Raw genomic sequence first — 43,704 nt, 5'->3', positions numbered from 1 at the left:
CAAATCTAAAGGCAAAAACTTAGACTTAGAGTCTAACCAGTGCGGAGCGGTAGTTCAGTTGGTTAGAATACCGGCCTGTCACGCCGGGGGTCGCGGGTTCGAGTCCCGTCCGCTCCGCCACTTATTCGAGAGTCGTCTCATTAAATACGAACTACAGGGGTGTAGCTCCAATTGGCAGAGCAGCGGATTCCAAATCCGCGTGTTGGGAGTTCGAATCTCTCCACCCCTGCCATATTTAAGGCTCTAGTCGAAAGACTAGAGCCTTTTTGCTTTGTTATGCTTGTATCGATAAAATCTATACCAGCAGGGGTAAGCCAGCTCCTGTTTTCCATAGCGAAGCGTTCCAGTTATCCGGCCTGTTAAAACTGATAATTGAGACGCACCCCTGCGCCATACTGATAGTCTGAGAACTTCATATCACGTAGTTCGACACTAATAACACCTCCAAGCCTTAAGGTGTTGAGTAACTGGTATTGCAGACCGGTAATAAGATCGACGTTCAGACCATCTAACCAACTTTCTGGCTCAATGCTGCTATGAAGCCATAGCTTGTCTGAGACTTTTATCTCACCGAAGATTGCCCCTGAAATCCCAACGTCCTTTGTTCTAAGTCGGGTTCCGGATTTTAGGAACATATACTCTCGGCCGGAATAGATCCCTACACGTAAACCAGCATTACTGAAGTCGTTTTGGTATTTGAATCCAATCTGCGCATGTAGTTGTAGCAAATTGAATTTATTGGAATCAACAAATGTCAGCTCATGGGCTAGCATTGTAGAGGCGTATAGACCGTACCAACTACTAGAGTCGATTCTGGCTTTGACCTGAAAAGGGATTTCGTTGCTGCTTAACGACTGCTTTGATAGCAAGCCTCGAACGTCGAAGTTATCGAACCAGCTGTCTATTGTTGTCATTTGTCCTGCTACACTGCTAAACGGAGACAATAGCATCACCATCAATAGCACTTTATTGACGGTAGTATTCATAGTCTGGATACTCCGAGTTGAATTCGATTAGTGGGATATAACGAATATGACTTGATGAAATCTGAATCGCGATAGCGCCATGTTGAGCGGCTGAGAAAATGCTGTCGCTGCCAACTCCTGAAGAACTCAGAGCTGCACCGCCAGCCCCCGATACTAAGTAGGTGATTCCATTACTGCCGGTTTGGATTTGTAATTGGTGATCGTGTCCAGCCAGGCAGACGCAGACACCATATTGCTCGGCTAATACTTCAATCGTATCTTTCAGATAGGCGTTGTCGTGGTAGTAGCCATAGACCCGTAAAGGGTGATGAGTGACAATGATTTTTCTCTCTGCAGATGATGCATTGAGTTGTTGGTCTAGCCAGGCAATTTGCTCATATCGAGTGCGGTTTTTTGTCATCGGGTAGCTATCTAGAAAGAAGATTTCAGTTTCTACCCCGCTTATGCCAGCATGTTTGGTGTTTACTTTGTAGTAACGAGATGGAAGCTGAAGTATCTGGCTATGCTGCTTGGAAAATTCGATCATCGCATCAGCATTACCATAATGGTCATGGTTGCCTAAAACCGCGTATATTGGTACTGGTTGAGAGTCTGCTTTCATCAGCTCTGGACGTAGGTAGTAATCTTCAAAGTGGCTATAACCTAACGTATCGTCGGGAGAGCTTAGTCCATAGGGGTAGATAATATCTCCGGTATGTATGATCGCATCTACGGGATATTGTTGGTGGTAGTTGGCTATCATGTCGCTAACTTGTTTTTGTTCGTCATTAGCGACACCAGAGTCTCCCATCACGACGAGGTTGACAGTATCGCTCGTGCTTGGACTACCTGACAGGAGAGAAAAAGCGTTGGTTTTCTTAAAGGGAGGTGAGCCAATCTCGATGTAACGATCGGCCGCTCGTTTACTTTGTTGCTCAAGAGGATTGCACCCTTGTAGCAGTGAAGAGGGAAGAAAGGTAAGTGGAAATACTTTTAGCAAGCTCCTTCTTTTCATAATTGCTGAACTAACTTAATCAATGAATTTGCGTGATTATCGGTGAGTTCAGAGCGCAATAATGTTATCTGTTTAATTGTTATTGATAATTAAGATAGTTCTTACGACTGTTTAATTCATTGCCTACAGGTTATTACAGGTATAAAAAAGCCACTCAATTGAGTAGCTTTTAAAATATCAGCTGTGCAGATAATTACTTAAGCATTGCTTCATTGCCGTTTTCACGGATGTGTTTAAGCATACCTTTAACGCCACGTGCACTAGAAGCAACAACGTTGCCTGACTTCATGTAGTCTGTACCGCCAGCGAAATCAGTGATGATAGCACCAGCTTCACGTGCAATAAGCTCACCTGCTGCGATGTCCCAAGGCTTAAGGCCAAGTTCGAAGAAACCGTCAACGCGACCAGCAGCTACGTAACATAGGTCAAGTGCGGCTGAACCAGTACGACGGAAATCAGCACAATCTACGAATAGAGAAGACATGATCTTGAAGTAAGACTCAGAATGCTGTTTCTGTTTAAATGGGAAACCTGTTGCTAAAACAGTACCTTGAAGATCTTTTAGCTGCTTAACGCGAATGCGAGCATTGTTTAGCTGAGCGCCAGCACCACGTTGTGCAGTGAAAAGCTCATTTTGCATAGGGTCGTATACACATGCCACTTCAGTTTTACCTTTGAAGCGTACAGCAATTGATACGGAGAAGTGAGGTAAACCTTTAACAAAGTTTGATGTGCCATCCAGAGGGTCAATGATCCATTGTACTTCTTTGTCTTTACCTTCGATAACGCCATTTTCCTCAGCAATAATACAGTGCTCAGGGTAAGAAGCTTGAATAGTATCGATGATGATAGTTTCCGCTTCTTTGTCTACGTTAGTAACAAAGTCGTTCGTGCCTTTCTGAGTTGATTCGATCTTCTCAGCATTTTCTAAAGATTTAGCAATATGATTGCCAGCTTTTCGTGCAGCACGAATAGCGATATTAAGCATTGGATGCATACTAATTTCCCAACGGATGTTAAAGAACAGAAAAACGGGCGGCAGTATACCAGATAAATCACTAAATGGAAGTGGTTAATTTTTGCTCTTTCGGTTTTTATCCAACAAAGGGTCTGACCATTTTACTCAGGTATATGTTACTATCTTGCGGCTTTATTAACAGTCTTAGGATTAATCAATGCTTAACAACGTTAAAGTTGTCCTTGTCGGGACTTCGCACTCTGGCAATATCGGTTCAGCAGCTCGCGCAATGAAAGTCATGGGCTTGAATAACCTAGTGCTAGTTGCTCCTCAATGCAGTATTGATGAGCAAACCTTAGCGTTGGCAGCAGGAGCCGCTGATATTGCTGAAAATGCGACTGTTGTTGAAACTCTTAGTCAGGCGGTTGCTGACTGCGCGTTAGTTGTGGGCTCTAGTGCTCGTTCTCGTACGCTAGAATGGCCAATGCTAGAACCACGCGAGTGTGGTCAGAAGTTTGTCGCAGAAGGACAAGAAAGCCCGGTGGCTTTAGTATTCGGACGTGAACGGACTGGTTTAACTAATGAGGAGCTACAAACTTGTCATTATCACGTTTGTATTCCGGCTAACCCAGAATATAGCTCGTTAAATCTCGCAATGGCGGTACAGACCTTAAGCTACGAAATTCGAATGGCTTATTTAGATAACGAGCAGAGCCAGTACCCAGCGCAAGAAGAGGTTGAGTATCCTAGACACAAAGAACTAGAAATGTTCTTCACACACCTTGAAAAGGTAGCTAAAGACACCCAATTTATTAGTGAAGAGCAGCCAGGCAAGGTTATGAATAAACTTCGCCGCCTATTTAACCGGGCACGACCTGAATCTCAAGAACTGAACATCCTGCGTGGTGTTCTAACTGCGGTCGAAAAACGTATTTCTCGTGACTATTAAACCGTATAAAGTTAAAGGTTTAATACTTGACTAAAATAGTCAATTAAATACTTGACTAAAATGGTCGGGTATGAAAAAATCCATACCACATAAACGGTGTGGATATGGTGTTATATGAGACTTACATCTAAGGGACGATACGCAGTGACAGCCATGTTAGATGTGGCTCTGCATTCGCAAGAAAACCCAGTACCTTTGGCTGATATTTCAGAGCGTCAAGGTATCTCTTTGTCTTACTTAGAGCAGCTTTTTTCGAAATTACGTAAAGCTGGTTTAGTTACTAGTGTGCGCGGGCCAGGTGGTGGTTACCGACTTGGTGAGGACGCGTATTCTATCTCGATCGGAACAGTGATAGCTGCTGTTGATGAATCGGTTGATGCGACAAAGTGTAATGGTAAGGGAGATTGCCAAGGTGGATCCCGATGCCTTACGCATACACTGTGGCGTGATTTGAGCTCACGTATTAGTGACTTCTTAAATAACATCACTCTTGGGGAGTTGATGAAAGACAATGAAGTACTAGAAATTTCTGATCGTCAAGATTTAGGTCTTACGGTGAACCATGGGTTTACAAATAAAAATACAAGCGCCGCACCCATCGGTGTAAACGTCCGCTCTTAAGCGGTTTGCCTGTTACATTGGAGTAGAAAATGAAACTGCCTATTTATTTAGATTATTCAGCGACCTGTCCTGTTGATCCTCGTGTAGCTGAAAAAATGGTTCAGTACATGACTATGGAGGGTACGTTTGGCAACCCAGCGTCACGTTCACACCGTTACGGCTGGCAGGCAGAAGAAGCGGTAGATACTGCACGTGAGCAAATTGCAGATCTGTTGAATGCAGATCCTCGTGAAATCGTATTCACCTCGGGTGCGACTGAGTCAGATAACCTTGCAATTAAAGGTGCAGCTCACTTCTACTCGAAGAAAGGCAAGCACGTAATTACTTGTAAAACAGAGCATAAAGCAGTTCTGGATCCATGTCGTCAACTTGAGCGTGAAGGTTTTGAGGTGACTTACCTTGAGCCAGAATCAAACGGTCTAATTGATCTTAAGAAGCTTGAAGCTGCGATGCGTGATGACACAGTTTTAGTTTCAATCATGCACGTTAACAATGAAATTGGCGTTATCCAGGATATCTCATCAATCGGTGAAATGTGTCGTGAGCGCAAGATCGTGTTCCATGTCGATGCAGCACAGTCAGCAGGTAAGTTACCAATTGACGTAAAAGAGATGAAAGTTGACTTAATCTCTATGTCGGCGCACAAGATTTACGGTCCTAAAGGTATCGGTGCGCTATACGTTCGTCGTAAGCCACGTATCCGCCTAGAGGCGCAAATGCACGGTGGTGGTCATGAGCGTGGTTTCCGCTCTGGTACTCTACCTACTCACCAAATCGTTGGTATGGGCGAAGCATTCCGCATTGCGAAAGAAGACATGCAGAAAGATTTTGACCATGCCCTCACGCTACGTAACCGTCTACTTGATGGCGTTAAAGACCTTGAAGCAGTCACGGTTAACGGTGACCTAGAGCAACGTGTACCACATAACCTAAACGTTAGCTTCGCTTTCGTGGAAGGTGAGTCACTGCTTATGTCTCTTAAAGACTTAGCTGTTTCTTCAGGTAGTGCGTGTACTTCGGCAAGCTTAGAACCTTCATACGTTCTTCGTGCACTTGGCCTAAACGATGAATTAGCCCACAGCTCAGTTCGTTTCTCATTTGGTCGTTTCACGACTGAAGAAGAAATTGACTACGCAATTGAACAGATTCGTACCGCAGTAATTAAGCTGCGTGACATGTCTCCTCTATGGGATATGTACAAGGATGGAATCGACCTAGATACAGTTGAGTGGGCACACCACTAATCGCAGGTTATTCCCAAAGATTGATAGAGGATTCGAGGTAAAATATCATGGCATATAGCGAAAAAGTAATTGATCACTACGAGAACCCACGTAACGTTGGTTCATTTGACAAAGAAGACCCAGCAGTAGGTAGTGGCATGGTTGGTGCACCTGCGTGTGGCGATGTAATGAAGCTGCAGATCAAGGTAACACCAGACGGTATTATCGAAGATGCTAAGTTTAAAACATACGGCTGTGGCAGTGCTATCGCTTCAAGCTCACTAGTAACTGAGTGGGTTAAGGGTAAAAGCATTGATGAAGCAGCGGCAATTAAAAACGCAGAAATCGCAGAAGAGCTTGAGCTCCCACCAGTGAAAGTTCATTGCTCAATTCTAGCTGAAGATGCAATCAAAGCTGCTGTTGCTGATTACAAGAAAAAACATCAAGAATAAGTATATAATGGGGGCGTTAATTCTCCCATTTCATTCGCCAAAATAGACAAACTAAGGTGCAGTATGGCCATTACAATGACGGAAACCGCGGCAAGTCGCGTTAGAACATTCCTAGATAACCGAGGTAAAGGTATCGGTTTACGTTTAGGTGTGAAAACGACGGGTTGTTCGGGAATGGCTTATGTACTTGAGTTTGTCGATGAGTTGAACGAAGAAGATTCAGTGTTTGAGCACTCTGGCGTAAAGGTGATTATTGATCCTAAGAGCCTTGTTTACTTAGACGGTACTGAGCTTGATTACGTTAAAGAAGGCTTGAATGAAGGGTTTGAATTTAATAACCCTAATGCGAAAAGCGAATGTGGTTGTGGTGAGAGCTTCAACGTTTAATTGAGAGCGCCTATGGGCATTTACTTGCTCATAGGTAGATTACCAAGGACCGAATTCTTAATGAATTATTTCGAATTATTTGGGCTACCAAGTCAGTTTGAGCTGGATGGTAGCCTTCTTTCTTCACAATTCCGTGAGCTGCAAAAAAAATTCCATCCAGATAACTTTGCTACTGCTTCAGAGCGAGACCGTCTCTTAGCGGTCCAGAAAGCGGCCGAGATAAACGATGCATACCAAGTTTTAAAAAATCCTATCTCCCGCGCAGAGTATATGTTGGCTGAAAATGGTATGGAGATTCGTGGCGAGCAGCAAACGATGCAAGATCCAATGTTCTTAATGGAGCAAATGGAACTGCGTGAAGAACTGGAAGATATTTCATCTAGCTCAGATCCTGAAGAGGCTTTGTTTGATTTTGATAGCAAAGTGAGCAAGATGTTTAAGCAACAGCTTGCGGCGACAGAGCAAGAGCTCAACGATTCTGCTTGGCAACAAGCCGCAGAACGAGTGCGTAAGCTAAAGTTTATTGCCAAACTTAAAAACGAAATCGAACTAGTGGAAGACAAGCTCCTCGGCTAGTGAAAAACAAGGAACACCCATGGCACTACTTCAAATTGCGGAACCGGGTCAAAGCTCGGCCCCTCATGAGCATAAGTTTGCTGCAGGAATTGATTTAGGTACGACTAACTCTCTCGTAGCTTCAGTGAGAAGCGGTGATGCGGCAACGTTGAAAGATGAACAGGGTCAAAGCATTCTGCCATCTGTGGTCAATTATTCTGGTGAACCATTGGTTGGTTATGATGCCAAAGCCAAAGCGGAATTAGATCCAAGTAACACAATCATCTCGGTTAAACGTCTTTTAGGTCGCTCTCTTGATGATATTCAACAGCGTTATCCAAACCTCCCATACCAATTTAAATCAAGCGAGAATGGTTTGCCTGTGTTGCAAACGGCAGCAGGTGATAAAAACCCAATCGAAGTCTCTGCTGATATTCTTAAAGCTCTGGGTGAGCGTGCTGAGAAAACCCTCGGTGGTGACCTTTCTGGCGTTGTAATTACAGTTCCAGCTTATTTTGATGATGCTCAGCGCGCAGGTACAAAAGATGCAGCCAAGCTTGCTGGTATGCACGTTCTTCGTCTACTGAATGAGCCAACAGCTGCAGCGATCGCCTACGGCCTAGATTCAGGTCAGGAAGGCGTGATTGCTGTTTACGATCTGGGTGGTGGCACATTTGATATTTCAATTCTTCGTTTATCGAAAGGTGTTTTTGAAGTACTCGCTACAGGTGGTGACTCGGCATTAGGCGGCGATGACTTTGACCACTTACTAGCAGATTACATCCTAGAGAAAGCAGGGATTTCACAAACATTAACTGCTGAACAAACTCGCGTACTACTTAATGTCGCCACTGAAACTAAGATTTCGTTCTCCGAGCAAGAGTGTGTTGAAGTTAACGTTTTAGGTTGGCAAGGCACGGTTTCTAGAGAAGAATTTGAAGACTTAATTCGACCACTGGTGAAGAAAACATTGATGTCGTGCCGTCGTGCTTTGAAAGATGCCGATGTAGACGCAGATGAAGTACTTGAAGTTGTTATGGTTGGAGGTTCTACACGTACACTGTTAGTTCGTGAAATGGTTGGCGATTTCTTTGGTCGTAAGCCATTAACCACTATCAATCCAGATGAGGTCGTCGCGATTGGTGCTGGCATCCAAGCAGATATTTTGGTCGGAAATAAGCCAGACTCAGAAATGCTGCTTCTTGATGTAATTCCATTGTCGCTTGGTATTGAAACCATGGGCGGACTGGTTGAGAAAATTGTCCCTCGCAATACCACGATTCCAGTCGCGCGTGCACAAGAATTTACTACCTTTAAAGATGGTCAGACAGCGATGAGTGTACACATCGTTCAAGGCGAGCGTGAAATGGTTGATGACTGCCGTTCACTTGCGCGTTTCTCACTTAAAGGTATTCCAGCCATGGCTGCGGGTGCGGCTCATATTCGAGTGACTTACCAAGTTGATGCGGATGGCTTGTTGTCGGTGACAGCAATGGAAAAAAGCACCGGTGTTCAATCTGAAATTCAGGTTAAACCATCTTACGGTTTAAGTGATGATGAAGTGGCGAACATGCTGCGTGATTCCATGACTTATGCGAAGGACGATATGGTGGCTCGTGCACTAGCTGAGCAACGTGTTGAAGCGGACCGCGTTATCGAAGGTTTAATTGCCGCAATGCAAGCTGATGGTGATGAGTTATTGTCAGAGCAAGAGCGTCAGGAACTAATTAAAGCGATTGAAGCCCTTATTGAGCTAAGAAATAGCGAAGATGCTGATGCGATAGAGCAGGGTATCAAGGATACAGATAAGGCGAGTCAAGACTTTGCTTCTCGCCGCATGGATAAATCGATTCGAGCTGCATTGTCAGGTCAATCAGTGAATGATATTTAAGAGATAGAGTTATGCCTAAGATTATTGTATTACCGCATGAAGATTTATGTCCTGAAGGTGCGGTTCTGGAAGCGAATTCCGGTGACACTGTTCTTGATGTTGCGCTGAAAAACGGTATCGGCATTGAGCACGCATGTGAAAAATCTTGTGCATGTACGACATGCCATGTGGTGATTCGTGAAGGTTTTGATTCTTTAGAAGAGAGTGATGAGCTAGAAGACGACATGCTAGATAAAGCGTGGGGGCTTGAGCCTGAATCTCGTTTGGGCTGCCAAGCGAAGGTAGCTGACGAAGATCTTGTTGTTGAAATTCCGAAGTACACGCTGAACCACGCTTCAGAAGATCATTAATCATTCGCTCTAATTCTTTATACATGACTACCGCAGAGTAGAAAAGGAAGGTAAGTAATGAAATGGACAGATTCGCGTGATATCGCGATTGAGCTATGCGACAAGTTTCCCGAGACAGATCCTAAAACCGTTCGTTTTACCGATCTTCATCAGTGGATTACAGAATTAGAAGAGTTTGATGATGAGCCTAATCGTTCAAATGAAAAGATTTTGGAAGCTGTGATCCTGTGTTGGATGGATGAAATGGATTAATCTGGGAAGGAAAACCATCCTAGTTAACAGAATTTACTAAAAAAAACGGACTCGATGGTCCGTTTTTTTATTAATTTGACATTAAAGTGTTAACATCTGTGGATGAATAGAACAAGGCGTAGGCAACGCCAGTACAGACAAGGAGAAACCATGTCTACACAGATGTCAGTATTTCTAAGCCAAGACGCAGCCGCTCCGCATTGGGGTGATAACGCGATTCTTTCATTTTCAGAGCAAGGTGCAACTATCCACCTTGGTGAAGGGCACGATCTTGGTGCAATTCAAAAGGCCGCTCGCAAACTTGATGGTCAAGGTATCACCTCTATTTCTCTTTCCGGAGAAGGCTGGGATTTAGAAAGCATTTGGGCTTTCCATCAAGGTTACCGTGGCCCTAAAAAAACCAATCAGTTTGAGTGGCAACCACTTGCCGAAGCCGAACAAGCCGAATTGAACGCGCGTATTAAAGCAACAGATTTTACCCGAGATATTATTAATAAGCCGGCAGAAGAAGTCGCACCGCGCCAATTAGCGACGATGGCAGCTGAGTTCATAAAATCAGTTGCTCCAGAAGGTACGGTTACGGCTCGCATTGTTAAAGATAAAGATTTACTTTCTGAAGGCTGGCAGGGTATTTATGCAGTAGGTCGTGGTTCAGAGCGTACTTCTGCAATGCTACAGCTTGACTATAACCCTACTGGGGATGAAAACGCGCCAGTATTCGCATGTTTAGTTGGTAAAGGAATCACCTTTGATTCAGGCGGTTACAGCATTAAGCCATCTGGTTTCATGACAGCAATGAAAGCAGATATGGGGGGCTCAGGTACCATTACTGGTGGTCTAGGTCTGGCGATCATGCGCGGTTTAAACAAGCGTGTGAAGTTAATCCTATGTTGTGCTGAGAATATGATTTCTGGCCGCGCACTTAAGCTTGGTGACATTATTACCTATAAAAATGGTAAAACAGTTGAAATCATGAACACGGATGCGGAAGGACGTTTAGTTCTTGCGGACGGGTTAATGTATGCAAGCGAGCAAAATCCAGAGCTAATTATCGATTGTGCAACATTAACAGGCGCGGCGAAAAATGCCCTTGGTAATGACTATCATGCATTAATGAGTTTTGATGATGAGCTATCTCATCAAGCGTTGACAGTCGCTCGTGAAGAGAAAGAAGGTCTGTGGCCTTTGCCACTAGCAGATTTCCACCGTGGCATGCTACCGTCTAATTTTGCTGATTTATCAAACATTAGTAGCGGTGATTACTCACCAGGTGCAAGTACAGCAGCAGCCTTCCTGTCTTACTTTGTTGAAGACTATAAGAAAGGTTGGCTGCACTTTGATTGCGCGGCAACTTACCGTAAGTCTGCGACAGATAAGTGGGCAGCTGGTGCAACAGGTGTTGGTGTACGCAGTTTAGCTGGACTTATTCTTCAACAAGCGAATAAATAGCATTAAGAGGCCGAAGAGCCTCTTTGATTACAACAAAGATAAATGAAAGGATACCCTATGGCTCTAGAAAGAACTTTTTCTATTGTTAAGCCCGATGCAGTAGAGCGTAACTTAATTGGTGAAATCTACCACCGAATTGAAAAAGCGGGTTTACAAATCATCGCTGCGAAAATGGTTCGCTTAACTGAAGAGCAGGCGAGTGGTTTTTATGCTGAACATGAAGGCAAGCCGTTTTTCCCTGCTCTAAAAGAGTTTATGACATCTGGCCCGATTATGGTTCAGGTGCTTGAAGGCGAAGACGCGATAGCTCGTTATCGTGAACTCATGGGTAAAACTAACCCTGAAGAAGCAGCATGCGGAACGATTCGTGCTGATTACGCAGTGAGCATGCGCTATAATTCAGTACACGGTTCAGACAGTCCGGAATCAGCAGCTCGTGAAATCGAGTTCTTCTTCCCAGAGTCGGAAATTTGCCCACGTTAATCGTGTAGGCAATAAGCAATAAAATCAGTGCTGCTTATCTGATATAAGCAGCATTTCTATTCTTAAAAAGCATTATCACCAAAGGTTAATTTGTCGTGAACACGCTAAATTAACGCTAGTATTGGTGTGAAAAGTTTTTTTACATACAGAGCACGCCAAGGGTATCAGTCTTGACAGATTGTGATATACTCTGCGCGCAATTTATACCTTATAAACAGAGTAAGACAATGGCAGATTTATCAAAGTACAGAAACATTGGTATTTTCGCGCACGTTGATGCGGGTAAAACTACCACCACTGAGCGTATTCTTAAGCTTACTGGTAAAATCCACAAAACTGGTGAAGTACACGACGGTGAGTCTACAACTGACTTCATGGAACAGGAAGCTGAGCGCGGTATTACAATCCAATCAGCAGCGGTAACTTGTGAGTGGAATGGCCACCGCCTAAACGTTATCGATACTCCGGGACACGTTGACTTTACAGTAGAAGTATACCGTTCACTTAAAGTTCTTGACGGTGGTATCGGTGTATTCTGTGGTTCTGGTGGTGTTGAGCCTCAGTCAGAAACAAACTGGCGCTACGCGAACGATTCAGAAGTTGCTCGTCTGATCTTCGTAAACAAACTAGACCGTATGGGTGCAGACTTCTTCAACGTTGTTGACCAAGTGAAGAACGTACTAGGCGCTAACCCACTAGTTATGACTCTGCCAATCGGTCGTGAAGACGATTTCGTTGGTGTTGTAGACGTACTAAACCGTAAAGCTTACGTTTGGGACGAAACTGGTCTACCAGAAAACTACGAAATTCAAGATGTTCCAGCTGACATGCTTGATGACCTAGAACAGTACCGTGAAGAGCTAGTTGAGACTGCTGTAGAGCAAGACGACGAGCTAATGGAAGCTTACATGGAAGGCGAAGAGCCAACTATCGAGCAGCTAAAAGCTTGTATCCGTAAAGGTACACGTGATCTAGCGTTCTTCCCAACGTTCTGTGGTTCTGCATTCAAGAACAAAGGTATGCAACTTATCCTTGACGCTGTTGTAGATTACCTACCAGCTCCAAACGAAGTTGATCCTCAGCCTCTAACAGATCCAGAAACTGGTGAGCCAACTGGCGAAGTTGCAACTGTATCTGAAGATGAGCCACTAAAAGCGCTAGCATTCAAAATCATGGATGACCGTTTTGGTGCCCTAACATTCGTACGTATCTACTCTGGCCGTCTGAAGAAGGGTGACACTATCCTTAACTCAGCGACTGGTAAAACAGAGCGTATCGGCCGTATGTGTGAGATGCAAGCGGACGAGCGTAACGAGCTAACTGAAGCTCAAGCTGGTGACATCATCGCTATCGTAGGTATGAAGAACGTTCAAACTGGTCACACTCTATGTGATCCTAAGCACGAATGTACTCTAGAAGCTATGATCTTCCCAGAACCAGTAATCTCTATTGCTGTTTCTCCAAAAGACAAAGGTTCTACAGAGAAAATGGGTATCGCGATTGGTAAGATGGTTGCAGAAGATCCATCATTCCAAGTTGAGACTGACGAAGACTCAGGCGAAACTATCCTGAAAGGTATGGGTGAACTTCACCTAGACATCAAGGTAGACATCCTTAAGCGTACTTACGGCGTTGAGCTTGAAGTAGGTGCTCCACAGGTAGCTTACCGTGAAACTATCACTCAAGCAGTTGAAGATAGCTACACGCACAAGAAGCAGTCTGGTGGTTCTGGTCAGTTCGGTAAGATCGACTACCGTATCCGCCCAGGTGAGCCAAACTCTGGCTTCACGTTCTCTTCAACAGTTGTTGGTGGTAACGTACCTAAAGAATTCTGGCCTGCAGTAGAGAAAGGCTTCGCATCTATGATGGACACTGGTGTTCTAGCTGGTTTCCCAACTCTAGACGTAGAAGTTGAACTATTCGACGGTGGTTTCCACGCAGTTGACTCTTCAGCAATCGCTTACGAAATCGCTGCGAAAGGCGCATTCCGTCAGTCTATGCCTAAAGCAGGTGCGCAGCTTCTTGAGCCAATCATGAAAGTTGACGTGTTCACTCCAGAAGACAACGTTGGTGACGTAATCGGTGACCTTAACCGTCGTCGTGGTATGATCAAAGATCAACAAGCTGGTACTACAGGCGTTCGCATTAAAGCAGACGTTCCTCTATCAGAAATGTTTGGCTACATCGGTCACCTACGTACTATCACTTCTGGTCGTGGTCAGTTCTCTATGGAGTTCGGTCAATACGCACCATGTCCAGCAAACGTTGCTGAGCAAGTAATCGCAGAAGTTAAAGAGCGTAACGAGAAGAAGTAATTCTTTAAGTTAGCTAGATAGCTTTAAAAGCCCCAGTCGAAAGATTGGGGCTTTTCTTTTTGTAAGAGATAAAGGGTTCCGGCCTGATAGAGAAGTGCAATATATGCGGTTATTCCATAGAGTGACGAAGGAGCGAGTAGGGAATCTCCAAGAGCTTTCGGTTCGCTTTGAGAGACTCTTAATTCACCTACGGCTACTAGCATCGATAATGTCTAAACCTAACCCATCTAGGTTTTTGCACTCTTCAGCTTGCGTGAAAATCCATTCGCAGAAACGTTTGATTTTGGCTCGTTTGAAATAAGCCCGTGGTGCGCAAAGAAAATAATTGTAGTCGGTTCTTTGAGCGAGGTTACCTATCCTCACTAATTTACCTTCATCAATGTAGCGCTGGGCTAGGGTGTGTTTTGCCAAAGCGACGCCTTGAACCGCCAGTGCACCCTCTAAAACAAAATGAGAGCCATTGTATTTTAAAGTGGGTTTCGAAGCCTTGTGACCCACGTTGTTTAGCCAAATCCCCCAATCTATATCTCGCCAATAGTCTTCGATCAAGTCAGCTCCAGTTAAGTCTTTGAGATCGTAGATCTTATGTTGTTCTTGGTATATCGGGTGGCAAACAGGGTAGAGAAGCTCTTCGAACAGGAGCTCTGAAGTGATGTTCGGGTAGTCTCCAGGTCCATATCGAATGCATAAATCGAGATTAGATTTTTGAAAATCAGCCAGTTCGCTGGTTGGCTCAATCATGAGTTCTAGATCTGGATTCTCTCGTCTGAAGTGACCAATCCTTGGTACTAACCAGTGCTGAGCAAAGGAAGGTAATGTCGAAATGGAGAGCTGGTTAGGATTGGGATCTTGGTTGATTTGTCTAATACCACGATGAAGATGATCAAAGCCTCGTTGAGCTTGCTCGAACAAAATCTCCCCTTCCATGGTTAGCGTGACTTTACGATGCTGTCTCAAAAACAGTTCTGCGCCTAAGAAGTCTTCAAGCTGACGTATTTGTTGGCTAATGGCAGCTGCTGTCACATATAGCTCTTGGGCGGCTAGCTTAAAGCTTCCCAGTTTTGCAGCGGTATAGAAGTAGTAGATTCCTTGCAAAGGTGGCAGTCGATCTTTCACTTTAGTTTTCCTTAACTGAGGGGCAATTTGTATCGTTTGAGTGTTGTCGTCCTATGGTCGATTATTAACCCACTAAATGCAAGAGGGGTAAGTAATCATGGAAACTTCAGAGTTTGGCTACAAACAGAAACTATCTGACACTTTAGTTTGGGATAAAAAAATCTTAACTCTAGTTCAGTGCTGGTGGCGTAACTTTACTACTCGTAAACAGTTGAGCGAGTTACCAGAGCATCTACTAAAGGATGTGGGCCTCACTAAAGATCAGGTTCATCAAGAAAGCATTCGCCACTTCTGGGATAAATAATGAGTTGTAATGTTACTCCGCAATTTCGCTATGAAGCCAATTAGTAAAGGCCACAATACGTTGACGGCGAGGAGACTCATCATCATAAAAGAGGTTGAATTGAATGCCAGGTGTCATACCAATCTCAAAAGGTTTGATGAGTAACCCTCGTTCAACATAGTCGCTCGCGAGTGAATCCGAAGCCAAACAAGCGCCATGGCCTGCCATAACCGCGTTCATAGCATGATCGAACGTGCTGACATCCATCCAGTGAACCGATTTTTTATTCATCGTCACCCCTGCCTGAGCAAACCAGCTTTGCCAAGGGTAGCCGCCAGATTCATAGTGAATCAGCCAAGTCTTTAGTAATTGCTCTGGGTTTGATAGTTCGATGGTTTTGGCTAGGTTTGGTGAACAGAATGGATATATGGTTTCTTCGAACAAGAACTCTTTATGTAGCTTGAGATTATTGTTTAATTCGAGTTCTTCGCCTTGCCAGATCGCGAGATCAGCGTCACCTTGTTTGAGGTTAGGCGCGTCACAGCTGGTGATAATACGAATCGGGATATTAGGATGCTGAGTAGAGAACTTCCATAACCTAGGCAGCAACCAACGAGAAGCAAATGACGGCGTGGAGCTGACGCATAAAAGCCCTTCGACAGGCTCATTTTGGATTTGGTTTAAACCACTAACAATACTTTCAAAGCCGTTAGATACATGCTTGAACAAGATTTTTCCTTGCTCGGTTAGACGCATTTCTCTTCCTTCTCGGACAAAGAGTTTACAGCCTAGGCCATCTTCAAGTTGTCGGATCTTTTGGCTTACTGCGGCCTGGCTTATAAACAGCTCTTCCGCAGCCCTGCTATAGCTATTAAGTCTAGCGGCTACTTCAAAGTAGCGTAATCCCGGTAAGTGGTGCAGCCGCGCATCCATAAACAATCCCTAGTTGATTATTGCAGTAGGCCATCATAGTCGCTTTGCTTTGAAAAGCAAAAAGGAGAGGCGAGCTCTCCTTTCATTATTACATCAATGTGGACGACAAAGTTACTCTTCCCAAACCACCAATTTTCCTTTTGGCCAGTTTTGGCCAACATCATGATATTTCTGCTCAAGTATATGACGTTTGATTTTCAGTGTTGGTGTAAGAATACCGTTTTCAATACTCCACGGCTCTTTGATCATTAATACCCCTTTGATCTGCTCATGAGACTCAAGCTCTGCGTTCATTCGAGCAACCACTTTTTCGGTAGTTCTTTCATACCTTTTGCGATCAAAGTTAGGGAAGTCGTGCGGTACAACAAGCAGTATTGGTGCTGGCAGGCCAAGTCCAATCAAACACATCATCTCGACACGGCTGTACTCGAAGAGTTTCTTCTCTATTGGTACAGGTGCGACAAACTTACCTTTAGCTGTCTTAAAAGTGTCTTTTTTACGCCCTTGGATAGTTAGGTAGCCATCACTATCAATCGAGCCGATATCGCCAGTATGCAACCATCCTTCTGAATCAAACGACTCTTGAGTTGCGATGTCATTTTTGTAGTATCCAGAGAATAGGCCTTTACCACGTACCATGATCTCTTCGTCATCGGCGATTTTTAGCTCAATGCCCGGTCCTGCATTTCCGACACTGCCAATCTTATCTGCTCGGAAAGGGTAGTTAAGCGTGCTATAGGCGAATGACTCTGTCATGCCCCATGCTTCGGTAATATTTAACCCAACACTGTGGTACCAGTCGAGTAGAGCGGGTGACACAGGAGCTGACCCACAGCCTAGCACTCGCGCTTGGTCAAGACCTAGGCCATCGGCCAATTTCTTCTTAATCAATGAATTAACAAACGGAATTTTAAGTAAGATATTGAGCTTTCTCTGCGGCAGCTTGTCTTGAATGCGCTGCTGGAACAGTGTCCATAGGCGAGGCACTGAAATAAACAGTGTTGGCCTTTGCATCTTCACATCTTCGATAAAGGTATCTAATGACTCAGGGAAGGCCGTTTGAACACCGCCCATAATAGAAGAACCAAAGATGTAAACTCGCTCAGTGATATGAGCCAGTGGTAAATACGAAAATAGACGATCATTTTCTTGGATACCGATATGCTCAATCAACTTTTGAACTGACCAGCTAAACGCGCCATATGTGAGCATTGCGCCTTTTGGTAGACCGGAAGTACCAGACGTATAAACTAATGACATCAGCTTATCATCGTAATGCTCTGGGCGATGAGTGCTTGGTTCGTGTGCATCGATCAACTGGTTAAACTGATATTTGCAGTTTGGAGCAGTGTCATAAGGTAGCGAGATAGCAATCAGATCTGGCTTATCATCAATCACTTGTTGAGTTGCTGCTGCATCGTCTAGTTTACCGCCAATCAGGACTTTACTTTCACTGTGCGTTAAGCAGTACTCAATCGTATCTGCTCCAGCGGTTGGGAAGATAGGTACACTAACGAAATCGCCAAGCATCATAGCAAGATCACAGATAAACCATTCTGCACAGTTTTTTGAAACCAAAGCGACTTTATCGCGAGGTTGAACACCGAGTTGATTTAGTGCACTAACTAGTTTTAGCGCTTGTTCAGCCACATCACTAAATGTGTACTCAACAAATTGTCGGTTGATGATTTGTTTAAGATAAACCTCATTGGGGCGCTCCGCTGCCCATTTTAAGATCATTTCGTTTGGTGGTGGGAGAGCACAGGTTGGTTTGCTTAACTCGTTAGGCTGAATCATTCTCTAACTCCGTGTTATTGGCAAAATTATAGTTGTTTTTCTTGTTAATGGAATGTTAACTCTAGCATGTGAATTAAACTGTAGGGAAGCAAATATCAAGAGTTTCCAGTCATCTTGTGACTGCTGTGCAGTTAGTGAAGTTGGCGGTAAACCGCTGGACTGATTCCAGTTTTCTTTTTGAAGATACGAGAAAAGTAAGAGACATCGTTGTAACCGCACTGAAAAGCAATAAAAGATATTTTCTCTTTACGGTAGTTTGTTAGCAGCTGCTTCGCTAAGTTAATTCTTTTGAGGGTAAGGTAGTCACGGAAGCTAACGCCGATAGTCTTATGAAAGAATTTGGAAAAATAGGTCACCGAGTAGTGACAGTATTCTGCTACATCCTCCTCTCTTATTGTCCGCGATAGGTTTTTCTCGATATACCTGAGCATTTCGACCAGATCTTTACTGATGTGCTTATGGCTATGCTGGTTGGTAAGTTTGTTGATATCGAGGATCTCTTGGTGTTTTGTAAATTGGTAGTAGATCTGTTTGTTCAGTTCATCTGACCATAACCTAGCGTCATCCTTACTAAGGTCAAACGTTGAAAATACCACGTCTAGGCTTTCAAGTTCTGTTGGTAGAACGTGTTTATGAAGCACAATGATACGTTTATCTAAGTTCTGACACAGCTTGGCCGCAGTGAGGAAAAGTGAGCTAAACTGCTCTTCATAAAAGAAAAAACAAAAGTGGATATCTGGCTCACTTAGTACAGAGACATCATGACCATAATCTAATATATGGAAGTAGCGCTCGATATCTCTCACGATATCTTTCGAAACGTAAGTGACTGATTGTCCTATCCAATAGCCTTTATGCAGTACATCCACTGTGTATTACCTTTCGATGTCTTTTTTCTTGTTGTGAGGGAGGCATTAATGATTAGCTTAGTACGACTTTGTTTCATTAACCAAGCTGGCTACTGATAGATGGGTCATTTTGGATTTCTATTTTTTGGGCTAATGTCACATTTATAATTATTATGTTTTTTGTCAAGTTTCATAAATGAGACTTAGTGTTAGTTATTCTTGGCGTTATGATATTCAGTTTTATATTCACTTTAACTATATGAGTGGGTTGCTATTTATAATATAGGTCTTGTTGGATGAACCGGGGAAGATAAATGATTATTTAGTATTTGTTCGCTTTTTACTCGATTTATTAACAAGGTTTATAGCAAAAAAGTGCTAAATGTAGACATAATAATCCTAACATCTCCTCTCGAATACCCTCTAAATTATCAATAAGCGTTACAGCTTACTGAACTTTGGAAGGAGACAATCATGAGCACGCTATTTAAAAAAATTTCTACATTTATGAAGGATGAAGAAGGATTGACAGTTGTTGAGTACGTTGTAGGCGCAGGCCTACTTGTTGCTGGCCTTGCAGGTATTTTTGGTACGTTTAGTACGCAACTTGAAACCCAACTAGGGACAGTTTTAGGTAACGCACCAGATGGTTCGGGTGCTGATTCAACTCCGGCTGAATAATATTCTTCGCTTTTATCATAAAATTTTCAAAATAGCCCATAATGAGATTATGGGCTATTTTTCGTTAAGGGATAATAATGAAGATTATTGAGTTTTTAGAGGATGAAGAAGGCTTAACCGTGGTGGAATATGTCGTTGGTGCCGGGATGCTAGTCATAGGGTTTGCTGGGCTATTTGTGGCATTTAGAGCTTTACTCACAGCAGAGTTTGCCTCTCTATTTGATTAATAAAATGAAGAGGCAGCTACATGAATACCATTATTTGGAGTTTCATTTTTATTGTCGCTGTATCTGATGCCAGAGAGCATCGTATTCCTAATTATTTATTATTAGCCATTTTTGTTTTATCTACTTTAGATAAAGTCCTTTTTCATGTGGACTACTCCAATCTAAATTCCTCTTTTATTGCTGGTATTACTTGCTTTATCGGCGCTCTACTTCTTTACTTTTTAAAAGTTATGGCACCAGGGGACGTTAAACTTTTGGGTGTAGTTGGCTTTTGGGTTGGAAGCGAGCATATATTCGGAGTGGTATCTTGGATTGCAGTATCTAGCGTAGTTGTTGGCCTTTTTTATGGGGTATTAAGGTTAGCAGACTCTCCAGAACAGTTCAGGGCAGTTTTTAATAAATATTCAATGCTATTTCAGTTTGGATTGAGTGGAACTAAGGTGCTACGTACCCCTATAAAAATGGAAGAGCACTACCGAATGCCTTTTGCACCTGTTGTTGTTATCGGTTTAGCTCTCTATTTTTATTTTCTGAATTAGTGACAAGGAGTCAATATGGTTCAGGTTAAGTCCGCGATTAGACACAGAACAGAGCTAACGCCGCAAGCTCCAAAGCCTCCTGTCCCTACCACATTTGATGAATTGGGTGTACCTAAGGCAGTTGTTGAAAATCTGGTTATTAAACATATCGCTGCTTACCCTAAATCCGACATTCTCCAGTTGACCAAGCTGCTCTGTATTAACAGTCATATGATAGAGGATGTGATCGCTGGCCTTCGTTCTAAGTCTTTAGTTGAAGTTTTCCAAGCAGCTTCTTCCACGTTTTCAGTTCAATCTACTGGGCATGTACGCTATGGCTTGTCTGATTCTGGTTTACAAGAAGCGGATGCAGCGTTTGTAAAAGATGCCTACCTTGGTCCTGTTCCCGTATCGTTGACTCAATATAGTGAAATGGTTAAGGCGCAAGATGTACGTGCGCAAATGGTTAATCGTGCTGATGTCGAATATGCCTTGTCTGATGTGTTAGGTGCCCACAGAATGGTGAGTGTCCTAGGGCCTGCAATAAACTCGGGGCGAGCCCTTTTACTCTATGGTAGTGCGGGTTCTGGTAAAACCTTCGTTGCAACTAAAATCCTTAACTCTTTGAATACGTCGGTTTATATCCCTTACTCCGTCTTTGCTATGGGGAATATTATTAAGGTTTTTTCTCCTCAGCATCACAAAAAAGTCCGTAGTGATGATATTCAATCTATTACGTTTAAAGAGCATTTTGATCGTCGTTGGGCTTTGTGTGAGCGACCAAGTATTCAAGTGGGCGGTGAGCTCACTATGGAAATGCTTGAGGTTAATCATAGTGAGCACAACAAAGTCTGGATGGCTCCGCTGCAAATGATGGCGAATAACGGCATCTTTATTATCGACGATTTGGGAAGACAACCGATGCCTGTCGATACCTTGTTAAATCGCTGGATTGTTCCAATGGAGTACTTCTACGACTACTTGAACCTACCGAATGGCCAACAAATATCTATTCCATTTATCTTAACCTTGGCTTTTTCTACCAATTTGGATCCTGAAAAGATCAGTGACCCTGCATTTTTACGTCGATTGGGCTACAAAATCCAGTTTGGACCGCTTCTAGAGCAAGAATATAGAGAGCTCTGGAACATAATTTCTCGTTCTAAAAATTTGTCCCTAGCAGAGGGATGTTTCGATACTTTATTTGACTTACACCGTCAGCATGACGTGGGCTTTTACCCTTGTCTTCCTAAAGACATTGTTGGGATCAGCCGAGATATCATCGTATTTGAAGAAGTAGATCCTGTTATCTCTCCTGAAATCATAAGCCGTGCATGGGAAGTGTACTTTACTGCTGATGGCAAGGGAGGAGGCGCTCGATGAGTCGGAATCAAGTCATACTATTATTGTTACTCTCGATTGTATTTGGCTTAGGGGCGGTATTTTTTGCCAAACAATGGATGGATAGGCAATTGCAACCTCAGGTGGAAGTTGAAGTGGTAGAGCGTGAGCCTGTCATTATTGCCGCTCAAGAGATCTTTGCGGGGAGTGTTATTGAAGAGCAGCATGTGACGAGTAAATTATTAGAGAAAGACTGGCGTGACGAATTTCAGTTTACTAAAGCTGAAGAGATCGTCGGTCAAGTTGCCGCGACAACGATTTATCCCGGAGAAATTATTCACCCCAACAGGTTGTCAGCCTCTGGAGAAGGGTCGACTCTTGCCTCTTTAATTCCTGAAAATAAACGCGCGGTGACGATCCGAGTAAATGATGTTATCGGTGTGGCTGGTTTTTTATTGCCTGGTAATAAGGTCGATATTCTCAGCACGGTCAAATATGGCAAGAACTCTGCTTCGACGTCCACTGTTCTAAAAGAGATAAAAGTACTTGCCGTGGATCAGACCGCAAGAAGCAAAGAGAACAAACCTGTTATCGTACGCGCGGTTACTCTTGAAGTGACACCAAGACAAGCTGAAAAACTTCTTTCAGCTCAAAGTCGAGGCAATATCCAACTAACACTGAGAAACCCACATGAAGAAGAGAAGGTCGTTAAGCGCTACGTAGCGCCGAGCGTAACGATTATTAAGGGCACACAGTCTAGCAATATCCGAGTCAAGGATTGAGGTGAGCTATGAGAAATATAATATCTGCAATGATCATTTTGCTATTGAGTAGTGGTATCAGTTATGCGGCGACACAATCAGGCAAGATAGTGACCGTTCCTCATCATAAATCGACCCATGTAACACTCGCGGGTAAGGCGAAACGTGTATCGTTAGGTGACCCTGATGTACTCGACATTGTTATGCTGAAGTCGAATGAAGTATTTTTGATTGGTAAAAAACTGGGCTCAACGAACCTTATGGCTTGGGATAGCCGAGGCCAATTGCTCGAGTCAATCAACATCGAAGTGACTCACGACCTCAACAGTCTTAAAGCTAAACTTTATGAGTTTCTTCCTGATGAAGAAATTAAAGTTCACAGTGCTCAAAATCGTTTAATCTTGAGTGGCCAAGTGAGTTCTCAATCAGTAATGAATATTGCTTTGCGAGTTGCTGAAACATATTCGGCAGGGCAGCAGGCAGACAAAGAAAATGCCTCTTTGAGTAAACAGGTCAATAGCACTGGGGTGATAAACCTACTCACTATTGGTGGCGCACAGCAAGTCATGCTTGAGGTCACGGTAGCCGAAGTACAGCGTACATTAGTACGAAAGTTTGACGCTAATTTTCATTTTTTCCAAACAAGTGGTGGTGAATTCAGTTGGGGCGGGACTTCTGCTGGTGGTGTTATTGATGATGTAAATAACGTCATCGGGCCAATTTTTAATGCACCTGGGGTTGAGAGCACCGGACTACTTGGCACCTTTATTGATAGTAACACCCTATTTACGTTTGCTCTTGATATCGCCAAACAAAATGGGACAGCGAAAGTATTGGCTGAGCCTAATTTGACCGCGTTAAGTGGTTCGAAAGCAGAGTTTCTAGCCGGTGGTGAGTTCCCTATTCCAGTGCCGGATGAAGACGGTATCACCATTGAATACAAAGAATACGGTGTAGGTTTGAAATTCATTCCTACAGTGCTATCGGATAAAAAGATTAACTTAAATTTAGCCGTTGATGTCAGTGAGCTGGCTACCTCAACAACGCTAACTCTCAGCCCTGGTGGTACGAATGGTACTTATGTGATCCCTCCAATTACTCGCCGTAGTGCTTCTTCTACACTTGAACTTGCCGATGGACAAACAATCGGTATTGCAGGTTTGCTTAGTGAGAATGTCCGAGATGTAGTCGAAGAAATGCCAGGCTTTAGTGATATCCCTGTATTAGGGCAAATGTTCAATAGCCAAGAGTATATATCTGGTGAAACGGAGCTGGTTATTCTCGTGACTCCAAGGCTTGCGAAACCAGTCGACAGAAGACGAATTACATTGCCAACGGAATCATTTGTAGAGCCAAATGATTTTGAATACTACCTATTAGGACGTGGTGCTTATATTGCGCCAGCGAGCGGACAGAACAAATCTGAACAAGAGGTCGGTTCATTCGTAGATAACTCTAAGGGTGGTACTGAAGGTACATTTGGACATAGCTTATAGGAGGCAACATGAACAAAGTTATCAAGATAGCCGCGTTGTCCACCTTGTCTGTATTGCTGGTGGGGTGTGTTAACAATGCAGAAGAGTTAGGTTCTCATGTCGCTAAGTTACAAACCGAACAGACGTACAACCCTAACGCTACTCTAGACAACCTAGGCGTAATCCCAACAGGGAGTGGCGAGCGAATGGAAGGGGTTTATCAAACTTATACGGGTAAGAAAGATTCAGAGCTAGCTGGTACAGATAGCCAAATATTGGAACAATTTGGCCAATGATATTGAAGGTAAAAAGGGGGGAGCCCTTGTATCTAAAGGGCTGATTCGCTAACGGACAAATTGCTGCTTGGTAATTCTGACATATTGCTTGGTGTTTCCTACAATTAAAAATATCAAAATGAAAAATATAGAATACATCGTGTGATTGAATTTAAAAGGTGTGGTTAGGTGGTTGGTCAGTTTTCTTAGTCTAACTAGACAAGTTAGGTTTAAGACGATAGAGGCCATGCGTGTCTTTGACTCGGTCAGCATGGATTGCTAGGAGAAAGTATATGGGAGAGGCGGTTAAGCTAACACCGAATGGAGATAGTCCTATTAGACTGAAGACCAATATTACTATTTGGGTTTTTTACTCATCCGATGCGTTTCACCTTCACATTAGCCACGAGTTGTCTAAGTGTCAGAGCGTGAACTTTGAGATGATCTCATTTCATGGTTTAGTTGTTGCCAATTTAGCCCATTTTTCACCACCTGATTTGATTTTTGTTGAAACAGGGCCTAACTGGGCGCAGAAAATTGTCGAACTTCAGCAATATGAAGCACCAGAGTCACAAGAGTCTTCTCATGAAGCTTCGCTGATAGTTTTTGGTAATGAAAATGACAATGGTGCATTGAAAATTGCGCTGCGAATCGGTGCGATGGACTTTATATCGGATAAGGCGGTTCTTGATGAGCTTATTCCGATGCTACGCAATATTGCAGAAGAGAAGGTCGCGACGCGCAATTTGGGTGAGTTAATTGTCTTTATGAATACTAAAGGTGGAGCCGGGGCCTCTCTTATTGCTTTGAACACAGCTATAACACTTGCGAAAAGACAGTCTGATGAAGTGTTATTAGTTGATCTTGATATGCAGTTTGGAGTAATTGAAGACTATCTGAATGTCCAGTGCACTTATGGTATTGCAGATGCAATAGCGAACGTTGCGGATCTTGATGATGTTTCTCTAGGTAGTCTTGTGACTAAGCATGACTCAGGTCTACATATTCTTGGATTTAAAAGAGAAAACAGTCACGAAAATTTTGAAAAAGTAAATCAGTTGAATAAGTTAATTCCTGTTCTACGTGAGCGTTATCCATTGGTTGTTATTGACTTATCACGTGGTTTGGAACGTCAATTTGGTTCAGTAATATCACCAGCGACGAAAATTTTTTTAGTGACTCAACAAAACTTAGTGGCTGTTAAAAATACGACTCAAATACTTAAGGCACTGACGTTTGAGTTTGGTATTGGTAAGGATCAAATGGAAGTCATCGTTAATAGATATGAAAAACGTCAGTCCATCAAGCTCAAAGATATTCAAGATACTGTTGGAAGCGTAAAAGTTCATACCGTGCCAAATGAATTTAAGGTAGCAATAGAGAGTGCCAACTTAGGTCGTCCATTTATTCAAGCGAAGAAAAGCAGTTCGATGTCAAAGTCAGTTCAGAGGTTAGCGAATTCCCTGCTGCCTGAGCCTGAAGAGAAGAAAGGTTGGTTTAAAAGAATGTTCTCGTAGCGGATACGAGTTAATAAGGGAGCTTTCATGTTCTTCAAAAGGAAAAATATAAATCCAGATTTACAGCAAAAAGTTGCCGAAGCAGAAAAAGAACAAAAACAGCAGCAAGCTGTATCCGTTGCGCAAGCATCTATTGCTGACGCAACTCCCCCGAAAGAGGCAGCAGAGTCTTTTCAGGAGCGTAAACGCTTGGAAGCAGAGGCGAAAGGTCACGCTGTAGAGGAAGCTAAAAAGCAATTAGAACTAGAGCTATCGGTCAAACACTATTACCACCAACGCTTACTTGAAACGTTGGACTTGGGTCTTTTGGCAAGTTTGGAGAATGAAAGAGCTAAGAAAGAGCTCCATGATGCCATCGTTCAATTAATGGCAGATGACCAGACTCATGCCTTGAGTGCAGAAGGGCGTAAGCGCGTTATTCAACAAATCGAAGATGAAGTGTTTGGCTTGGGGCCACTAGAGCCTCTACTCAATGATGCCACGGTGTCTGATATCTTGGTTAATGGGCCTAAACACGTATTCGTTGAGCGAAGAGGTAAACTTGAACTGACGCCATATACCTTTCTTGATGAACGTCATTTAAGGAATATCCTTGACCGCATTGTTAGCCAAGTTGGCCGACGTGTTGATGAAGCTTCACCTATGGTGGATGCTCGCTTGGCGGATGGTTCTCGTGTCAATGCGATCATCCCTCCACTCGCACTTGATGGTTCATCGGTATCTATTCGTCGTTTTGCGGTGGAAAAACTTAATATGGACAACCTATTGAACTTCAACTCTCTCTCTCCTGAAATGGCAAAGTTTGTTGAAGCGGCAGTCAATGGGGCGATGAATGTGCTTATTTCCGGCGGTACAGGTTCGGGGAAAACCACCACATTAAATATCTTTTCCAACTTTATCCCTGCGGATGACCGCATAGTTACCATTGAAGACTCGGCAGAGCTCCAACTTCAACAGCCTCACGTGGTTCGATTAGAAACACGTCCAGCTAACCTCGAAGGGAAAGGGGAAATAACCCAGCGAGATTTAGTGAAAAACTCATTACGTATGCGACCCGACAGAATTGTGCTCGGGGAGGTACGTGGTGCGGAAGCTGTCGATATGTTAGCGGCAATGAATACCGGTCACGATGGTTCGTTGGCGACTATTCACGCGAATACGCCGCGTGATGCTCTTTCTAGGGTAGAGAATATGTTTGCAATGGCAGGTTGGAATATGTCAGCGAAAAACCTTCGCTCCCAGATCGCTTCAGCAATTCATTTAGTCGTACAGATGGAACGTCAAGAAGATGGTAAGCGGAGAATGGTGAGTATCTGCGAAATTAATGGCATGGAAGGCGAGATCATTACCATGTCCGAGATCTTTAAGTTTCACCGTAAAGGAATGGATGAAGAGGGGAATGTTCTCGGACATTTTACGGCGACGGGTGTTGTGCCTCAATGTCACGATCAATTGGCGAAAAAAGGTCTTCATCTACCATTTGAAATTTTTAATGAGTCAATCTCATAAAGGAGGGAGTTATGCAGCAGGATGCAACGCTCTTTTTTGTTTTACTTTTTTTCGCCGTGGTGTTTATTTCACAAGCGTTAATCCTTCCTGCTGCTGGTAGTAAGGCTAAGCATAAAGAACTCTCTGAACGACTGAAAGAATCTCAATCTAAGCTGGATGAAGAAGCGCGTTCTTTGCTACAAGAGCATTATTTGAAGAGCTTAACACCGTGGGATAGGCGATTAGTGAAAATTGCAGCCTTCTCGTCACTTAAGAAATTGATTGAGCTTTCCGGTTACGACTGGAGTTTAACCCAAACTCTTCTTGTGACGAGCTGTTTATCACTGTGTGGCTTTTTAATCGCCCTGCTTATTGGTCAACCTTTTTATGTCGGCCTAGCAGCCATTGTCGGTGTGTGGGTTTGCTTGTATTTTTGGTTAAGTAAAAAAATTTCAGATCGCTTATCTGCGTTTGAGGAGCAACTCCCCGAGGCATTGGACATTATGCGCCGTATGCTCCAAGCAGGTCAGCCAGTGACACAGGCGTTTAATGAAGTCGGTTTAGAAATGCCTGCGCCAATTGGTGTCGAGTTCAAGAACATGTTCAATTTGCTCAACTATGGATACGACATGCGCATGGCTATCATGCAAATGGCAGAGCGAACGCCGACGGTATCTATGTTAGCTTTTTCCAGCGCGGTAATTTTACAAAAGGAGACTGGCGGTAATCTTTCTGAAAACCTAGAGAAGGTGTCCAAAGTATTGCGCTCACGTTTTAAGTTACAACGGAAGATCAAGACGCTTTCTGCTGAGAGTCGCCTATCTGCGTGGATATTAGTACTGTCTCCATTCGTTCTTTTCATCTTTCTTAGTGTCATTAATCCGGGTTATGTAGAACCACTCTATACTGATCCTAGAGGCATGAAAATTGTGAGTGGTGGCGTGGTGAGTTTGTTTATAGGCTCACTGTGGATACGAAAAATCATTAATTTCGAGGTGTGATATGGAATCAATATTCGATCTAATTTCATCTTACGAGATTGATGAACAGACCTTTTTTCTTGCAGTGATATTAGTTGCGACAGTACTGCTGATGTTTACCATCTCTCTGATTCTAATAAGCTCTAAATCACCTTTAAAAAGCCGACTTGCGCGATTAAAAGATGCAACTCGATCAGACACACTTAAAAAAGGCAGTCGATTAGAAAAGTCTTTAGAATCGTTAGCGCCAGCAATGAAATCTTCAAACTCCAAGGAGAGCGAAAGTATTCGCGTTAAGTTGATGCATGCCGGTTACCATGATGCCAGTGCTTTGACATTTTTCTACGCGATGAAAGGTATTTCAATGGTGGTTGGCTTCTTGATGGCGGCAGGTATTTATTTTTTCGCCCCAGAGATGTCGATGCGTAATGTTGCGATGATTGGTAGTGTCGCTTTTGGGCTTTATTGCCCAAATGTTGTCTTGAGTATGATGGTTGATAAAAGGCAGTCAAGAGTTCGTAGTGGTATTCCAGATGCGCTCGATTTGCTGGTGGTTTGTACTGAATCTGGTTTAGGTTTTAATGCGGCTCTCAGAAGAGTGGCTGATGAATTAACCATTTCGCATCCAGACTTTGCTGACGAACTGGATACGGTGTGCGTCAAAATAAATGCTGGTGTCGAGATGTCGGATGCGTTTAATGATCTCGTTAAGCGGACAGGTCTAACGGAAATTGCAGGTCTAGTGACTATGCTGGCTCATGCGTCACGAATTGGTGGTAGCTTATCGCAAACATTACGTGAATATACTGAAGATTATCGTGACAAGCGCAATCAAGAGATCGAGGAGATAGCAGCTAAGATTCCAACTAAAATGATCTTCCCACTGCTGATTTTCATTTGGCCTTGTTTCTTTATCGTTGCGATTGGGCCCTCAATGTTGCTATTCACCTCAACTATGGGGAAATAAGGACAAATTATGAAAGGATTTAAAGTTGTTGCCACTCTGTTTTTTACACTTTTACTTGCAGCTTGTGCCTCTCAAGAACCAAGTCTAGATACCTCTTTATATGATGGTAAGCCAATTGATACCTTATCGTCCGAAGAGCCTCCTAAGACAGAGAAAGAAGCGATTATGCGTGGTGATACGGCACTGAGTAGCGGTAATGTTGATTTAGCTTTGTATGAATACATCCGCTCACTTGCTTTTGAAAATGGTCAATTTAGAGATCGCTCTTTGTATAACATCGGCCGAATTCACCAGTCTCGTGGTAATCTACCTTTAGCGGATAAAGCTTACTCGTTAGCACTGGAAGAAAATCCGAATAATGTTCAAGTATTGGAGCAGTTAGGGTCTATATACAGTAAAAATGGCGATATCAACCAAGGTAAGAGCTATTTTTTACGGGCAATCAACGCCGATCAAATTCGTTTTGGTAGCAGTGAAACTTTGGTTAGCAAAGACCTTCAATCTTCGAAAGAAGTCGCTGAGCTCAAAAGTGACGCTAAATCACCAGAGTTCGCTTATATGGGAATGGGAGTCATCGCTGATCTGGAAAAAGATCATTCACTGGCTCAGGCATTCTACAAACAGGCACTAAGCATTGAACCTAATTCAGCGAAAACATTAACCAATGTCGGTTATTCGTTTTATATGTCGGGTGATTACCGCAAGGCGCAAAGGTTTACCCTAGAAGCGCTAGATAAAGATTCAGGTGATGATAAAGCTCTGAATAACCTTGCTTTGATCTATTTAGCAAAAGGGGAGATCACTCGGGCGATCAACGTTTTCTCTCGTCATATGGATAAGCCAGAAGCGCTTAATAATGTTGGCTACTTTCTGCTCCTCCAAGGTAAGCCCGACCAAGCAATTCCTTATCTACAACAAGCGATTGATACTAAGAGTACTTACTACAAGGTTGCAAACGAGAACCTAGAACGAGCCTTAGCCTTAGTGAGAGAGGGTGAAGCTTCAGACAAGCAATGATCAAAAAGGGAGAACCATGTTCTCCCTTTTTTATATTTTAAACCTTGCTGGTGTTAAGCGAGGTAACCGCCGGCAATCCCGGCTACGATATAGAAAGCTACCATCCACACGATTGGTAGTTTTAATTGTTTTAGTAGATAAAAACCAATCAGCACAAAGGCAATATCCCAGGCGTTGACTACAGCACTGGTAAAGACTGGTTGATAGAGCGCGGCAACTAACAGGCCAACAACGGCTGCATTAACGCCATTGACCGCGCCAGACACTTTTGGGTTCTTAGCCAGCGATTGCCAGTTTTTAAGTACACCCAGTAGCAGTAAGAATCCGGGTAAAAACACCGCAATTGTCGCAACAAGAGCACCAACAATCGGTGACTGAGGCATGAGTTCGTAACCAATATAGGTAGCAAAGGTGAACATTGGGCCTGGAACAGCTTGAGCTGCCGCGTAGCCTGTTAGGAATGCATCTTGGCTTAGTTGGTCACCAACAATGTTTTGTAGCAATGGAAGGACGACATGGCCGCCACCAAACACTAGGCTACCAGCTTGGAAAAAGTCGTTAAACAGCCCCAGCATCGGTATCGTTGCTGCAACGAAAGGTAGGCCAATTAGTAGCAGACCAAACAAAGCCAATGGTAAAAACGACGGTTCAAACTTACCAGTGTAGTTTTGTTCTTGATTGCCAAGGAACTTCATCCCGACTAGGGCTGCGAAGAGTAATACGATGATTTGCGTGCTAATGCTTGGTACCACTAGTAGCGCTATGGCAGTAATAAGACACAAGCTAACCGACAGCTTATCTTTACAGAAATTCTTGTACATTCCCCATGCGGCATCAGCGACGACGACGACCGCTAGTAGCTTTAATCCATGAACAATGCTTTGAAACAGTGTGGTTTCGGTTAGTTGGCTACTAAGTATTGCCAGAGCGAGCATGATCAGTACAGATGGCAAGGTGAAGCCAATAAAGGCCATGCAGGCACCCGGTAATCCACCGCGTTTATAACCTAAAGCAAAGCCGACTTGGCTTGATCCTGGCCCCGGTAAGAATTGACTCAACGCGACAATTTGCGCGTACTCTTTATCTTCTAACCACTTAAGCTTCTCTACAAACGTATTGCGAAAGTAGCCAATGTGGGCAGCAGGACCGCCAAAGCTAATCCAGCCTAACAAGAAAAAGGTTTTAAAAATGGACAACATAGTCACGTTACTCGATTAACAAATACTGCCCATAATGTAATGAATCAACTAGAATGACTCAAATTGATAGTTTTAATGATCATCATGAATCATATGGGATGGCATGGATGAAAGAGTTTAATTGGAAAGGGGTCGACCTTAACCTGCTGGTGGCCTTTCAAGCCTTGTATCAGTCGAGCAGTGTTAGTTTGGCGGCGGAGCGTTGTTTTGTCAGCCAGTCGGCGATGAGTCACACTCTGCAACGAATGCGAGCTTTGTTTGATGACCCTCTGTTTGAACGAGTGGGAAGTAAAATGGAGCCTACCCAGCACGCTCAAGATATTGCACCTGTGATTGACCAGTTATTAGCGAACATTAAAAACGATCTATTGGTTAAAAAGCATTTTACCCCTAGCAGTTATGCAGGTGTTTGGCGTATTGGGTTAACGGACTATGCTGAGCAGCTGTTCGCCCCATTGCTATACGATGCTATCAAGCGGGAATCGCCAAATTGTCAGGTGAGTTTTTACAACGTTAACCGCAGTAATTACGTCGAAATTGCAGAAAGTGAGTCGCTGGATGTGGTGATTGGCAGCATAGAAAACTTAAATCGTCGTTTCTTATCGGAGCACCTATATACCGAGCAACATTTGTGTTTGTTTGATCCCTCTGCGGTTAACGTTTCAGAGCCGATGAGCATCGAATCTTTTGTTGCACTGGAACATGCATTGGTTAGCCCTGATGGCAGTTTGCAAACTCAAGTCGATAAGCGATTGGCGAAGTTAGGCTATGAGCGCAGGGTAGGTGTCGCATCACGCAATTTCCTGACCATTCGCCGCTTGTTATTGGGCCGCCAGTTGATCTGTATTGTCCCTAAGCGTTTTGCTGAAATGGAAGCCTACACTCATGATCTAAAAGCTCTTGAGTCACCGGTAGACATTCCTGATTTTGATATTCGTCTGCTCTACCTGAAGGTGAGTCAGCATGAGGAAAAAAATCGCTGGATTCGTCGTGTCGTGAGTGACACAGTCCGCCAATAAATCATTATTGTTTATTGGCAGGTAGAGCCAACCTACCAACTAGATTTGCCCATAATAGGTGAGAAAATTGCGGGCAATTGACACAGATTTAACCACTCTAAGCGGGTTTGCCACTACTTTACCGCGTAAATTAACGATAAAACGAACAGCCCAAAGAGCGAGTGTATGTTTGCAAACAAAATCAAATTGATAACACTGTTGTTAGCCGCTGGTTTATTAGCAGGGTGTAATGGTGGTTCTGGAAATAATGGTCAGAATCCGCAGAATCCGCAGAATCCGCAGAATCCGCAGAATCCACAAAAAGTATTAAGTAATACTGAGATCGTTGCTCAATTAAAAGCCAAGTTTCACCTTTTGGATGATGATGCGCAATATGTAGTTAAATATCATCATGCGGATGCGTTAGCCGTGGTACAAACAGAAAATCCGTTGATGGCGAATTTAACTTATACGTTTGAGCCGGCGACTCCAATTGCAGCAGGGCTTAACCAATCTATTTCCGGTCCGGTTAATTGGTCTGTACAACAACAGCAGAATGTGCGTCGTATGCTCGGCCAAATCGCTTTTGTGATTAATAGCAAAGCGTTTATCGACCGTTTTAATAATGCTGGGTTGGATAAGCTTAACTCACATGCGTTTTCTTCGGGTTGGCAGTCGGTTGATGCTGGCGTTCCTCCACAAAATTATCAACAATTTAAAACCGTAGTGAATTTAGCGATTAAGGAGTGGAAAAATGATGGAGACTCTAAGACAGACCGTTACCACTTCTACCTTGTGAATAAAACTTCTGGGGGGGATGCATTTGGGCAAATCCAACGCCCTGAGGTGTATTTAAGTGCGTCAGGTATGGCGAATGACTCTACTACTAGTAGCCCTGCACAGCTGCATAATAGTGCTTCATTACTATTGCATGAATTAACCCATACTTGGGGGTATAGCCATGATGGATTTAATGATATGACGCCTAATAATATCCCTTATTACGTGCAAGCGATCACTTGGCCAGGTGGAATGAATTTGACTGGATGTCCAAAATTTATGGACGAATGGGATAAAGCAAATACAAACAACCCTCTAGGCCGCTGTAATTTGTATCCAAATGAGAAAGACCCAGCTTTAAACCCTAATATGACCCCAGAACAACTAAAAAGTGTGAGTCTATTTACTCGCTTCTTTGGCCCGTCTGATATTAGTGCTCGTCACTCATAATTAATCAATCAGCACCTAAGTGAGAGCTTAGGTGCTGATTGTGTTTATCGAGGTTACGCCTACTTAAAGTGGCTGTATCCTAACCCTAGAGTTTTTACCCTTAGTATTTGGGGAAAGTTAGTCTGTTTGCGGAACAGTGGATTGGCTTGGCTGTTTATCAAGCTTAGCTGTCTGTTTTTTCTCAAAGCGAGAGATCCACCACCAAGCTAGACCCGAGAATACTGCCGTCATAAACACATTGATGAAGAAGGCTCTCACTAGGTCGACACCTGACGGGAATGCTGATGCGGTCATGCTGACGACAAAGATAGTGATCAGTACTGATACTACACCCATACCTTGTTTACGTGTGCCCATGCGGAAGTCACGTGGCGTATCATCATGTTTCAGACGGAAAACAAAGTAAGCAATCATGATGAAGATTGGTGGTAGCATTGCGGTACCCGCAGTCAGGTTGATTGCTGTGTTCATCATATCTTGCACTGATTCTGAACCGAAACCGTTGACGATAAGCATTACGAATACGAACGCGAATTGCCACCAAGCTGCACGCACAGGAACGCCGTGTTCATTTAGCTCAGTTGTTTTCTCGCCGTAAACGCCTTTTGGAATTTCAGAGAAGTGGATTTTTACCGGTGCCGCTGTCCACATCATCATTGAGCCGAACATCGCAACGAATAGAACGATACCGACGAAGCGACCAACCAGTGACTCAGAGATGTTGAAGTATTGAGCCATACCCGTAAAGATTTCAACCATACCGCCTGCGTACGTAAGGTCTTCACGAGCAACGAATACGTTTACCAGTAGTGAACCAACTGCGTACATTGTGCCGATAGCAACACCAGCTGCGATGATCACTTTGATGAATGACTTGTGACCGCCTTTTACGTCATTTAGGTAAGCCGCTGCAGTTTCAGCACCGCCCGCCGCTTGGAAGATCCAACACATGATTCCTAGCGTTGCCCAGTTGATGGTTGGTGTCATCGCTTCAAGTGTGATTGGTTGTACTGGTTCGTGGTTGCCGCCCAGCGCCATTAGTGCACCAATAACATAGATAGCAAATAGGGCAAATACGCCGTAAGCCACGATTTCAGAGATCTTACCTAACCAAGATGCGCCTTTGGTTGAGATATGAGTCGCCGCCGCAAATAGAGCGATAGAGATTGCAGACGTGACCATAGGTGAGAAGGCGTACTCGTAGCCCAGCATTGCGTATGATGCGTAAGCAATAACGTTAGGTAATAGGGATACGAACCAGAACAGGTTTACGAACCAGTATAGGAATGAGCCAAGGTAAGCGGCTTTTGAGCCAAGTGGCTTCTTCAGCCAGTCATACATGCCTGACTCTGAGTTTTTGTTTGCTGAAACAAATTCAGCAATGATAAAGACGAACGGGATGAAGTAGACAAGGGTTGCAAGCAAAAAGATAGGTGCCGAGCTTAAACCCAGTTCGATATTGTTGTTTACAATGTTGCGAACATTGAATACCGCTGCAAATGTCATGGAAAGTAGGGCGAATTTGCCTAACTTACCGCGCATAGATTCAGACATAGTGTCCTCCGATGAATCACGTCAATTCCCTTCGAACATCAAGTCACTGTGCGATTGAGCGTTCTGTCATCCAGCGCGCATAGTATGCGAAGTCGCGATAGGATCCAGTGCCCATGCATGCTTTTGTGACCTTGATGCCTCCGGTTGTAGTAGTTATTGGCTGGGCCAGAAATACTGACCCAGTGTGTTGTGTTTATTTATTTAGGAAGTAACCATCTTCGATAGTGACTTTGAGCACGACTTTGCGTACGCGGTTATCACCATGGAAGCGGTAAGCTTTACTGTTGTCGAAAATCGCCACTTGGCCTTCATGCAGTTCACGCTGTTCGCCATGACCGATTAGGTATTCACGGTCGGTTTCATCGCGATAAGCATCGACAAGCTCTAGTTGAGATTTGTCAGCAAACTCGACGGTTTCGCGACCTTCTAGGTAGTAATGCACATCGAAGTAGCGACGATTCCCTTCAAAGGTTTCGGTATTACCAGCAGTGCCGTCTTCAATCATGTATACCAATGAGTCTCCAATCGAATGCATCACGCCATCTTTGATATTGGCGATGTTGTCGATTGCTTCCACGCAGCGGTTCCATTTACGACCATCGCGGTAAACCACTTTGAATTGCTCTAAGCTCTCTAACACGATCATGGGTTAAGCCTCATTTGCTGTAGTTGAAGTAAAGAAACCTTGTTCGAAGCGGTGTTGCGCCATCATTTGTGCACTGCAGTCACCCGCTTGAAGTGGTATTAGGGTCAGTCCGTAGCGGAATTCGTCCATGTAGAGGCGGTATGAATCAAGCACTTCGCTACCCCAAGAGTTAGAACCTAGGCCCATCAACTTGTGGTCGAGGTTGAGCGTGATGTAGCCACTCTTTTCTAGCTCAATCGTATGCTGCGCTTGGTGCAGGTTTTGGTTGGTGTAGAACCAAGCGCTGAAGTTGATTTCTTGTTGAGGTTTAACCAATAAACCTGTGCCATTGCGATTCGTTAGTGCGGCCCAGCGAACATGTTGACGGTTACCGTTGTTTTGTGGGAACGGGTAGTTCTCAAACATGTCAGCAACTGTGCTTTGGTAAATATCAATCATGTTGGCTTGTTTACTGTCTTGGTAGTTCTCCTCAGGGCCACGGCCATAGTATTTCACTTGGTCGAAGTCACCATTGATGCCAAGGTCTAAACCAATTACTGGAATGACATGAGGGTAGTCACCGTAACGCTCGCCACTCAGTTCAACATTAAGTTGTCCTTCCGCATTGATTTGGTAGCGGTATTCACAGCGCATGCCGAAATCAAATACAGGAGGAGCAATAATGCTGGTGGTCGTGATCTCTACTTTGCCGTTCACTTGCTCAACATTTAGTGTGCGGAAGTGCTCTTGCATGATTTGTAGGTGGGCAGGCTCCCACAGACCTTCATGTTCTTGCTTATGGTTGTCGATCATTGGTTTGAAGAAGTTCAGCTTTGGCTGGGACTTGATCAGCTCTTCTCCATTCACAATCCAAGAAGTCAGCTTGCCGTTTACCTTCGAGAAGTTAAGCGCGAAGTTGTTACCTGAGATTAGGTAGTCAAGGCGGCTCTCTTCTACGTTAAGTGGTGTAGCGTTGTGGTTATTAAACGCAGCTTCTGTCGCTGTGTTCTCTTTTAGTTGGTATTGGTAGATTGCAATGTCGTGGTTCGCCGCGCTGTAAAGCGTACGTGAGTCTTTGCGTACTGTGAAGTTGATGAAAACTTCACGCTCATCAAGCTGAGGAATAGCGATTTCAATTTCGCGCGCTGAGTTAGCTGCAAGTTCTTCGACTTTGAACTGAACTGTGCGCAGTGTTTCACCTTCAGCGCGAATGTCAGCGGTGATGGTGTAATCATTGAGGTTGGTAAACCAAAGTTTGTTCTCTACGATGAACTTACCCGCTTGCTCATCAATCGCGCGGATTTTCACCGGTGCGATCACTTGCTTGTACTCTTTCAGGCCAGGGCCCGGTGTTTGATCAGGGTAGACCAGACCATCCATACAGAAGTTGTAGTTGTTTGGATAATCGCCGTAGTCACCACCGTATTTGTAGAAGGTTTCGCCTTTTTCATCACGAGCAAGAATGCCATGGTCACACCATTCCCAAACGTAGTGACCTTGAATATGGTCATGCTTGTAGAACACGTTTTGGTATTCGGTTAGACCACCAGGGCCATTACCCATTGCATGAGCGTATTCACAGATGATGCGTGGCTTTTCATGCGGGAATTCACCGAAATAGTTCATCAGTTGAGCACGTGAGTACATAGTTGAAATTACATCTACTACTTCGGCATCACGATCTTCTTCGTAGTGCACTAGGCGCGTATCGTCGATTGCTTTAGTCGCCTCGTACATAGAGCGGATATTACAGCCATAGCCAGACTCGTTACCCAGAGACCACATGATGATCGAAGGGTGGTTTTTCTGCGCGTGTACGTGACGTTCAGCGCGCTCGACGAAGACGGCTTCCCACGCTGCATCGTTAGTGATACGGCTTAGATCGCCAACGTTGGCAAAGCCATGGGTTTCGACATCGGTTTCCGCCATCACAAACAGGCCGTAAATGTCACACAGTTCGTAGAAGCGAGGATCGTTAGGGTAGTGCGCAGTACGTACTGAGTTGATGTTGTGTTGCTTCATCAGCACGATATCTTTTTCGACGCGATCCATGCCGACAGCGCGACCTTTTAGATGATCGTTATCGTGGCGGTTTACCCCGTGCAGCATCACGTATTGGTTGTTGATGTAGAACAGGCCGTCACGCACTTTAATGTCGCGGAAACCAACGCGTTGCGGGATAACTTCAAGGGTTTTACCTAGGTTGTCTTTTAAGGTTACAACCAGTTGGTAAAGGTATGGATTTTCAGCCGTCCAGTGAGTAGGGCTGTCCATTTCAATCTCAAAGCGAGTCTGCGCCTTGTCGTCGATAGTCAGGTTGCTACATGAGCCTTGTGCAACAACCTGACCTTTATCCATTAGGGCGTAATCAAGGGCATAGCCGGAAGCTTGTAAGGTGGTTAAGTTTTCAAGTTCTACTTGGCAAGAAAGGGTCGCCGCAAGGTAATCGTCGGCGAAATCAGTGCGAACAGTCAGATCTTGGACGTGAACTTGCTCTTTACCAACAAGGTAAACATCACGGAAGATACCCGCAGTCCACCACATATCTTGGTCTTCAATGTACGTAGAGTCAGCCCACTGCATCACGCGCACAGAAAGAAGGTTGTCACCTTGTTGTACATACTTAGAAATGTCGAATTCTGCGGTTAGACGGCTGCCTTTGCTGAAACCAACATACTCACCGTTTACATACACTTCAAAGTAAGTCTCTACACCGTCGAACTTGATGATGGTTTGTTTGTCGTTCCAGTTTTCACCTAGAGTGAAAGTGCGTTGGTAAGCACCGGTCGGGTTATCGGATGGGACGAAAGGGACGTCAATTGGGAATGGGAAACCTTCGTCTGTGTATTGAAGGTCGCCGTGGCCTTCCATTTGCCACATGTTAGGAACGGTAATTTGTCCCCACTGATCCATTTTTTGTGAGTAAAACTCTTCAGGAACCAACATTGGGTTAGTGAAGAAGTTGAAGTTCCATTGGCCGCTCAACAGCATAAAGTGGCTACTTAGCTCACGCTGGAATGTTTGGGCAGTCTTAACTGAGTTGTATGAGAAGAAGTAAGCACGTGGTGCCATACGATTCTCATGTAGATGAAGGAAGTTTTCCCAGTTGTTCACGTTTATTCTCCCTCGGCTAGCGATGCCGACGTTCTAATCAAAATGCAGCTCTATGAGTATCTGGAAAATATATTAGTAAAAGTTTTACTAAATAAAATTAGTGAAAACGTTTTACTTTAACTAGATCACGCTTTGAGACAGCCTAAGCGTGAAAGGTGTGATCTAATTAAAAGAGTGATTAGTGAGCCGTAAAAGGAGAGGGAGAGCGTGATTTATCTAAGGGGAAATATAAGAAGATAAATAAAAAGGCACTGTAATCAGTGCCTTATATTATTAATTGGGTCAGTTTTTTAGTGTTTGGTTGTATCACGCAACTTTAATTTACTTGGTACGTAAACTTGTAGCGGCAGCGCTCTTCCGTCGCGAGACTTTTCGACCAATAAGTTTACCCCTTGAACCCCCATCATTTCAGAAGGGATACGCACCGTAGATAGAGACGGGAAAGTAAACTTAGCGGTCGGAATATCATTGACACTAATCAGCGAGATATCTTGCGGGATATTCAAACCATGCTCGTGAATAGCTCTGAGTACACCGATAGCAATCGAATCAGAGGCGATAAAGAGTGCACTTGGGTAGTCAGGTTTAGCGAGCATTTCCTTCGCCAGTTTATAGCCGGATGAGCTAGTGAATTCACCACGATAGATATCATCCAGTGACACGACATCCTTTAGCTGGCCATATTCCGCAAAGGCGACTTCACGAATGTCAGGTGTGTTTGCTACATCTTGGCCACCAATAAAGCCGATACGTTGATAGCCTTGCTCAATGAAGAAGTCAGTGATTTCTTTGCTGATACGAGATAGGTCAATGTCGACTGAATCGTAGTTGGAGTCATTGTCACTGAAGTCGACATAGCAAATGTTATCGGTCAGCTTTTTAACCTCAGCTAATGTTTTAGAGTTACTGCGACCGACCAAAAGCACACCAGAGATCTTACTTTCACCCAACTGAATATCGTTGTCATAGCAATTAGTTAGTTCAATACCTAACTTGTCACACTGAGTTTCAATACCGTGACGAATCGATAAGTAGTAGGGATCGTTGATCTCGGCTTCTTGCTTATAGTTGTACAGTGCTAAGAAGTGGTGGTTCTGTTTTCGCGCTAAGATGGCTTTTTTTGAGCTGCTGGTTTTGTATTCGAGCTTTTCGGCAATCTCTAGGACTCGGTGCTTTGTCTCTTCTTTTACACTGAGAGTAGGGTCGTCGTTTAGTACTCGCGACACCGTCGCTAAAGAGACGCCTGCCTCACCTGCAATATCTTTAAGTGTTGCCATTAATTCTAATATCCCTATACGTGCTCTAAAACTGGGCATTATTTATTGCCTTTCATTGTAATCAATCCAACGCAGTAATCACCAATTTTTAGTAAAAATCCTTATCAAGGAACCGTTTTTCCTCGCAAATGCGCTTTTATTGACGAAATTATAAGCTTTTAGGATTCTGTAAAGGTAGTTTTACTAAATGTAAGCCATTTAAGGTCTTTTGGTCGCCTTATTATGAGAATCTTGTGGAAACGTTTACATAACGAGAAATTGATCACGGATCTCTCCCTGTTGTGACTGATAGACTTTTTGTCATTGAAGAGTGTGGCATGCCCATGCGGCACTGAAATGATCGTAAAAAAGCTTATAGAGTAGGAGAGCGAAACGTGAAAGTTCTTGTTACAGGCGGAATGGGATACATAGGCAGTCATACCTGCGTGCAGATGATCAAAGCGGGGATGGAGCCGATCATCATCGATAACTTATGTAATGCAAAAGACGCGGTATTAGATCGTATCGAAGCGCTAACAGGGACAAAGCCGCTGTTTTACTTAGGCGATATTCGAGACGAAGCCTTTTTAGATGAGGTGTTCAATCGACACGATATTAAAGCGGTCATTCATTTTGCTGGATTAAAAGCAGTAGGGGAATCTGTCACCAAACCACTCGAATATTACGATAACAATGTTAACGGCACCCTAGTACTAGCGCGCTCAATGCGTAAAGCAGGGGTGAAAAGTATTGTCTTTAGCTCTTCTGCGACAGTGTATGGTGATCCAGAGGTGGTGCCAATTACTGAAAATTCTCCTACAGGTCAAACAACCAACCCATATGGTCGCAGCAAGTACATGGTGGAAGAGTGCTTGAGCGATCTGTTCAACGCAGAAAACGATTGGAGCATTACCTTACTGCGTTACTTCAATCCGGTTGGGGCACACCCATCCGGCACCATGGGCGAAGATCCACAAGGCATTCCAAATAACCTGATGCCATTTATTGCCCAAGTTGCGGTGGGTCGTCGTGAGTCTCTATCCGTCTTTGGCAATGACTACCCAACCCCAGATGGAACAGGAGTTCGCGATTATATCCATGTAATGGATCTCGCCGACGGGCATATTGCGGCGTTAAAGGCTGTCGGTGAAAAGGTCGGCCTGCACATATACAACTTAGGCACAGGCAAAGGTTCCAGTGTTTTAGAAATGGTTGATGCGTTTGGTAAAGCTTGCGGTGCACCTATTGCCTACGAAATGTGCCCGCGTCGCCCAGGTGACATCGCTGAGTGCTGGGCAAGTACTGATAAAGCGGAGCGAGAACTCGGTTGGAAAGCCACTCGCAGTGTCGATGAGATGACGGCCGATACGTGGAAATGGCAGTCAAATAACCCGCACGGCTATTCCCCTGCGTAATTGAAGCCGCAGCGTTGTTGATTGGCTGCCTAGCTGCAACTCCAATTTCATTGGGGAATGCGGAAATATAATTTTAAAAGTTGAGTAAGTAAGATGTCGAATGTTGAATTTAACCCAGTAGATCACCCACACCGTCGCTATAACCCATTAATAGGTCAATGGATTTTGGTATCCCCTCACCGTGCAAAGCGTCCTTGGAGTGGTGCTGATGAGAAACCTGCGATTGATGAGTTACCAAGCTATGAAGAGAAGTGTTTCCTTTGTCCAACCAATGAACGTATTTCTGGTGATGTAAACCCTGATTACCAAGGGACTTATGTGTTCAAAAATGACTTTGCGGCATTGATGACTGATTCGCCTGAAGCGCCAAAGTCAAACAACCCTTTGTTTAGAACTCAAGGTGTACGCGGTTTAAGTCGTGTGATCTGTTTTTCTCCAGATCACAGCAAAACGCTACCAGAGCTGCCAGTTGAAAAAATCCGCGGTGTGATTGATACCTGGAATGAGCAGATCGAAGAGTTAGGCAAAGAGTACGTCTGGGTCCAAGCGTTTGAGAACAAAGGCGAGACCATGGGCTGTTCACAGCCTCACCCACACGGTCAAATTTGGGCTAACAGCTTCTTACCGAATGAAATTGAACGTAAAGAACACAACTTAAAAGCGTACTACCAAGAGCATGACAGAAACTTGTTGGTGGATTATGTGCAAGCGGAACTTAAAGATGGTTCGCGTACAGTGGTAGAAACCGAACATTGGATTGCGGTAGTTCCTTACTGGGCGGCGTGGCCATTCGAAACCATGCTACTTCCTAAAACGCACATTCGTCGAATGAGTGAGCTAACCGATGAGCAGCGCGATGACCTTGCGGTTGCAATCAAAAAGCTAACTAGCCGTTACGACAACCTATTTCAATGTTCTTTTCCTTACTCAATGGGCTGGCACTACGCTCCGTTCTTTGAACAGGGCACTGATATTGAGCATTGGCAGCTACACGCGCTGTTCTATCCACCACTGCTGCGCAACGCAACGGTACGCAAGTTTATGGTTGGTTATGAAATGCTGGCAGAAAGCCAACGCGACCTAACCGCAGAGCAAGCAGCGCAGCGTCTGCGTGACTTGAGCGACGTGCATTACAAAGAACAATAACCTCTTTCATATTTGAAGCTGCAGCGTTGTTGACTGCACAAATTCCCCCTAATCACATAGAGAATCTATGCTCATAGGGTTGAATTAGTTTGTCGCCTAGCTGCAACTCCAACTATTTAAGAGGTGTGATTATCGTGGCTTGAGATTTGAGCTGCTATTTAAGAATAAAACAGTGTGAGAACTACCTATGTCTGATCTAATCCAAAATGTGAAAACTTCTTTTGCACAGGTGTTGGGCTACGCGCCGAGCCACATCATTCAAGCGCCAGGCCGGGTAAACTTGATTGGTGAGCATACCGATTACAACGATGGTTTTGTCCTACCATGTGCCATTAACTATCAAACAGTGGTGGCTGCGACTAAGCGTGATGACAATATCGTTCGTGTTGTGTCGGTAGATTACGGTAATGAAACCGATCAGTTCGACATCACTGAAGAAATTACCTTCCAGCAAGACAAAATGTGGGCGAACTACATTCGCGGTGTTGTTAAGTGCCTTCTTGCTCGCGGCTATCAGTTCAGTGGTGCCGATATTGCAGTCAGCGGTAACGTCCCTCAAGGTGCTGGTTTAAGCTCATCAGCCGCTCTTGAAGTCGTGATTGGTCAAACCTTTAAAGTGCTGTTCAATCTTGAAATCAGTCAAGCCGAGATCGCATTGAATGGTCAGCAAGCTGAAAATGAATTTGTCGGCTGCAATTGCGGAATCATGGATCAGATGATTTCAGCAGAAGGCCAAGAGAATCATGCGATGCTGTTAGATTGCCGCAGTTTGGAAACGACGGCGGTATCCATGCCTGAGGATATGGCGGTTGTTATCATCAACTCAAATAAGAAACGTGGTTTGGTTGATAGCGAATACAACACTCGTCGTGAGCAGTGTGAAGAAGCGGCTCGCATCTTTGGTGTAAAAGCATTGCGTGATGTCTCTATTGAGCAGTTCAATAATAAAGTTGATGAGTTAGATGTGATGGTGGCTAAACGAGCTCGCCACGTGATTACTGAAAATGATCGCACCGTAGAAGCAGCGCAAGCACTTCGTGCACATGACATGAAGCGCATGGGGGAATTAATGGCGCAG

42 protein-coding genes and 2 tRNA genes (1 of these 44 running past the window's edge) are annotated in these 43,704 nt (G+C 44.0%); 32 read left to right on the top strand and 12 right to left on the bottom strand.

Going from position 1 to position 43,704, the window contains the following annotated elements; all coding sequences use genetic code 11:
- The first annotated feature begins 43 nt into the window (after nt 1–43).
- Nucleotides 44–120 (top strand) — tRNA-Asp (locus ACU01J_RS09720).
- 35 nt (nt 121–155) lie between these two features.
- Nucleotides 156–232, top strand: a tRNA-Trp gene (locus ACU01J_RS09715).
- A gap of 127 nt (nt 233–359) precedes the next feature.
- On the opposite strand, the gene ACU01J_RS09710 is transcribed toward ACU01J_RS09715, so the two are convergent.
- The 3 genes from ACU01J_RS09710 to suhB form a co-directional block, all read right to left on the bottom strand.
- Nucleotides 360–986, bottom strand: coding sequence for a hypothetical protein (locus ACU01J_RS09710; protein ID WP_481085514.1), 627 nt, complete (start codon nt 984–986; stop codon nt 360–362).
- Entirely contained in the window at nt 967–1,965 is a 999-nt protein-coding gene (locus ACU01J_RS09705) for a metallophosphoesterase (protein ID WP_481085513.1), read from the bottom strand. Before ACU01J_RS09705 ends, ACU01J_RS09710 begins: the two co-directional genes overlap by 20 nt.
- A gap of 208 nt (nt 1,966–2,173) precedes the next feature.
- Nucleotides 2,174–2,977 carry an inositol-1-monophosphatase gene (suhB, locus tag ACU01J_RS09700; RefSeq protein ID WP_481085512.1) on the bottom strand — a complete coding sequence of 268 codons (804 nt, stop codon included), beginning with the start codon at nt 2,975–2,977 and terminating at the stop codon, nt 2,174–2,176.
- Between the two features lie 178 nt (nt 2,978–3,155).
- Between suhB and trmJ the strand changes: the two genes are divergently transcribed.
- The 12 genes from trmJ (at nt 3,156) to fusA (ending at nt 13,865) form a co-directional block, all read left to right on the top strand.
- A complete protein-coding gene (trmJ, locus tag ACU01J_RS09695) occupies nt 3,156–3,887 on the top strand; it encodes a tRNA (cytosine(32)/uridine(32)-2'-O)-methyltransferase TrmJ (RefSeq protein WP_481085511.1) in 732 nt (243 codons plus the stop codon).
- A 114-nt stretch (nt 3,888–4,001) separates the two neighbouring features.
- Nucleotides 4,002–4,508, top strand: coding sequence for a Fe-S cluster assembly transcriptional regulator IscR (gene iscR / locus ACU01J_RS09690; protein ID WP_481085510.1), 507 nt, complete (start codon nt 4,002–4,004; stop codon nt 4,506–4,508).
- A gap of 29 nt (nt 4,509–4,537) precedes the next feature.
- Nucleotides 4,538–5,752, top strand: coding sequence for an IscS subfamily cysteine desulfurase (locus ACU01J_RS09685; RefSeq protein ID WP_481085509.1), 1,215 nt, complete (start codon nt 4,538–4,540; stop codon nt 5,750–5,752).
- A 47-nt stretch (nt 5,753–5,799) separates the two neighbouring features.
- Nucleotides 5,800–6,183, top strand: coding sequence for a Fe-S cluster assembly scaffold IscU (iscU, locus tag ACU01J_RS09680; protein WP_126574551.1), 384 nt, complete (start codon nt 5,800–5,802; stop codon nt 6,181–6,183).
- 63 nt (nt 6,184–6,246) lie between these two features.
- Complete coding sequence (gene iscA / locus ACU01J_RS09675) at nt 6,247–6,570, top strand: iron-sulfur cluster assembly protein IscA (protein ID WP_004412994.1); 324 nt, start codon at nt 6,247–6,249, stop codon at nt 6,568–6,570.
- Between the two features lie 60 nt (nt 6,571–6,630).
- A complete protein-coding gene (gene hscB / locus ACU01J_RS09670) occupies nt 6,631–7,146 on the top strand; it encodes a co-chaperone HscB (protein WP_481085508.1) in 516 nt (171 codons plus the stop codon).
- Nucleotides 7,147–7,165: 19 nt separating this feature from the next.
- Entirely contained in the window at nt 7,166–9,016 is a 1,851-nt protein-coding gene (gene hscA / locus ACU01J_RS09665; RefSeq protein WP_481085507.1) for a Fe-S protein assembly chaperone HscA, read from the top strand.
- 11 nt (nt 9,017–9,027) lie between these two features.
- Nucleotides 9,028–9,366 carry an ISC system 2Fe-2S type ferredoxin gene (gene fdx / locus ACU01J_RS09660; protein ID WP_004747803.1) on the top strand — a complete coding sequence of 113 codons (339 nt, stop codon included), beginning with the start codon at nt 9,028–9,030 and terminating at the stop codon, nt 9,364–9,366.
- A gap of 57 nt (nt 9,367–9,423) precedes the next feature.
- Nucleotides 9,424–9,618 (top strand): Fe-S cluster assembly protein IscX, encoded by a 195-nt coding sequence (gene iscX, locus ACU01J_RS09655; RefSeq protein WP_004412998.1) that lies wholly within the window; start codon nt 9,424–9,426, stop codon nt 9,616–9,618.
- Nucleotides 9,619–9,768: 150 nt separating this feature from the next.
- A complete protein-coding gene (gene pepB, locus ACU01J_RS09650) occupies nt 9,769–11,067 on the top strand; it encodes an aminopeptidase PepB (protein WP_481085506.1) in 1,299 nt (432 codons plus the stop codon).
- A 57-nt stretch (nt 11,068–11,124) separates the two neighbouring features.
- Nucleotides 11,125–11,550 carry a nucleoside-diphosphate kinase gene (ndk, locus tag ACU01J_RS09645; RefSeq protein WP_134836881.1) on the top strand — a complete coding sequence of 142 codons (426 nt, stop codon included), beginning with the start codon at nt 11,125–11,127 and terminating at the stop codon, nt 11,548–11,550.
- Between the two features lie 227 nt (nt 11,551–11,777).
- Nucleotides 11,778–13,865, top strand: coding sequence for an elongation factor G (gene fusA, locus ACU01J_RS09640; protein ID WP_481085505.1), 2,088 nt, complete (start codon nt 11,778–11,780; stop codon nt 13,863–13,865).
- A 183-nt stretch (nt 13,866–14,048) separates the two neighbouring features.
- Here the strand turns inward: fusA and ACU01J_RS09635 are convergent, their stop codons facing one another.
- Nucleotides 14,049–14,981 carry a LysR substrate-binding domain-containing protein gene (locus tag ACU01J_RS09635; protein WP_481085504.1) on the bottom strand — a complete coding sequence of 311 codons (933 nt, stop codon included), beginning with the start codon at nt 14,979–14,981 and terminating at the stop codon, nt 14,049–14,051.
- A 97-nt stretch (nt 14,982–15,078) separates the two neighbouring features.
- Between ACU01J_RS09635 and ACU01J_RS09630 the strand changes: the two genes are divergently transcribed.
- Complete coding sequence (locus ACU01J_RS09630) at nt 15,079–15,285, top strand: DUF1127 domain-containing protein (RefSeq protein ID WP_481085503.1); 207 nt, start codon at nt 15,079–15,081, stop codon at nt 15,283–15,285.
- A gap of 12 nt (nt 15,286–15,297) precedes the next feature.
- Here ACU01J_RS09630 and ACU01J_RS09625 read toward each other — a convergent pair whose 3' ends face one another.
- The 3 genes from ACU01J_RS09625 to ACU01J_RS09615 form a co-directional block, all read right to left on the bottom strand.
- A complete protein-coding gene (locus tag ACU01J_RS09625; protein ID WP_481085502.1) occupies nt 15,298–16,197 on the bottom strand; it encodes a LysR substrate-binding domain-containing protein in 900 nt (299 codons plus the stop codon).
- A 111-nt stretch (nt 16,198–16,308) separates the two neighbouring features.
- On the bottom strand, nt 16,309–17,994 hold the full coding sequence (locus tag ACU01J_RS09620; RefSeq protein ID WP_481085501.1) for an AMP-binding protein: 1,686 nt from the start codon (nt 17,992–17,994) through the stop codon (nt 16,309–16,311).
- A gap of 131 nt (nt 17,995–18,125) precedes the next feature.
- Complete coding sequence (locus ACU01J_RS09615; RefSeq protein ID WP_481085500.1) at nt 18,126–18,863, bottom strand: helix-turn-helix domain-containing protein; 738 nt, start codon at nt 18,861–18,863, stop codon at nt 18,126–18,128.
- Between the two features lie 453 nt (nt 18,864–19,316).
- Between ACU01J_RS09615 and ACU01J_RS09610 the strand changes: the two genes are divergently transcribed.
- The 12 genes from ACU01J_RS09610 to ACU01J_RS09555 all read left to right on the top strand — a co-directional run bounded on the left by ACU01J_RS09610 (nt 19,317) and on the right by ACU01J_RS09555 (nt 30,089).
- Nucleotides 19,317–19,523 (top strand): Flp family type IVb pilin, encoded by a 207-nt coding sequence (locus ACU01J_RS09610; RefSeq protein ID WP_481085499.1) that lies wholly within the window; start codon nt 19,317–19,319, stop codon nt 19,521–19,523.
- A gap of 77 nt (nt 19,524–19,600) precedes the next feature.
- Nucleotides 19,601–19,750 carry a Flp family type IVb pilin gene (locus ACU01J_RS09605; RefSeq protein WP_481085498.1) on the top strand — a complete coding sequence of 50 codons (150 nt, stop codon included), beginning with the start codon at nt 19,601–19,603 and terminating at the stop codon, nt 19,748–19,750.
- A 20-nt stretch (nt 19,751–19,770) separates the two neighbouring features.
- Nucleotides 19,771–20,289, top strand: coding sequence for a prepilin peptidase (locus ACU01J_RS09600; RefSeq protein WP_481085497.1), 519 nt, complete (start codon nt 19,771–19,773; stop codon nt 20,287–20,289).
- Between the two features lie 15 nt (nt 20,290–20,304).
- Nucleotides 20,305–21,651, top strand: coding sequence for a P-loop NTPase family protein (locus tag ACU01J_RS09595; RefSeq protein ID WP_481085496.1), 1,347 nt, complete (start codon nt 20,305–20,307; stop codon nt 21,649–21,651).
- Nucleotides 21,648–22,391, top strand: coding sequence for a Flp pilus assembly protein CpaB (cpaB, locus tag ACU01J_RS09590; RefSeq protein WP_481085495.1), 744 nt, complete (start codon nt 21,648–21,650; stop codon nt 22,389–22,391). The genes ACU01J_RS09595 and cpaB overlap by 4 nt, the downstream gene beginning before the upstream one ends.
- 8 nt (nt 22,392–22,399) lie before the next feature.
- Nucleotides 22,400–23,866 (top strand): type II and III secretion system protein family protein, encoded by a 1,467-nt coding sequence (locus ACU01J_RS09585; protein ID WP_481085494.1) that lies wholly within the window; start codon nt 22,400–22,402, stop codon nt 23,864–23,866.
- A gap of 8 nt (nt 23,867–23,874) precedes the next feature.
- Nucleotides 23,875–24,141 (top strand): hypothetical protein, encoded by a 267-nt coding sequence (locus ACU01J_RS09580; RefSeq protein ID WP_481085493.1) that lies wholly within the window; start codon nt 23,875–23,877, stop codon nt 24,139–24,141.
- Nucleotides 24,142–24,413: 272 nt separating this feature from the next.
- Entirely contained in the window at nt 24,414–25,637 is a 1,224-nt protein-coding gene (locus ACU01J_RS09575) for an AAA family ATPase (RefSeq protein ID WP_481085492.1), read from the top strand.
- Nucleotides 25,638–25,664: 27 nt separating this feature from the next.
- On the top strand, nt 25,665–27,146 hold the full coding sequence (locus ACU01J_RS09570) for a TadA family conjugal transfer-associated ATPase (RefSeq protein WP_481085491.1): 1,482 nt from the start codon (nt 25,665–25,667) through the stop codon (nt 27,144–27,146).
- An 11-nt stretch (nt 27,147–27,157) separates the two neighbouring features.
- Nucleotides 27,158–28,126: a type II secretion system F family protein gene (locus tag ACU01J_RS09565; protein WP_481085490.1), complete on the top strand. Its 969-nt coding sequence runs from the start codon at nt 27,158–27,160 to the stop codon at nt 28,124–28,126.
- A gap of 1 nt (nt 28,127) precedes the next feature.
- Nucleotides 28,128–29,072, top strand: coding sequence for a type II secretion system F family protein (locus ACU01J_RS09560; protein ID WP_481085489.1), 945 nt, complete (start codon nt 28,128–28,130; stop codon nt 29,070–29,072).
- 9 nt (nt 29,073–29,081) lie between these two features.
- Nucleotides 29,082–30,089 (top strand): tetratricopeptide repeat protein, encoded by a 1,008-nt coding sequence (locus tag ACU01J_RS09555; RefSeq protein WP_481085488.1) that lies wholly within the window; start codon nt 29,082–29,084, stop codon nt 30,087–30,089.
- 53 nt (nt 30,090–30,142) lie between these two features.
- Here the strand turns inward: ACU01J_RS09555 and chrA are convergent, their stop codons facing one another.
- On the bottom strand, nt 30,143–31,288 hold the full coding sequence (gene chrA / locus ACU01J_RS09550; RefSeq protein ID WP_481085487.1) for a chromate efflux transporter: 1,146 nt from the start codon (nt 31,286–31,288) through the stop codon (nt 30,143–30,145).
- A gap of 107 nt (nt 31,289–31,395) precedes the next feature.
- Here chrA and ACU01J_RS09545 point away from each other — a divergent pair, with 107 nt between their 5' ends.
- Both ACU01J_RS09545 and ACU01J_RS09540 read left to right on the top strand, forming a co-directional pair.
- The gene (locus ACU01J_RS09545; RefSeq protein WP_481085486.1) at nt 31,396–32,307 is read left to right on the top strand and encodes a LysR family transcriptional regulator; all 912 of its coding nucleotides are present in this window, start codon (nt 31,396–31,398) and stop codon (nt 32,305–32,307) included.
- Nucleotides 32,308–32,472: 165 nt separating this feature from the next.
- Complete coding sequence (locus ACU01J_RS09540) at nt 32,473–33,516, top strand: hypothetical protein (RefSeq protein WP_481085485.1); 1,044 nt, start codon at nt 32,473–32,475, stop codon at nt 33,514–33,516.
- Nucleotides 33,517–33,633: 117 nt separating this feature from the next.
- On the opposite strand, the gene ACU01J_RS09535 is transcribed toward ACU01J_RS09540, so the two are convergent.
- The 4 genes from ACU01J_RS09535 to ebgR all read right to left on the bottom strand — a co-directional run bounded on the left by ACU01J_RS09535 (nt 33,634) and on the right by ebgR (nt 40,086).
- Nucleotides 33,634–35,070, bottom strand: a complete 1,437-nt coding sequence (locus ACU01J_RS09535; RefSeq protein ID WP_481085484.1) for an amino acid permease — start codon at nt 35,068–35,070, stop codon at nt 33,634–33,636.
- Between the two features lie 193 nt (nt 35,071–35,263).
- Entirely contained in the window at nt 35,264–35,716 is a 453-nt protein-coding gene (locus ACU01J_RS09530; RefSeq protein ID WP_481085483.1) for a beta-galactosidase subunit beta, read from the bottom strand.
- Between the two features lie 3 nt (nt 35,717–35,719).
- Nucleotides 35,720–38,809 (bottom strand): beta-galactosidase subunit alpha, encoded by a 3,090-nt coding sequence (gene ebgA, locus ACU01J_RS09525; protein WP_481085482.1) that lies wholly within the window; start codon nt 38,807–38,809, stop codon nt 35,720–35,722.
- A 290-nt stretch (nt 38,810–39,099) separates the two neighbouring features.
- Complete coding sequence (ebgR, locus tag ACU01J_RS09520) at nt 39,100–40,086, bottom strand: transcriptional regulator EbgR (RefSeq protein WP_481085481.1); 987 nt, start codon at nt 40,084–40,086, stop codon at nt 39,100–39,102.
- Nucleotides 40,087–40,460: 374 nt separating this feature from the next.
- Between ebgR and galE the strand changes: the two genes are divergently transcribed.
- The 3 genes from galE to galK form a co-directional block, all read left to right on the top strand.
- Nucleotides 40,461–41,480 (top strand): UDP-glucose 4-epimerase GalE, encoded by a 1,020-nt coding sequence (gene galE, locus ACU01J_RS09515; RefSeq protein ID WP_481085480.1) that lies wholly within the window; start codon nt 40,461–40,463, stop codon nt 41,478–41,480.
- A 93-nt stretch (nt 41,481–41,573) separates the two neighbouring features.
- Nucleotides 41,574–42,626, top strand: coding sequence for a UDP-glucose--hexose-1-phosphate uridylyltransferase (locus ACU01J_RS09510; RefSeq protein WP_481085479.1), 1,053 nt, complete (start codon nt 41,574–41,576; stop codon nt 42,624–42,626).
- 187 nt (nt 42,627–42,813) lie between these two features.
- Nucleotides 42,814–43,704, top strand: partial view of a galactokinase gene (gene galK, locus ACU01J_RS09505; RefSeq protein ID WP_481085478.1) — the 5' portion only. The gene runs 264 nt beyond the window's last position; only the first 891 of its 1,155 coding nucleotides appear in the window; the start codon lies at nt 42,814–42,816; the stop codon falls past the right edge of the window.

The sequence above is a fragment of the Vibrio sp. 2433-A1 genome (genome assembly GCF_056726085.1).
Note: the sequence above shows the minus strand (reverse complement) of the source record. Positions and strands in the feature narration are given on the sequence as shown.

Bases quoted from the DNA above. Each gene is read 5' to 3' on its own strand.
- ACU01J_RS09710 (WP_481085514.1), bottom strand. From the start codon at position 986: ATGAATACTACCGTCAATAAAGTGCTATTGATGGTGATGCTATTGTCT.
- suhB (WP_481085512.1), bottom strand. From the start codon at position 2,977: ATGCATCCAATGCTTAATATCGCTATTCGTGCTGCACGAAAAGCTGGC.
- trmJ (WP_481085511.1), top strand. From the start codon at position 3,156: ATGCTTAACAACGTTAAAGTTGTCCTTGTCGGGACTTCGCACTCTGGC.
- iscR (WP_481085510.1), top strand. From the start codon at position 4,002: ATGAGACTTACATCTAAGGGACGATACGCAGTGACAGCCATGTTAGAT.
- ACU01J_RS09685 (WP_481085509.1), top strand. From the start codon at position 4,538: ATGAAACTGCCTATTTATTTAGATTATTCAGCGACCTGTCCTGTTGAT.
- iscU (WP_126574551.1), top strand. From the start codon at position 5,800: ATGGCATATAGCGAAAAAGTAATTGATCACTACGAGAACCCACGTAAC.
- iscA (WP_004412994.1), top strand. From the start codon at position 6,247: ATGGCCATTACAATGACGGAAACCGCGGCAAGTCGCGTTAGAACATTC.
- hscB (WP_481085508.1), top strand. From the start codon at position 6,631: ATGAATTATTTCGAATTATTTGGGCTACCAAGTCAGTTTGAGCTGGAT.
- hscA (WP_481085507.1), top strand. From the start codon at position 7,166: ATGGCACTACTTCAAATTGCGGAACCGGGTCAAAGCTCGGCCCCTCAT.
- fdx (WP_004747803.1), top strand. From the start codon at position 9,028: ATGCCTAAGATTATTGTATTACCGCATGAAGATTTATGTCCTGAAGGT.
- iscX (WP_004412998.1), top strand. From the start codon at position 9,424: ATGAAATGGACAGATTCGCGTGATATCGCGATTGAGCTATGCGACAAG.
- pepB (WP_481085506.1), top strand. From the start codon at position 9,769: ATGTCTACACAGATGTCAGTATTTCTAAGCCAAGACGCAGCCGCTCCG.
- ndk (WP_134836881.1), top strand. From the start codon at position 11,125: ATGGCTCTAGAAAGAACTTTTTCTATTGTTAAGCCCGATGCAGTAGAG.
- fusA (WP_481085505.1), top strand. From the start codon at position 11,778: ATGGCAGATTTATCAAAGTACAGAAACATTGGTATTTTCGCGCACGTT.
- ACU01J_RS09630 (WP_481085503.1), top strand. From the start codon at position 15,079: ATGGAAACTTCAGAGTTTGGCTACAAACAGAAACTATCTGACACTTTA.
- ACU01J_RS09625 (WP_481085502.1), bottom strand. From the start codon at position 16,197: ATGGATGCGCGGCTGCACCACTTACCGGGATTACGCTACTTTGAAGTA.
- ACU01J_RS09620 (WP_481085501.1), bottom strand. From the start codon at position 17,994: ATGATTCAGCCTAACGAGTTAAGCAAACCAACCTGTGCTCTCCCACCA.
- ACU01J_RS09610 (WP_481085499.1), top strand. From the start codon at position 19,317: ATGAGCACGCTATTTAAAAAAATTTCTACATTTATGAAGGATGAAGAA.
- ACU01J_RS09605 (WP_481085498.1), top strand. From the start codon at position 19,601: ATGAAGATTATTGAGTTTTTAGAGGATGAAGAAGGCTTAACCGTGGTG.
- ACU01J_RS09600 (WP_481085497.1), top strand. From the start codon at position 19,771: ATGAATACCATTATTTGGAGTTTCATTTTTATTGTCGCTGTATCTGAT.
- ACU01J_RS09595 (WP_481085496.1), top strand. From the start codon at position 20,305: ATGGTTCAGGTTAAGTCCGCGATTAGACACAGAACAGAGCTAACGCCG.
- cpaB (WP_481085495.1), top strand. From the start codon at position 21,648: ATGAGTCGGAATCAAGTCATACTATTATTGTTACTCTCGATTGTATTT.
- ACU01J_RS09585 (WP_481085494.1), top strand. From the start codon at position 22,400: ATGAGAAATATAATATCTGCAATGATCATTTTGCTATTGAGTAGTGGT.
- ACU01J_RS09580 (WP_481085493.1), top strand. From the start codon at position 23,875: ATGAACAAAGTTATCAAGATAGCCGCGTTGTCCACCTTGTCTGTATTG.
- ACU01J_RS09575 (WP_481085492.1), top strand. From the start codon at position 24,414: ATGGGAGAGGCGGTTAAGCTAACACCGAATGGAGATAGTCCTATTAGA.
- ACU01J_RS09570 (WP_481085491.1), top strand. From the start codon at position 25,665: ATGTTCTTCAAAAGGAAAAATATAAATCCAGATTTACAGCAAAAAGTT.
- ACU01J_RS09565 (WP_481085490.1), top strand. From the start codon at position 27,158: ATGCAGCAGGATGCAACGCTCTTTTTTGTTTTACTTTTTTTCGCCGTG.
- ACU01J_RS09560 (WP_481085489.1), top strand. From the start codon at position 28,128: ATGGAATCAATATTCGATCTAATTTCATCTTACGAGATTGATGAACAG.
- ACU01J_RS09555 (WP_481085488.1), top strand. From the start codon at position 29,082: ATGAAAGGATTTAAAGTTGTTGCCACTCTGTTTTTTACACTTTTACTT.
- chrA (WP_481085487.1), bottom strand. From the start codon at position 31,288: ATGTTGTCCATTTTTAAAACCTTTTTCTTGTTAGGCTGGATTAGCTTT.
- ACU01J_RS09545 (WP_481085486.1), top strand. From the start codon at position 31,396: ATGAAAGAGTTTAATTGGAAAGGGGTCGACCTTAACCTGCTGGTGGCC.
- ACU01J_RS09540 (WP_481085485.1), top strand. From the start codon at position 32,473: ATGTTTGCAAACAAAATCAAATTGATAACACTGTTGTTAGCCGCTGGT.
- ACU01J_RS09535 (WP_481085484.1), bottom strand. From the start codon at position 35,070: ATGTCTGAATCTATGCGCGGTAAGTTAGGCAAATTCGCCCTACTTTCC.
- ACU01J_RS09530 (WP_481085483.1), bottom strand. From the start codon at position 35,716: ATGATCGTGTTAGAGAGCTTAGAGCAATTCAAAGTGGTTTACCGCGAT.
- ebgR (WP_481085481.1), bottom strand. From the start codon at position 40,086: ATGGCAACACTTAAAGATATTGCAGGTGAGGCAGGCGTCTCTTTAGCG.
- ACU01J_RS09510 (WP_481085479.1), top strand. From the start codon at position 41,574: ATGTCGAATGTTGAATTTAACCCAGTAGATCACCCACACCGTCGCTAT.